Origin of the sequence: Duganella guangzhouensis (assembly GCF_009674535.1) — a bacterium.
GTDB classification, from domain to species: Bacteria; Pseudomonadota; Gammaproteobacteria; order Burkholderiales; family Burkholderiaceae_D; genus Rugamonas; species Rugamonas guangzhouensis.
Window position 1 is genome coordinate 56967 of the sequence record NZ_WKJK01000011.1, and the last position, 56233, is coordinate 113199.

The 56233-nt window shown below is 62.5% G+C and carries 56 protein-coding genes (2 of these 56 only partly in view); 28 read left to right on the forward strand and 28 right to left on the reverse strand.

Annotated elements, in window-relative coordinates; all coding sequences use genetic code 11:
* A protein-coding gene (locus tag GJ699_RS20550; protein ID WP_154379753.1) for a glutamine synthetase family protein crosses the window boundary here: on the forward strand, positions 1 to 592 show its 3' portion. 743 nt of this gene lie to the left of the window's left edge; only the last 592 of its 1335 coding nucleotides appear in the window; its start codon lies beyond the left edge, outside the window; its stop codon occupies positions 590 to 592.
* Complete coding sequence (locus GJ699_RS20555) at positions 589 to 1941, forward strand: aspartate aminotransferase family protein (protein ID WP_154379756.1); 1353 nt, start codon at positions 589 to 591, stop codon at positions 1939 to 1941. The genes GJ699_RS20550 and GJ699_RS20555 overlap by 4 nt, the downstream gene beginning before the upstream one ends.
* Here the strand turns inward: GJ699_RS20555 and panB are convergent.
* From panB to GJ699_RS20585, 6 genes are read right to left on the reverse strand one after another with little or no spacing between them, the layout of a single operon-like run.
* Complete coding sequence (gene panB, locus GJ699_RS20560) at positions 1938 to 2816, reverse strand: 3-methyl-2-oxobutanoate hydroxymethyltransferase (RefSeq protein ID WP_195763606.1); 879 nt, start codon at positions 2814 to 2816, stop codon at positions 1938 to 1940. The genes GJ699_RS20555 and panB overlap by 4 nt on opposite strands.
* 55 nt (positions 2817 to 2871) lie before the next feature.
* Positions 2872 to 3414 carry a 2-amino-4-hydroxy-6-hydroxymethyldihydropteridine diphosphokinase gene (gene folK, locus GJ699_RS20565; RefSeq protein WP_154380087.1) on the reverse strand — a complete coding sequence of 181 codons (543 nt, stop codon included), beginning with the start codon at positions 3412 to 3414 and terminating at the stop codon, positions 2872 to 2874.
* A gap of 16 nt (positions 3415 to 3430) precedes the next feature.
* Entirely contained in the window at positions 3431 to 4921 is a 1491-nt protein-coding gene (pcnB, locus tag GJ699_RS20570; protein ID WP_154379758.1) for a polynucleotide adenylyltransferase PcnB, read from the reverse strand.
* Entirely contained in the window at positions 4914 to 5585 is a 672-nt protein-coding gene (locus tag GJ699_RS20575) for a histidinol-phosphatase (protein ID WP_154379760.1), read from the reverse strand. The genes pcnB and GJ699_RS20575 overlap by 8 nt, the downstream gene beginning before the upstream one ends.
* Positions 5585 to 6271 carry a DnaA regulatory inactivator Hda gene (hda, locus tag GJ699_RS20580; RefSeq protein ID WP_154379762.1) on the reverse strand — a complete coding sequence of 229 codons (687 nt, stop codon included), beginning with the start codon at positions 6269 to 6271 and terminating at the stop codon, positions 5585 to 5587. Before hda ends, GJ699_RS20575 begins: the two co-directional genes overlap by 1 nt.
* A gap of 45 nt (positions 6272 to 6316) precedes the next feature.
* The gene (locus tag GJ699_RS20585) at positions 6317 to 7402 is read right to left on the reverse strand and encodes an AI-2E family transporter (RefSeq protein WP_154379764.1); all 1086 of its coding nucleotides are present in this window, start codon (positions 7400 to 7402) and stop codon (positions 6317 to 6319) included.
* Between the two features lie 171 nt (positions 7403 to 7573).
* Here GJ699_RS20585 and purM point away from each other — a divergent pair, with 171 nt between their 5' ends.
* Together purM and GJ699_RS20595 are read left to right on the forward strand one after the other, a co-directional pair.
* On the forward strand, positions 7574 to 8617 hold the full coding sequence (gene purM / locus GJ699_RS20590) for a phosphoribosylformylglycinamidine cyclo-ligase (RefSeq protein ID WP_154379766.1): 1044 nt from the start codon (positions 7574 to 7576) through the stop codon (positions 8615 to 8617).
* 91 nt (positions 8618 to 8708) lie between these two features.
* Positions 8709 to 9911 carry an alkaline phosphatase family protein gene (locus GJ699_RS20595; RefSeq protein ID WP_154379768.1) on the forward strand — a complete coding sequence of 401 codons (1203 nt, stop codon included), beginning with the start codon at positions 8709 to 8711 and terminating at the stop codon, positions 9909 to 9911.
* Between the two features lie 15 nt (positions 9912 to 9926).
* Here the strand turns inward: GJ699_RS20595 and GJ699_RS20600 are convergent, their stop codons facing one another.
* The 9 genes from GJ699_RS20600 to GJ699_RS20640 form a co-directional block, all read right to left on the reverse strand.
* Positions 9927 to 10196, reverse strand: coding sequence for a hypothetical protein (locus GJ699_RS20600; RefSeq protein WP_154379770.1), 270 nt, complete (start codon positions 10194 to 10196; stop codon positions 9927 to 9929).
* A gap of 83 nt (positions 10197 to 10279) precedes the next feature.
* The gene (locus tag GJ699_RS20605) at positions 10280 to 12577 is read right to left on the reverse strand and encodes a cadherin-like beta sandwich domain-containing protein (RefSeq protein ID WP_154379772.1); all 2298 of its coding nucleotides are present in this window, start codon (positions 12575 to 12577) and stop codon (positions 10280 to 10282) included.
* Positions 12578 to 12687: 110 nt separating this feature from the next.
* Positions 12688 to 13902 carry a 6-phosphofructokinase gene (locus tag GJ699_RS20610; protein ID WP_154379773.1) on the reverse strand — a complete coding sequence of 405 codons (1215 nt, stop codon included), beginning with the start codon at positions 13900 to 13902 and terminating at the stop codon, positions 12688 to 12690.
* A gap of 47 nt (positions 13903 to 13949) precedes the next feature.
* A complete protein-coding gene (locus tag GJ699_RS20615) occupies positions 13950 to 15926 on the reverse strand; it encodes a S9 family peptidase (RefSeq protein WP_229262201.1) in 1977 nt (658 codons plus the stop codon).
* Positions 15926 to 17938, reverse strand: coding sequence for an alpha/beta hydrolase family protein (locus tag GJ699_RS20620; RefSeq protein WP_154379775.1), 2013 nt, complete (start codon positions 17936 to 17938; stop codon positions 15926 to 15928). Before GJ699_RS20620 ends, GJ699_RS20615 begins: the two co-directional genes overlap by 1 nt.
* A gap of 108 nt (positions 17939 to 18046) precedes the next feature.
* Positions 18047 to 20101 carry a sodium:solute symporter family protein gene (locus GJ699_RS20625; RefSeq protein WP_154379777.1) on the reverse strand — a complete coding sequence of 685 codons (2055 nt, stop codon included), beginning with the start codon at positions 20099 to 20101 and terminating at the stop codon, positions 18047 to 18049.
* Positions 20098 to 20427 (reverse strand): DUF4212 domain-containing protein, encoded by a 330-nt coding sequence (locus GJ699_RS20630; protein WP_154379779.1) that lies wholly within the window; start codon positions 20425 to 20427, stop codon positions 20098 to 20100. Before GJ699_RS20630 ends, GJ699_RS20625 begins: the two co-directional genes overlap by 4 nt.
* A complete protein-coding gene (locus tag GJ699_RS20635; protein ID WP_371867608.1) occupies positions 20420 to 21943 on the reverse strand; it encodes a sensor histidine kinase in 1524 nt (507 codons plus the stop codon). Before GJ699_RS20635 ends, GJ699_RS20630 begins: the two co-directional genes overlap by 8 nt.
* On the reverse strand, positions 21940 to 22650 hold the full coding sequence (locus tag GJ699_RS20640; protein ID WP_154379781.1) for a response regulator: 711 nt from the start codon (positions 22648 to 22650) through the stop codon (positions 21940 to 21942). Before GJ699_RS20640 ends, GJ699_RS20635 begins: the two co-directional genes overlap by 4 nt.
* Positions 22651 to 22793: 143 nt before the next feature.
* Here GJ699_RS20640 and recA point away from each other — a divergent pair, with 143 nt between their 5' ends.
* The 7 genes from recA to GJ699_RS20675 all read left to right on the forward strand — a co-directional run bounded on the left by recA (position 22794) and on the right by GJ699_RS20675 (position 29869).
* The gene (gene recA, locus GJ699_RS20645) at positions 22794 to 23885 is read left to right on the forward strand and encodes a recombinase RecA (protein WP_154379783.1); all 1092 of its coding nucleotides are present in this window, start codon (positions 22794 to 22796) and stop codon (positions 23883 to 23885) included.
* A 103-nt stretch (positions 23886 to 23988) separates the two neighbouring features.
* Complete coding sequence (gene recX, locus GJ699_RS20650) at positions 23989 to 24441, forward strand: recombination regulator RecX (protein ID WP_154379785.1); 453 nt, start codon at positions 23989 to 23991, stop codon at positions 24439 to 24441.
* Positions 24431 to 26038 (forward strand): phosphoethanolamine transferase, encoded by a 1608-nt coding sequence (locus GJ699_RS20655; protein WP_154379787.1) that lies wholly within the window; start codon positions 24431 to 24433, stop codon positions 26036 to 26038. Before recX ends, GJ699_RS20655 begins: the two co-directional genes overlap by 11 nt.
* A gap of 471 nt (positions 26039 to 26509) precedes the next feature.
* Positions 26510 to 27676: an ADP-forming succinate--CoA ligase subunit beta gene (sucC, locus tag GJ699_RS20660; protein ID WP_154379789.1), complete on the forward strand. Its 1167-nt coding sequence runs from the start codon at positions 26510 to 26512 to the stop codon at positions 27674 to 27676.
* A gap of 13 nt (positions 27677 to 27689) precedes the next feature.
* On the forward strand, positions 27690 to 28571 hold the full coding sequence (sucD, locus tag GJ699_RS20665; RefSeq protein ID WP_154379791.1) for a succinate--CoA ligase subunit alpha: 882 nt from the start codon (positions 27690 to 27692) through the stop codon (positions 28569 to 28571).
* Positions 28572 to 28642: 71 nt separating this feature from the next.
* A complete protein-coding gene (locus tag GJ699_RS20670) occupies positions 28643 to 29221 on the forward strand; it encodes an FHA domain-containing protein (RefSeq protein WP_154379793.1) in 579 nt (192 codons plus the stop codon).
* Between the two features lie 177 nt (positions 29222 to 29398).
* The gene (locus tag GJ699_RS20675) at positions 29399 to 29869 is read left to right on the forward strand and encodes a pilin (protein WP_308495528.1); all 471 of its coding nucleotides are present in this window, start codon (positions 29399 to 29401) and stop codon (positions 29867 to 29869) included.
* 48 nt (positions 29870 to 29917) lie between these two features.
* Here GJ699_RS20675 and GJ699_RS20680 read toward each other — a convergent pair whose 3' ends face one another.
* From GJ699_RS20680 to moaC, 4 genes are all read right to left on the reverse strand, one after another.
* Entirely contained in the window at positions 29918 to 30628 is a 711-nt protein-coding gene (locus GJ699_RS20680) for a flagellar brake protein (protein WP_154379795.1), read from the reverse strand.
* A gap of 133 nt (positions 30629 to 30761) precedes the next feature.
* A complete protein-coding gene (locus GJ699_RS20685; RefSeq protein WP_154379796.1) occupies positions 30762 to 31205 on the reverse strand; it encodes a PIN domain-containing protein in 444 nt (147 codons plus the stop codon).
* Positions 31196 to 31429 (reverse strand): hypothetical protein, encoded by a 234-nt coding sequence (locus GJ699_RS34210; RefSeq protein WP_195763608.1) that lies wholly within the window; start codon positions 31427 to 31429, stop codon positions 31196 to 31198. The genes GJ699_RS20685 and GJ699_RS34210 overlap by 10 nt, the downstream gene beginning before the upstream one ends.
* 92 nt (positions 31430 to 31521) lie before the next feature.
* Positions 31522 to 32007 carry a cyclic pyranopterin monophosphate synthase MoaC gene (gene moaC, locus GJ699_RS20690; protein ID WP_154379798.1) on the reverse strand — a complete coding sequence of 162 codons (486 nt, stop codon included), beginning with the start codon at positions 32005 to 32007 and terminating at the stop codon, positions 31522 to 31524.
* Positions 32008 to 32155: 148 nt separating this feature from the next.
* Here moaC and GJ699_RS20695 point away from each other — a divergent pair, with 148 nt between their 5' ends.
* Entirely contained in the window at positions 32156 to 33793 is a 1638-nt protein-coding gene (locus GJ699_RS20695) for a beta-barrel assembly-enhancing protease (protein ID WP_154379800.1), read from the forward strand.
* Here GJ699_RS20695 and GJ699_RS20700 read toward each other — a convergent pair.
* Genes GJ699_RS20700 through GJ699_RS20715 form a run of 4 tightly spaced genes read right to left on the reverse strand, consistent with a single transcriptional unit; the run spans position 33756 to position 35944 of the window.
* Complete coding sequence (locus GJ699_RS20700) at positions 33756 to 34352, reverse strand: DUF2946 family protein (RefSeq protein WP_154379802.1); 597 nt, start codon at positions 34350 to 34352, stop codon at positions 33756 to 33758. The genes GJ699_RS20695 and GJ699_RS20700 overlap by 38 nt on opposite strands.
* Entirely contained in the window at positions 34345 to 35292 is a 948-nt protein-coding gene (locus tag GJ699_RS20705; protein WP_371867609.1) for a YheT family hydrolase, read from the reverse strand. Before GJ699_RS20705 ends, GJ699_RS20700 begins: the two co-directional genes overlap by 8 nt.
* Before the next feature lie 8 nt (positions 35293 to 35300).
* A complete protein-coding gene (locus GJ699_RS20710; RefSeq protein ID WP_154379804.1) occupies positions 35301 to 35723 on the reverse strand; it encodes a YybH family protein in 423 nt (140 codons plus the stop codon).
* Between the two features lie 20 nt (positions 35724 to 35743).
* Complete coding sequence (locus GJ699_RS20715; protein ID WP_154379806.1) at positions 35744 to 35944, reverse strand: zinc-finger domain-containing protein; 201 nt, start codon at positions 35942 to 35944, stop codon at positions 35744 to 35746.
* Positions 35945 to 36080: 136 nt separating this feature from the next.
* On the opposite strand from GJ699_RS20715, the gene GJ699_RS20720 reads away from it, so the two are divergent.
* The 15 genes from GJ699_RS20720 to GJ699_RS20790 all read left to right on the forward strand — a co-directional run bounded on the left by GJ699_RS20720 (position 36081) and on the right by GJ699_RS20790 (position 51124).
* A complete protein-coding gene (locus tag GJ699_RS20720) occupies positions 36081 to 36827 on the forward strand; it encodes an AzlC family ABC transporter permease (RefSeq protein WP_154379808.1) in 747 nt (248 codons plus the stop codon).
* A complete protein-coding gene (locus GJ699_RS20725; RefSeq protein ID WP_154379810.1) occupies positions 36820 to 37152 on the forward strand; it encodes an AzlD domain-containing protein in 333 nt (110 codons plus the stop codon). Before GJ699_RS20720 ends, GJ699_RS20725 begins: the two co-directional genes overlap by 8 nt.
* 67 nt (positions 37153 to 37219) lie before the next feature.
* Entirely contained in the window at positions 37220 to 38434 is a 1215-nt protein-coding gene (locus GJ699_RS20730; protein WP_154379812.1) for a phosphoglycerate kinase, read from the forward strand.
* A gap of 175 nt (positions 38435 to 38609) precedes the next feature.
* Positions 38610 to 40058, forward strand: coding sequence for a pyruvate kinase (pyk, locus tag GJ699_RS20735; protein ID WP_154379814.1), 1449 nt, complete (start codon positions 38610 to 38612; stop codon positions 40056 to 40058).
* 123 nt (positions 40059 to 40181) lie between these two features.
* Positions 40182 to 41246, forward strand: a complete 1065-nt coding sequence (fba, locus tag GJ699_RS20740) for a class II fructose-bisphosphate aldolase (protein ID WP_154379816.1) — start codon at positions 40182 to 40184, stop codon at positions 41244 to 41246.
* Positions 41247 to 41352: 106 nt separating this feature from the next.
* Positions 41353 to 42249, forward strand: coding sequence for a phosphoribosylaminoimidazolesuccinocarboxamide synthase (locus tag GJ699_RS20745; RefSeq protein ID WP_154379818.1), 897 nt, complete (start codon positions 41353 to 41355; stop codon positions 42247 to 42249).
* 3 nt (positions 42250 to 42252) lie between these two features.
* Positions 42253 to 42753, forward strand: coding sequence for a 5-(carboxyamino)imidazole ribonucleotide mutase (purE, locus tag GJ699_RS20750; RefSeq protein ID WP_154379820.1), 501 nt, complete (start codon positions 42253 to 42255; stop codon positions 42751 to 42753).
* Between the two features lies 1 nt (position 42754).
* Positions 42755 to 43963 (forward strand): 5-(carboxyamino)imidazole ribonucleotide synthase, encoded by a 1209-nt coding sequence (locus tag GJ699_RS20755; RefSeq protein ID WP_154379822.1) that lies wholly within the window; start codon positions 42755 to 42757, stop codon positions 43961 to 43963.
* Entirely contained in the window at positions 43960 to 45045 is a 1086-nt protein-coding gene (locus GJ699_RS20760) for an L-threonylcarbamoyladenylate synthase (protein WP_371867610.1), read from the forward strand. The genes GJ699_RS20755 and GJ699_RS20760 overlap by 4 nt, the downstream gene beginning before the upstream one ends.
* Positions 45046 to 45150: 105 nt before the next feature.
* Positions 45151 to 46701, forward strand: a complete 1551-nt coding sequence (locus GJ699_RS20765; protein ID WP_154379826.1) for an alpha/beta hydrolase family protein — start codon at positions 45151 to 45153, stop codon at positions 46699 to 46701.
* Positions 46702 to 46905: 204 nt separating this feature from the next.
* Positions 46906 to 48255: an SGNH/GDSL hydrolase family protein gene (locus GJ699_RS20770; protein ID WP_229262202.1), complete on the forward strand. Its 1350-nt coding sequence runs from the start codon at positions 46906 to 46908 to the stop codon at positions 48253 to 48255.
* Between the two features lie 22 nt (positions 48256 to 48277).
* Positions 48278 to 48958: an OmpW/AlkL family protein gene (locus GJ699_RS20775; protein WP_154379830.1), complete on the forward strand. Its 681-nt coding sequence runs from the start codon at positions 48278 to 48280 to the stop codon at positions 48956 to 48958.
* Between the two features lie 133 nt (positions 48959 to 49091).
* A complete protein-coding gene (locus GJ699_RS20780; RefSeq protein ID WP_154379832.1) occupies positions 49092 to 49751 on the forward strand; it encodes a hypothetical protein in 660 nt (219 codons plus the stop codon).
* A gap of 20 nt (positions 49752 to 49771) precedes the next feature.
* The gene (locus GJ699_RS20785; protein WP_154379834.1) at positions 49772 to 50233 is read left to right on the forward strand and encodes a cupin domain-containing protein; all 462 of its coding nucleotides are present in this window, start codon (positions 49772 to 49774) and stop codon (positions 50231 to 50233) included.
* A 9-nt stretch (positions 50234 to 50242) separates the two neighbouring features.
* On the forward strand, positions 50243 to 51124 hold the full coding sequence (locus GJ699_RS20790; RefSeq protein WP_229262216.1) for a S66 peptidase family protein: 882 nt from the start codon (positions 50243 to 50245) through the stop codon (positions 51122 to 51124).
* Between the two features lie 33 nt (positions 51125 to 51157).
* Here the strand turns inward: GJ699_RS20790 and GJ699_RS20795 are convergent, their stop codons facing one another.
* Both GJ699_RS20795 and GJ699_RS20800 read right to left on the reverse strand, forming a co-directional pair.
* Positions 51158 to 52342 carry an acyl-CoA dehydrogenase gene (locus GJ699_RS20795; protein WP_154379838.1) on the reverse strand — a complete coding sequence of 395 codons (1185 nt, stop codon included), beginning with the start codon at positions 52340 to 52342 and terminating at the stop codon, positions 51158 to 51160.
* Between the two features lie 92 nt (positions 52343 to 52434).
* Positions 52435 to 52938, reverse strand: coding sequence for a flavin reductase family protein (locus GJ699_RS20800; protein ID WP_154379840.1), 504 nt, complete (start codon positions 52936 to 52938; stop codon positions 52435 to 52437).
* A 98-nt stretch (positions 52939 to 53036) separates the two neighbouring features.
* Between GJ699_RS20800 and msrA the strand changes: the two genes are divergently transcribed.
* Positions 53037 to 53570, forward strand: coding sequence for a peptide-methionine (S)-S-oxide reductase MsrA (msrA, locus tag GJ699_RS20805; RefSeq protein WP_154379842.1), 534 nt, complete (start codon positions 53037 to 53039; stop codon positions 53568 to 53570).
* Here msrA and GJ699_RS20810 read toward each other — a convergent pair.
* From GJ699_RS20810 to GJ699_RS20820, 3 genes are all read right to left on the reverse strand, one after another.
* Positions 53539 to 54771 carry a class I SAM-dependent methyltransferase gene (locus tag GJ699_RS20810; RefSeq protein ID WP_154379844.1) on the reverse strand — a complete coding sequence of 411 codons (1233 nt, stop codon included), beginning with the start codon at positions 54769 to 54771 and terminating at the stop codon, positions 53539 to 53541. The two genes, msrA and GJ699_RS20810, sit on opposite strands and share 32 nt — an antisense overlap.
* Positions 54772 to 54850: 79 nt before the next feature.
* Positions 54851 to 56086 (reverse strand): pyridoxamine 5'-phosphate oxidase, encoded by a 1236-nt coding sequence (gene pdxH, locus GJ699_RS20815; RefSeq protein WP_154379846.1) that lies wholly within the window; start codon positions 56084 to 56086, stop codon positions 54851 to 54853.
* 61 nt (positions 56087 to 56147) lie between these two features.
* On the reverse strand, positions 56148 to 56233 hold the end of the coding sequence (locus GJ699_RS20820) for a TetR/AcrR family transcriptional regulator (protein WP_195763609.1). It continues 553 nt past the right edge of the window; 86 of the gene's 639 nt are visible here — the last part of the coding sequence; the start codon falls outside the window, past its right edge; it ends in the stop codon at positions 56148 to 56150.

Genomic DNA, 56233 nt, shown 5'->3' on the forward strand with positions numbered 1-56233 from the left:
GGAGCCGGGCAGCGCGATGCACATCCATCAGAGCGTGCTGGATACGGACACCGGGTTCAATATCTTCAGCCGCAAGGATGGCGATGCCAGCGACTTGTTCTTCAACTATATCGCCGGGCTGGAAAAGTACATCGTGCCGGCCACGCTGCTGTTTGCGCCGCATGTGAATTCGTACCGACGGCTGTCACGTTTCATGTCGGCGCCGACCAATGTGCATTGGGGGTATGACAATCGCACTTGCGGCATCCGCATACCGAATTCCACACCGCTTAACCGCCGCGTTGAGAACCGTGTGCCGGGCGTGGACGTGAATCCCTATCTGGCGATGGCGGCGACGCTGGCTTGCGGGTATCTGGGCATGACCGAAGGGCTCAAGCCATCCGCGCCGATGTCGGGCAGCGCCGAGCATGTGGACCAGTTGCCGCGCAATCTGGAAGACGCCATCCAGCGCTTGCGCGAATGCCGGCCGTTGAGCGACATCCTGGGCGAGCTGTTTGTACAAGCGTTCTGCGAGGTGAAGGAACTGGAATTCGCCACCTACAGCCGCGTCATCAGCTCGTGGGAACGCGAGCATCTGATGTTGCTGGTATGAGAACGGGGCTTGACTGGCAACGCGTGCAGGCGCTGGTGGCGGCCGAGCGGGCCAGCTACATCACGCGCAATCCCGAGTCGGCGCGGTTGGCGGGGCAGGCGGCGCAACATCTGCTGTTCGGCGTACCGATGCACTGGATGAACGACTGGTCGACGCCCTTTCCGCTGACGGTGCGCGATGCCAGCGGCGCGCGCTTCCGCGATGCCGACGACCATGAGTACATTGACTTCTGCCTGGGCGACACCGGCGCCATGTTCGGCCACGCGCCGCTGGCGGTGGCAACCGCCATCGCCCGCCAGTCCGCGCGTGGTTACACCGCCATGCTGCCATCGGAGGACGCCGGTCCGGTCGCAGCCGAACTGGCGCGCCGTTTTGGACTGCCGTATTGGCAGTTCGCGCTATCCGCGTCGGACGCCAACCGCTTCGTGCTGCGCTGGCTGCGCGCGGCGACGGGCCGCAGCAAGGTACTGGTCTTCAACGGTTGCTATCACGGTACGGTGGACGATGTGTTCGTCGACCTGGTCGGCGGTGTACCGATGCAGCGCGACAGCCTGCTCGGCCAAGTGCACACCCTGACCGATCACACCGTGGTGGTGGAGTTCAACGACTTGCCGGCGCTGGAGGCGGCGCTCAAGCAGGGCGACATCGCCTGCGTGCTGGCGGAACCGGTAATGACCAACATCGGCATGGTACTGCCGCAACCGGGCTACTGGGAAGCCGCACAGCAGCTCATCAAGCGCCACGGCGCATTGCTGGTGATCGATGAAACCCACACCATCAGCAGCGGCATGGGCGGCTATGCGCGCGCGCACGGCATGACACCGGATGCGCTGGTGGTTGGCAAGCCGATAGGCGGCGGCATCCCCTGCGCGGTGTACGGATTTACGGAAGAAGTAGCGCACCGCGTGGAGCACGCCAAGCGCAGCGCCCCGCCGGGCCATTCCGGCATCGGCACCACGCTGAGCGCCAATATGTTCGCCATGGCGGCGATGCGCGCGAATCTGAAACAAGTGATGACGGAAGCGGCCTACCAGCACATGTTCGCGCTGGCGTCACAACTGGCGGATGGTCTGCGCGCCAGCATCGCACGTCACCAACTGCCGTGGTGCGTCACCCAAGTCGGCGCCCGCACCGAATTCCAATTCAGCGCCGCCGCGCCGCGCAACGGCAGCGAAGCCGGCGCCATCATGGACAGCGAACTGGAACAGGCGATCCACCTCTACCTGCTCAACCGAGGCCTGCTGATCACACCCTTCCACAACATGCTGCTGGTCTGTCCCGCGACCACCGATGCCGATGTGTCGGCGTTGGTGATCGCATTTGACGCGGTCTTGCGGGAACTGGTTTAGAAGCAGTGTTCTTGTGCGGGGAAGCTGCCGTTTTTGACTTCGGTGACGTAGGCGGTGAAGGCGGCTTCGATGCTGGTCTGGCCGTCCATGAAGTTTTTGACGAAGCGCGCTTTGCGGCCGGGGAAGACGCCCAGCAGGTCGTGCATCACCAGTACTTGGCCGGAGCAATCCGGGCCGGCGCCGATGCCGATGGTGGGAATCGCCAGCAGGTCGGTCACTTCTTTGCCCAGCGCTGAAGGGATGGCTTCCAGTACCACCATCGAGGCACCGGCGGCTTGTATGGCGAGGGCGTCGGCTTTCAGCAGGTCGGCGCTTTCGGTGGTTTTGCCCTGGACTTTGTAGCCGCCCAGCTGGTGCACCGATTGCGGCGTCAGGCCGATGTGGGCGCAGACCGGTACCGCGCGCTCGGTCAGGAATTTGATGGTGTCGGCCAGCCATACGCCGCCTTCGATCTTGATCATGTGGGCGCCGGCCTGCATCACTTGCACGGCGTTGGCGTAGGCGGTTTCCGGGGTGCCGTAGGCGCCGAATGGCAGGTCGGCGACGATCATGGCGTTCTTGGCGCCGCGCGCCACAGAGGCGGTGTGGTAGGCGATGTCGTTGACGGTGACCGGCAGCGTGGACTGGTGGCCGGCGCACACCATGCCCAGCGAGTCGCCGATCAGCAGCACTTCGACGCCGCTGCGCTCCATCAGGGCGGCAAAGCTGGCGTCGTAGCTGGTCAGCATGGTGATTTTTTCGCCAGACGCTTTCAGGGTATGCAGCGTGTTGACGGTGACGGCCTTGTTAAGCAGTGCTTTGGCCGGTGCAGGTGCGGTGGTGGCGGCAGGCTTTTGGCTCGCGGCCAGTTCGTTTCCTTGCAAGTAACCAGACATGGTAAATCCTTTGGGTTGAAGTCAGACGCCGATAGTGTATATCGTCGGCGGAAATTTAGCTGAGTGGGGCGATGCCCTGGTCGGCCACGCCGGCCGCGTATTGCGCGGCTGGGCCCAGGCCGGGAATGTGGATCGCCGGTGCGATTTCCAGCAGCGGCACCAGCACGAAGGCGCGCTCGGTCATGCGTGGATGCGGTACGGTCAGCGTGGCGGAATGGATTACCGCGTCGCCGTACAGCAGCAGGTCGAGGTCGAGCGTGCGCGGGGCGTTGCGGTAGGGGCGTTCGCGGCCGTGTGCCTGTTCGATGGCGTGCAGTGTTTGCAGCAGTGTCTCGGCATCCAGCGTGGTGGCGATGCGGGCCACGGCGTTGATGTAGTCGTCGCCGCTGGAGTCGATCGGCGCGGTGCGGTACAGGCCGGAGGCGGCCATCAGTGTGCAGCCGGGCTGGCGCTGCAGGCGCGCCAGCGCGTCCTGCACGTTGCCGCGCGCGTCGCCCAGGTTGGCGCCGATGCCGATGTAGGCGATGGTGAAGGCGAACGGCGCCTGCTGGTCTGGCGCGGATGCCGGCGCCAGGCCGGCCTTGATCGCGGTGTGCATGATGGTGCCGCGCAGCTTACTCGGCGTCGCCGTCGGCTGGCGCGGTGGCGCGTGGGCGTCGGCCGCCGTTGTCGCTGCCATGATCAGCGCTGTCGGCGCCATGGTCGCCGGCGTCGCTACCGCCTTCGCCACCTTCGCCGCCGTCACCACGGCTGCGGTTACGGCCGCCGCGGCGTGGGCCGCGCTTGCGTTTGGCGCCGCCACCGCTGCTGCCACCACCGCCACTCTCGCGTGGCGCGTTGGCCGATGCCAGCAGCTCTTCGCGGGTGATCTCGTCGCCCTCGTAGAACGCGGTCCACCAGTCGCCGATTTCGGCGTCGATCTCGCCGGAGGCGCAACGCAGCAGCAGGAAGTCGTAGCCGGCGCGGAAGCGCAGGTGTTCCAGCAGCTTGTACGGCGCCTTGCCCTGACGACGGTCAAAGCGCGGCTGCATGGCCCAGATGTCGCGCATGTCGGTGCCGATCTTGCGTTGCAGGGCCAGTTTTTCGGTCTGCGAATCCAGCACGTCGTCGGCGGCCAGGTGCAGCGCCGGGATGGCCTGCTCGCCGGCGGCGCGGTAGGCTTCCCATTTCTCCAGCACCTGATGCCACAGCAGCGAGGCAAACAGGAAGCCTGGCGACACGGTCTTGCCGGCGTGGATGCGGGCGTCGGTCGAGTCCAGCGCCAGCGTCACGAATTTGACGCCCAGCGGCTGTTCCAGCACCACGTCCAGCAGCGGCAGCAGGCCGTGGTGCAGACCTTCCTTGCGCAGCTGCTGCAGGCAGGCCAGCGCGTGGCCACTCATCAGCAACTTGAGCATTTCGTCGAACACGCGCGCGGCCGGCACGTTGTTGATCAGCGGTGCCATCACCTTGATCGGCGCACCGGTGTGCGGCTCGATGCCGAATTTGAGCTTGGCGGCGAAGCGCACCACGCGCAGCATGCGCACCGGGTCTTCGCGGTAGCGCTCTTCCGGCACGCCGATGATGCGCAGCGTTTTGGCGCGGATGTCTTCGATGCCGCCATGGTAGTCCAGCACCTGTTGGGTGGCCGGGTTGTAGTACATGGCGTTGATGGTGAAGTCGCGGCGTTCGGCGTCTTCAGCTTGCGAGCCGAAGGTGTTGTCGCGCAGGACGCGGCCATGTTCATCCTTCGGCGCGTTGGCCGAGGTGGTGCCGCGGAAGGTGGTCACCTCCAGCAGGTCCTGGCCGAACATCACGTGCACGATCTGGAAGCGCTTGCCGATGATGAAGGCGCGGCGGAACAGACGCTTGACCTGCTCCGGCGTGGCGTTGGTGGCGATGTCGAAGTCTTTCGGCTTCACGCCCAGCAGCAGGTCGCGCACGGCGCCGCCCACCACGAAGGCTTCGTAGCCGGCTTCCTGCAGCGTGCTGGTGACGCGAATGGCGTTGTTGGACAGCAGGCGCGGGTCGATGCCGTGGGCCTCGGGACCCAGCACCACCGGCGTGTGGGCGTCGCGCGGCTTGCTCTTGGCGCCGAGGATTTTGCGGATCAGTTTCTTAATCATTGAACAGCTCAATTAATGGCCAGCCTTGCGCGGCGGCGTGCGTTTTCAGTTGGTCGTTTGGGTTGGTCGCCACCGGATGGCTGACGATGGACATCAGTGGCAGGTCGTTGTGCGAGTCGCTGTAGAAGTGGACGGTGTCGAAGTCCTGCAGCGTCTTGCCCATTTTTTCCAGCCACGCCTTGGTGTGCACGATCTTGCCCGGGCCCTGGGTCGGGGTGCCGAGCAGCTTGCCGGTCGGGTGGCCTTCGGCGTCGACTTCCGGCATCGCCGCGATCAGGTGCTCCACGCCCAGCGCCTTGGCGATCGGCGCGGTGACGAAGTGGTTGGTGGCGGTGACGATCGCCACCAGGTCGCCCTGGTCGAGGTGCTTTTGCAGCAGCGCGCGCGCCGCCGGACGCAGCGCCGGCGCGATCACTTCGTCCATGTACTGGGCCTGCATCGCCAGCAGCCGCTCGCGCGGGAAGCTGGCCAGGGTGCCGAGCGTGAACTCCAGGTATTCTACCGGATCGAGCGTGCCGGCCTGGTATTGGGCGAAGAAGTCCTTGTTGCGGCGGTCGAATTCCACCGCGTCGACGGCGCCGATGCGGACCAGGAATTGGCCCCACTCGTAGTCGGAGTCGATCGGCAGCAGGGTGTGGTCGAGGTCAAAAAGGGCGAGATTCATTATTCTTTAGCTTCTGCCTGCAGCCACTCGCGCAGCAGCGGCAGAGTGATGGGGCGTTGGGTTTCAAGGGAATACTGGTCCAGCGCGTCGAGCAGGGTCGATAACGACCGCATGTCGCGCTGGAAGTGAGACAGCAAGTAGGGTATCACGCCGGTCGACAGCGTCAAGCCGCGCGCCGCCGCCGCCGCCGCCAGCGCCGCGCCTTTTTCCTCGTCGGTCAGGCCGTGGATCTGGTACACCAGCCCCCAGCCCATGCGGGTACGCAGATCTTCGCGCACCGGCAGCACGGCCGGCGCCACGTTGCCGCTGCAGACCATGAAGGCGTTGTTGGCGCGGATTTCGTTAAACAGGGCGAAGGCGTCGATCTGCGCCAGCGGCGACAGCTTTTCGCAGTCGTCCAGCAGGTACAGGTCCACCTCCGGCGAATACACGAATTCGGACTCGATCGAGAATGGCGAAATGTAGCGCGCGCGCGCCTGCGCCGCTTCGTCGCCGCTGGTGGCCAGGGCTTTCAGCAGGTGCGATTTGCCGACGCCGACCGCGCCCCACAGGTAGGCGAAGTGCTCGCGCGACGTGCGATCGACGAACTGCGCCATCAGCGCTGCCGCTTCGGCATTCTGTCCCACCTCGAACGATGCGAGGCTGTGCGCTGGTTCCGCGCCTAAATCGAGCACCAGTTGTTTCATGGCGTTCGCCTTGTGGTCTTTTGCATAACGTTTTTCTGTTTCACATCATGCATTATAAAAGCTGCTGCTCAGATAGTGGCGGCGCAAGTGTTTAAAGGCCACCATCAGCACCGCCGACGCGGGCAATGCCAGCAGCACGCCGACAAAGCCGAACAGCTGGCCGAAGGCCAACAGCGCGAAAATCACCGCCAGTGGATTGAGGCCGATACGCTCACCGACCAGGCGTGGCGTCAGGAAGAAGCCTTCCAACACCTGGCCGCAGCCGTAGATGATGGCCACCGCGATCACGCCGCTCCAGTCGGAGAACTGCAGCACGGCCGAAATCAGCGCCAGCACCAGCCCCAGGCCGAAGCCCAGGTAGGGAATGAACACCAGCAGGCCGGTGATGATGCCGACCGGCAGCGCGACGTCGAAGCCGGCGATGGCCAGCGCCGCCGAGTAGTACACCGCCAGCACCACCATCACCAGCAACTGGCCGCGCAGGTATTGGGCCAGCAGCGTGTCGACTTCGTTGGCCATGTCCATGGTGGCGCTGATATAGCGGCGCGGCACGCAGTTGGCGATGCGCGCCAGCATGGCGTGCCAGTCCAGCAGCAGGTAGAACAGCACCACCGGGATCAAGGTCAGCGTCGCCAGCCAGCCGAGGATGGCGGTGCCGCCGATGCGGGCCGAACTCAGCACGGCGGCCCAGATGGCGTCGCCGGAGGCGGCCAACTGCTCCGATGCCAGTTGTTTGATGCCGGCGCTGTCCAGCCGCACCTTGACGCCCAGTTCCTGCAGCTTGGGCGCCAGCAGGTCGTTGGCCTTGGCCAGGAAGGCCGGGATCTGCGCCTGCAGCAGCGGGATTTCCTTTTGCAGCACCGGCACCACAATCAGCACCAGTGCGGTGATGGCGGCAAAGAACAGCACCACCACGATGGTCACCGACAGCGGCCGCGGCAAATTGAAACGGCGGCCGAGGCGGATGCGGTCAAGCCGGTCGACGCCGGGATTGAGCGCGTAGGCGAAAATGGCGGCCGCAAGAAAGGGCGTCAGCACCGGGCCCAGGGTCACCAACAGGAACAGGAACGCCGCCCACACCGCCAACCAGAATGCCGTTTGCTTTTGCTCTACCGTGAGGGGAAATGGCATGGAGGATGAATTCGATGGTTAAAAAGGCGGTTGGCCGGGCGTTTTTGATAAAATAGCGGATTGACCGGGTTTGTGCGCTGATTTTGGCGCATTTCGTGCGACTGGGTTGTTGAAAATGCACGAAAACGGGTCTCCGCCTTCTATTTTACCGCCTCCGCTGCGAAATACACCATGAGCCAAACTTCAAATGTTTCCCTGTCCTACCGTGACGCCGGCGTCGACATCGACGCGGGCGACGCCTTAGTCGAAGCGATCAAGCCTTTTGCCAAGCGCACCCTGCGCGAAGGCGTGTTGGGCGGCTTGGGCGGTTTCGGCGCGCTGTTCGAGATCAGCAAAAAGTACAAAGAGCCTGTACTGGTCTCCGGCACCGACGGCGTGGGCACCAAGCTGAAACTGGCGTTTGAACTGAACCGTCACGACACCGTCGGCATCGACCTGGTGGCGATGAGCGTCAACGACATCCTGGTGCAGGGCGCCGAGCCGCTGTTCTTCCTCGACTACTTCGCCTGCGGCAAGCTGAACGTGGCCACCGCGACCGACGTCATCAAGGGCATCGCCCAGGGCTGCGAACAAGCCGGCTGCGCGCTGATCGGCGGCGAAACCGCTGAAATGCCATCGATGTATCCGGACGGCGAGTACGACCTGGCTGGTTTCGCGGTGGGCGCGGTGGAAAAATCGAAAATCATCGACGGTACCAAGATCAAGGAAGGCGACGTGGTGCTGGGTCTGGCCTCGTCGGGCATCCACTCCAACGGTTACTCGCTGGTGCGCAAGATCATCGAAGTGTCGAAGCCGGACCTGGAAGCCGACTTCCACGGCCGCAAGCTGGCCGACGTGCTGATGCAGCCGACCCGCATCTACGTCAAGCCGCTGCTGGCGCTGATGGAAACGCTGGAAGTAAAGGGCATGGTGCACATCACCGGCGGCGGCCTGGTCGAAAACATCCCGCGCGTGCTGCAGCCTGGCCTGGTGGCCGAGCTGGACGGCAAAGCGTGGACGCTGCCGCCGCTGTTCCAGTGGCTGCAACAACACGGCGGCGTGGCCGACGCCGAAATGCACCGCGTATTCAACTGCGGCATTGGCATGACCGTGATCGTGTCGGCTGAAAACGCCGCCGCCGCCAAGGCGCAGCTGGAAGCCGCCGGCGAGACCGTCTACACCATCGGCAAAATCCGCGCCCGCGTCGGCGACGAGCACCAGACCATCGTCGTCTAAGCTCTGGTTTTACGCCGAAAAGCGGACCACGCCCAGCGCGTCGTCCGCTTTTTTCATGCGCCAGTCACAAGCTGGTGGCATACTGCGCGGCATGCGTACTTTACTGACTCTTTTATTGGCGCTGGTTGGCGCCAACGTGGCCGCGCAGCCGGCTCATCCTGTGATTCTGGTGTCGATCGATGGCTTCCGGCCGGATTATCTGACCGAGGGTGTCACCCCCAATCTGAACCGGCTGGCGGCGCAGGGCGTGCGTGCGGAGGGCATGCGGCCATCGTTCCCGTCGATTACTTTCCCTAACCATTACACGCTGGTCACCGGCAAGCGACCGGATCATCACGGCCTGGTCGATAATGTGATGAGCGATCCCGCCATCTCGGACGAGCGCTTCACGCTGAGTAACGCGGCGGCGGTCACCGATCACCGCTGGTGGGATCAGGCCGAGCCGGTCTGGGTGACGGCTGAGCTGCACGGCGTCCACAGCGCCACCATGTTCTGGCCCGGCTCCGAGGCCGCCATCCACGGCGTGCGTCCGACCATCGCGCCCAAGTTCGACGGCAAGCTGCCGGCCGCGCAGCGCGTCGACACCTTGCTGTCCTGGCTGGATCAGCCGGGTCAGCAGTTCGGTTTCCTGACCCTGTATTTCGATGATGTCGACCACGCCGGCCACAGCTACGGCCCGGCCGCCGCCGAGACCACCGAAGCGGTGGCGCAGGTGGACCAGGCCATCGGCCGCCTGCTGGATGGTTTGGCGGCGCGTCATGTGGAAGCGAATATCGTGGTGGTGTCCGACCATGGCATGGCGCCGGTCAGCACCGAGCGGGTGATCCGCATGCAGGACATCGCGCCTGCGGGCAGTTACGAGGAAGTGGTGAGCGGTTCCTACGCCGGCATGAATGCGGTGGCGGGCAAGGAGCAGCAACTGGCGGCCGCGCTGCTGAAGCCGCAGCAGCATATGCAGTGCTGGCGCAAGGAAGAAATTCCGGCGCGGCTGGCTTACGGTCACAACGCTCGGGTACCGGCGTTCTTGTGTCTGGCCGATGACGGCTGGAGCATTGTATTCAGTGACAAGAGCGCGGCCAAGGTCAAGGGGGGCAAGCACGGCTACGATAACGCGCTGCCGGACATGCGTGCCACTTTCATCGCCGCCGGTCCGGCCTTCGCGCCGGGCGTGGTGTTGCCGGTGTTTGATAATGTTGATGTCTATCCGCTGCTGATGCGATTGATCGGCGTGGCGGCGCTGCCGTCGGACGGCGACATCACGCCGCTGCTGCCGGCCTTGGCGGCGGGCCAGTAACAGCGGCGCGCGCGATCAGCGCTGTGGCGGCGGGCCCATGCCTTCGGGCATGGCGGCCAGTGTGTCGCCCATCTTCTTGCAGGTGGCGCTGAGCTTTTCACCGTTGCGGCCGGTGAAGGTCACCTTGGCGCCCTCGGTCTTGCCCTTGCAGGCCGCGACCGCTTCCGGCGGCGGGCCGGGCGGCGGACCGTCCGGACGCTGCTGCTGGTTATCGCTCTGCGCCGCTGCGCCCCATGCCGCGCCGGCCAGTGCCGCACACAGCATCCAGTGTTTCAACAACTTCATGGAACCCCCTGTGAATGATGAGGTTCCATTGTCCACCGGATAAGTGTTAGCCGCCATCAAGACGGCGTAAAGCCCGGTAAATCCTACACGGCAATGGAGATGGTCACGTTGGCAACGTAACCGTTCGCCACGCTGCCGCTCAGCGAGGTCATCTCCAACGAATAACCATCGCTGAACACATTGTCAGTGGCGAAGGTGATGCTGTTGAAGTTGCTCAGGCTGGACGTATACCCACTGGCCGTGCTGTAGACGGTGGTGCAGATATCGGTCGGGAAGGCCAGCTGCGTGGTCTTGACCTTGTTGGCGGCGGTGGTGGCCTTGGCCAGGCTCGGATAGACCTCGATATGAATGTGCGGCATGCGGCCCAGGTAGCAGCCGGGGAAGATGGTGGTGAAGCTGACCACGCCATTGCTGTCGGTGGCCTGCACGCCGCGCAGGTAGTTGGTCGACACGCTGTTTTCGTTGTAGACCGAATACAGCCCATCGCGCGTGCAGTGCCAGATGTAGATCGCGTAATCGGTCAGCGGCGCGCAGCTGTTGTTGACGTTCTGCAGCGTGATGTTGAGCGTCATCGGCACCCCGCCCACCTGGGTCGAGCTGCCGATGGTGCTGCGGATGTCGGCGCGCACGATGCCGGACAGGGCCAGCACATTGTAGGTGTGGTTGCTGGCGGTGGAGCCGTCGGCCGGATACGGGCCGGCGGTTTCCTCCGGCACCACCGAGCACGAACTGGCCGCCGCGCGGGTGGCGGTGACGGTGTAGGTCTTGGTGGTGGCGCCATCGGCTGCCGTCACCACTACGCTCAGCGTGTTGCTGCCGACATTCAGTGCCAACGAGGCCGAGGCGCTGCCGCTGCTGACGGTGGCGCTGTTGACCTTGATGGTGGCGCCGCTGCTGGTGATGGTCGGGGTCAGCGTCACGCTGGCGACGCTGTTGGCCACGCTGACGGTGTAGCTGGTGGTGGCGCTGGCAAAGGTCGGCGACAGCGTGCCGGACGAAATCGTCAGTGCGCTCAGCGTGGCGTCCGACGATACGCTGGCCGCCGCCCGCGTCACGATCACGGTATAGGTGCGGGTGGTCGAACCATCCTGCGCCGTCACCACCACCGACAGCGTATTGCTGCCCACCGCCAGCGACAGCGCCGACGAAGCCGCGCCGCTGCTGGTGCTGCTGCCATTGACCTTGATGGTGGCGCTGCTGGCGCTGGCGGACGGTGTCAAGGTCAGCGACGACACACTGTTGGCCACCGAAGCGGTATAGCTCAGCGTGGCGGCGGCAAACACCGGCGACAGCGTGCCGGCCGACAGCGCCAGCGCGCTCAGGCTGGCGTCGGTGCTGACGGCGGCGGCGCGCGTCACGGCCACGGTGTAGGTAATGATGTGGGTGCCATCCTGCGCGCTGACCACCACCGACAGCGTGTTGCTGCCAACGCTGAGCGATAGCGCGCCGGAAGCGCTGCCGCTGGCCACGGTGCTGCTGTTGACGGTGATGGTGGCGCCGCTGTCGGTGGCGGTCGGCGTTAGCGTCACCGAACTGACGCTGTTGGCCACGGTGGCGGTGTAGGCCACGGTGCCGGAAGCGAAGGCTGGCGACAGGCTGCCGGACGAAATCGCCAGCGCGCTCAGCGTGGCGTCGCCGGAGACGGTGGCGCTGGCCACACTGCGCACCACGGTGACGGTGTAGCTGCGGCTGGTCACGGTATCGGCCGCCACCACGGTGACGGTCAGCGTGTTGTTGCCGACGTTGAGCGCTTGCGCGCCCGAGGCCACGCCGCTGGTCACGGCAGTGCTGTTGACGCTGATGGTGGCGCCGCTGTTGGTGGCGGTGGGCGTCAAAGTCACCGAGCTGATGCTGTTGGCGACCGTGACCGCATAGCTGGTGGTGGCGGCAGCGAAGGCCGGCGCCAGGCTGCCGGTCGAAATGCTCAGCGCGCTCAAGCTGGCGTCGGCCGAGACTGTCGCCGCTACGCGCTTGACGGTCAGCGTGTAGCTGGTGCTGCTGCCGCTCTTGGTGGTGACGATGGTGAACGTATTGTCGCCGACGCTGAGCGCATACGACGACGAGGTGGCGCCGCTGCTGACAGTGGTGCCATTAACGGTGACGGTGGCGCTGCTGTCGGCCAGCGTCGGCGTCAGCGTGATGCTGGTGGTAGCGTAGGCGACGGTGGTGGTGTAGCTGGTGGTGGCCGATGCAAACGCGGGCGACAGTGTGCCAACCGACAGACTCAGGCCGCTCAGCACGGCGCTGGTGCTGCTGCTGGTGCTACTGTCCGAACCGCCACCGCCGCAACCGACCAGCGAAAAGGCGCTGACCGCGCTCAAGGCGCCCAGTGCGGCGCGACGGCGCGAGGGAATGATGGGAGAAGCTGGCTTTGACGACATGGCGACCTTTCTGACAGCGGCGCCCGCAAAAATCGCGCCGTTAGCGGTAAGCCATTTTGTTGCTCCAATGTGTCAGGCGGGGTTAACAAGCGTAAAGCCAGGTAAATTAATCAGCGCTTCAGGATTTTCTCCACTGGCGCCGGCCGCAGGCGGAACGCGTCCGGCATGCCGGAACCGAGCAGCGGCCGCAGATACATGCGGAAGGCATCGGTGACGTCGGTGCCGCTGGCGCTGATGAATTCGTCCTCCATGACGCGCGTTTTGCCGGCCACGGCTTGTAACGGCAGCAGTTCGTAGTCGACCGAGTAAAAGCCGGTGCGCTTGATCGCCACCGAGCCGTCGCGATCGCCCCACATGGCGAACTGCACCGCTTTCTCGCCGACTTCGCGCGCCTCGCGCTGGTCCACATCCGAGACACAGCCGATGAAGGAGCGCTGCAGATAACCGAAGGTATCGCCGCGCACCCGCTTGATGCCGAGCTTGGCCTTGATTTCATCGCACAACAGATCGGCCAGCGCGCCGGTGCCGGACAGCTGCACATTGCCGTGCGCATCGCGTTCGACTTCCTTGGCTAGCAGCGTGGCGATGGGTTCGCCGGAAGCGTCGTGGATGCCTTCGGACACCGCGATCACGCAGCGGCCGTAGCGTTCATAGGTGGCTTTGACGTCTTGTAAGAACTGCTCCAGCGAGAACACGCGCTCGGGCAGGTAGATCAGGTGGGGGCCATCGTCCGGGAACTTCTTGCCGAGCGCGGCGGCGGCGGTCAGGAAGCCGGCGTGGCGGCCCATCACCACGCCGACGTAGACGCCGGGCAGCGAGGCATTGTCCAGATTGGCGCCGGCAAACGCCTGGGCGACAAAGCGCGCCGCCGATGGGAAGCCCGGCGTGTGATCGTTGCCGACCAGATCGTTATCGATAGTCTTGGGAATATGAATACAGCGCAGCGCGTAATTGGCCGCTTGCGCCTGCTCGCTGACGATGCGCACGGTGTCGGACGAATCGTTGCCGCCGATATAGTAAAACTGCTCGATCTCATGGGCCCGCAGCACCTTGAAGATTTCAGCGCAATAAGCTTGATCGGGCTTATCACGAGTCGAGCCCAGCGCGGAGGAGGGCGTGGCGGCCACCAGCTCCAGATTCTGGCTGGTTTCGCGCGTCAGATCGACCAAATCCTCATTAACGATGCCGCGCACCCCGTGCAGCGCGCCGTAGACCCGCGTCACATCGCGAAAGCGGCGCGCCTCCAACACCACACCCGCCAGCGACTGATTGATGACAGCGGTCGGCCCGCCTCCCTGTGCGACCAGAATTTTTCCCGACGACATAAGCGCTCCTCTCAAGCCGATATGGAGCGCTTACTATAGCGCGAACTTCAGTGTGTGCCGAGATTCTTGTCGAGGAACTTTTCGACCCGGCCCCAGAAGTCGATGCGGTTCTTCGGCAGGTACCAGCCGTGGCCTTCTTCGCTGTACTCCACCCATTCAACCTGGGTGTTGCCGGCGGCTTGTACGGCGTCGCGGAATTTGGTGCCGTGGTTGATTGGCACGCGGCGGTCGGCACCGCCGTAGGCCAGCAGCAGAGGTTGCTTGATGCGGGCCGCCTGCGCCAGCGGTGATGTGGCTTGTAGTTGTGCGGCGTCCTGTACCTGGTCGCCGATCAGCACCGGCATGCCGAACTGCTTCCATTCGGCGGGCAGGTCGGAGCTGTGGAACCAGCCGCTGTCGTACATCAGGTTGATGTCGGTGACGCCGACCCAGTCGATGCCGCATTTGTACAGGTCGGGATCGTTGATCAATCCCATCAGCGTGGCGTAGCCGCCGTAGCTGGCGCCGGCGATGCAGATGCGCTTGGCGTCGGCATGGCCCTGGGCGATGGCCCAGCGTGTGCTGTCGGCGATGTCGTCCTGCATTTTCAAGCCCCATTGCTTCCAGCCAGCCTGGAACAGTTGCCGGCCGTAGCCGGTGCTGCCACGGAATTCCGGCTCCAGTACGGCGTAGCCGCGCGAGGCCAGGAATTGCGCTTCGGCGTCCCAGTTCCAGCTGCCGCCGCGCACCCATGGGCCGCCGTGCACCAGCACGACCATCGGCAGGTTTTTCTGCTGCGCTCCTGGTGGCAAGGTCAGCCATACCGGCAGTTGCAGGCCGTCGCGTGCCTTGATGTGGTACAGCTCGCGCGCGCCCATCTCGGCCGGCTTGATCTGCGGCGCCATGCGGCCGACTTCGCTGGTGCGGCCGCTGTCGGTGTTGTACACCAGGTAGCGGCGCGGCTGTTTGTCGGAATAGGATTCCACCAGCAGCCACGGGCTTTGTGGCCGTGTGGGCGGGGTCAGCAGGTTGACGGTGCCGGGCAGGATCTTGTCCACCTTGGCTTGCAGCGCTTGCATGGCGGGATCGAACCAGACGGTGCCTTCGGCGTCGCTGTGGATGCGGATGCCCAGCAGTTTGTTGTTGCTGATGATGAGGTGGCCTCGGAAGTCGAAGCCGTCCAGTTCGACCAGATGGCGCGGTGGCAGTTTGCCGTGTTCGAGATCGTAGCGGTACAGCGCGCTGTTATCGCGGCCGGTGTTGCTGACCACGTACAGCGCGCCGTCCGGCCCGAACGCCAGCGGCTGGAAGCCACCGCCGCCGGTGTAGGCGTCAAACGAGGCCAGCGTGCGCCAGGCTTTGCTGGCCGGGTCCAGGTAGCGGATGGTGGCGATGTTTTGTTCCAGCGTCTGCACCAGGCGCGGCTCGCCGTTCTGGTCCAGCAGCCAGCTGCGCGCACTGGATGGATGGTCGACCGATTCCGCCTTGCCGTTGCGGGTGTTCAGTCGCAGCAGGTCTTCCGACAGCAGGTTGCCGACGCTGCTGAAGCTGATGTCCTTGACGTACACGTATTCCGAATCCTGGGCGCCGGCCTGGTCCAGCATATAGGTGTGCCAGGGCAGCAGGTCGTTGTTGTCTTCGCCGTTACGCACGAACTGGTTGCGGCGCAGCGCCAGTTGCTTGTAGTGCTTGCCGTCGCGGTCGACCACGAACAGGCCAGGGGCGTAGCGCACGTCGCGCTGGCCGGTGCTCTTGTCGGCCGTGCTGTACAGCAGCCGATCATTGTTGACCCACTGCGCCTTGCCGATGTCGGTGTCGTTGAACTGCGCCACCATATTGGCTTGCATGGTGTCCAGGTCGACCACGGCCAGGCCGTCGCGGCGGTCGTTGGCGCCGATGAAGGCGGCCAGGTAGCGGCCGTTAGGCGACAGCATGGCGCCGTTGAACGGGGTGTTGTCGAAGAAGGCGGAGATCGGCGGCGGCGCGGCGTGACTGCGCGCGGCCGCCGCCAGCAGCAAGGCTGCCAGCAGACGGCGGTGGAACATTACGGGGTGGCTCCAATATTTTTGTCGAGGAATTTCTCGACCCGGCTCCACCAGTCGATGCGGTTTTTCGGCAGCTTCCAGCCGTGGCCTTCCTCTTCATACTCGACCCATTCCACGTTCGGATTGGTGTCCTTGACGGCTTTGTAGAAGCGGGTGCCGTGCGGCAGCGGCACGCGGCGGTCGGCGGTGCCGTAGCCCATCAGCAGCGGTTGCGTGATCTTGCTCGCTTGCAGCAGCGGCGAGGTGGCTTTCAGCTGTTCGGCATCCTTGACCTGGTCGCCGATCAGCACCGGCATGCCGTAGCGCTTGTAGTCTTCGGGCGTGTCGGATTCGTAGAACCAACTGCCGTCGTACATCAGGTTGATGTCGGTGACGCCGGCCCACTCGAAGCCGCATTTGTACAGATCCGGATAGCGGATCAGGCCCATCAGCGTGGCATAGCCGCCGTAGCTGGCGCCGGCGATGCAGATGCGCTTGGGATCGGCGATGCCCTTGTCGATGGCCCAACGGGTGGCGTCGGCCACGTCGTCCTGCATTTTCAGGCCCCATTGCTTCCAGCCGGCGTGGAACAGCTTGCTGCCGTAGCCGGTGCTGCCGCGATATTCCGGCTCCAGCACGGCATAGCCGCGCGAGGCCAGGAACTGTGCCTGTGCGTTCCAGCCCCACTGGCTGCCGCGCACCCACGGGCCGCCGTGCACCAGCACCACCAGCGGCAGGTTTTTGTTCGCGCCCTGCGGCAGCGTCAGGCCGGCGGCGATGGTCAGGCCGTCACGGGTTTTGTAGTCGACCATGTCCATGCGCGCCATCTGGTTCGGATCGATGGCCGGATGGGCGGCGCCAACCAAGGTCAGCTTGCCGGTCTCGCTGTTGTACAGCATGGTGCGCTTGGGCCAGAAGTCGGCGTAGGAGGTCACCAGCACCCACGGCGTTTCCGAGCGCGGCGGCACGTTGATCAGGTTGACGGTGTTGGGCAGCATCTGGTCGATTTTGGCCTGCATCGCCTTCATGCCCTCGTCCAGCCAGGTGGTGCCCATGGCGTCGGTCAGGTGGCGGATGCCGAGCAGCTTGTCTTTGCTCATGATCAGCTCGCCACGGAAGTCATAGCCGTCCAGCTTGACCAGCGGATGGTCGGCCAGCTTGCCGGTGTTGAGGTTGTAGGTGTAGACCTCGGTGGTGTCGCTGTGATTGCGCGCCAGCACATACAGCGTGCCGTCGGGGCCGAACGCCAGCGGGCGGAAGGTGCCGCCACGGCCGGTGTAGGCTTCAAAGTCGGTCAGCTTGCGCCATGCTTTGGTGGCGGGATCGCGGTACCAGACCATGCTGGTGGCTTTGTCGCGGGTCAGGGTCAGGCGCGGCTCGCCGTTATGGTCCAGCAGCCAGTAGTAGCTGTCGCCGGGGCGGTCGACCGAGCTGGCGACACGGCCGTTGACGGTGTTCAGGCGCAGCAGGTTGGTGTAGTTGAATTCGCCCGCGCTGCTGTAGTTGCGGTCCTGAACGTAGATGTAGTCGGAATCCTGGGCGCCGTCCTGGCCGGTCAGATAGGTATGCCACGGCAGCAGTTCGCGCGAGGTGAGCGTGGAGCCGTTGGTGACGAAGGGTTTGCCACTGCGCATCGCCAACTGGCGGAAGCCGGTGCCGTCGCGGTTGATCGCGTACAGGCCGGGCGCGTAACGCATGTCGCCCGGCGCCAGATCCTTGTCGGTGGCGGTGAACACCAGGCGGTTGTCGTTGACCCAGGCGTACTGGCCGATGTCGGCATCGCTGAAATTGCCGACCGCCTTGACCGCGTTGGTGGTGAGGTCGACCACACCCAGCATGTCGCGCCGGTCTTTGCTGCCCAGCCGCACCGCCAGATAGCGCCCGGACGGTGACAGTTCGGCGTCGCTAAACTCGGGGTTCTCAAAGAAGCTGGCGATGGCGGGCTTGGTTTTTGCGGCCTCGGCAGCGAGGGCTTGGGTGCCGAGAAACGCGCCGGCCAGAGCCAGGGCGCGCAGCAGTGAAGTTAAGCGCATATGCCTTGTTGTAAAATTGGTAACCTGAATACAATAGCACCAGGTTAGTAAATCCGCAATTACCGGTATGTAATTTATTGTCGCCTATTGTGAATGCTGTTACCGCAGTTACTGTTCGGGCGCGCGGATGTAATCGACCAGCGCGTGAGTCTGGCGACCCGGCGCCGGCGTCGCCAGGCTGACCGCGACGATGGTCAGCACGCCGGCCGGCACGCCAAAGATGCCGGCTGAAATCGGCGCGATGTGGAACCACTGGCTGGCCGTGCCGCCACCCAGCACCGGGTGGGTGTGCAGCATGTAATAGACGCACACCGTGAAGCCGGCCATCATGCCGGCGATTGCGCCTTGGTGGTTGGCGCGCTTCCAGAACACGCCCAGCACCAGCGCCGGGAACAGCGTGGAGCCGGCCAGCGAGAAAGCGGCGCCGACCAGCGACAGGATGTCGCCCGGCTTGGTGGAGGCGGCGTAGGCGGCAATGAAGGCCACCGCCAGCAGCAGCAGCTTGGATATCGTCACCCGTTTCTGGGTCGAGGCGGCGCGGTCGACCAGCTTGTAGTACACGTCGTGCGACAGCGCGTTGGAGATGGCCAGCAGCAGGCCGTCGGCGGTGGACAGCGCGGCGGCCAGGCCGCCGGCCGCCACCAGGCCGGAGATCACATATGGCAGGCCGGCGATTTCCGGCGTGGCCAGCACCAGCACGTCGGCGTCGATGCTGATTTCGGCCAGCTGCACGATGCCGTCGTGGTTGACGTCGGTGATGCTGAACAGCGGATTCAGCTTGTCCACATTGGCCCAGTATGAGACCCAGTTGGGCAGGTGCGCATAATCGCTGCCGACCAGCGCGCTGTAGATGTCGTACTTGACCAGCACCGCCAGCGCCGGAATGGTCAGGTAAATCAGCAGGATGAAGAACAGGGTCCAGAACACCGAGACGCGGGTCTCGTGCACCGATGGCGTGGTGTAGGAGCGCATCAGGATGTGCGGCAGCGCGGCCGTGCCCAGCATCAGGCAAAACACCAGCGCCAGGAAGTTGTTGCGCTTGATGTCGGATGTGACCGGATCGCCGGGGTAGGGCGTGGCGTGCGGTGTGATCGGCTCGGCGTGCTGCAGGTTTTGTTCGCGCGCCTCGGTCCACAGCCGTTCGGCCTCGTCGGCGTTTTTCGGATAGGCCACCAGTTCGCGTTCGGCGCTGCGGATTTCCAGCAGTGAGGCGTTGCGCGCCTTGACCTGGTCCAGCTTGTGTTGCGCGTCGAGCCGGCCGGCTTCCCACGAGGCTGGCAAGTCTTTCAGCCGCGCGGTGTAGTCGGCGGCGCGCTGGCGGTAGATGGCGCGCACTTCGGCTTCCTTCGGATCTTCCTGCAGCACGTGCTCGCGCGCGCTCAGCTTGGGCAGCAGTTTGCCGTAGGCCACTTGCGGAATCGGGTTGTCGGCGTGCTTGACCGACAGCCACATGGCCGGGATCAAAAACGCCACCAGGATGATGATGTACTGCGCCACCTGGGTCCAGGTGATGGCGCGCATGCCGCCCAGGAAGGAACAGACCAGGATGCTGGCCAGGCCGAGGAAGATGCCGACCGAGAAGTCGACGCCGGTGAAGCGCGATGCGATCAGGCCCACCGCGTAGATCTGCGCCACCACGTAGGTGAAGGAAACGATGATGGTGGCGATCACGGCCAGGATGCGCACCGCGCGGCCGCCGCCTTCCGGCTTGTCGAGCGCGCCGTAGCGTTCGGCCAGGAAGTCGGGGATGGTGTATTGGCTGAACTTGCGCAGATAGGGTGCGATCAGCAATTGCACCAGGCAGTAGCCGCCGGTCCAGCCCATGATGTAGGCCAGGCCGTCGAAGCCGTGCAGGTAGAGGCCGCCGGCCAGGCTGATGAAGCTGGCGGCCGAGATCCAGTCGGCGGCGGTGGCCATGCCGTTGAACATGGCCGGCACGCGTCGCCCGGCGACGTAGTATTCCAGCACGTTGGAGGTGCGGCTGACCACGCCGATCAACGCGTACAGCACGATGGTGGCAAACATGAACAGGTAGCCGATCCAGACGCGCGGCATGCCTTCCTGTTCCAGCGCGGCCAGCGCGATCAGGAAGCAGCCGAAGCCGGCGGTGAACAGGCTGTAGTAATAGCGCAGGCGCTGGAAGAAGGTGCGTGGGGCTTTCAAGCGTGCGGCTCCGTGGCGGCGCTAGCGCGGTCCAGCTTGCGCATGCGCCAGGCGTAGATGGCCAGAATCGACAGATAGACCAGCGACGCGCCTTGCGCCGCCAGGTAAAACGACAGCGGCCAGCCGAATACGCTGAGCCCGGCCAGCTCGCGCGCGAAGAAGGCGGCGCAGAAACCGGTTGTCAGCCACAGCAGCAACAGGATGGCGGTCAGGCGACGGGTACGCTGCCAGTGCTGGGCGCGGGAGAGTTGCCGCGCCGCGCCGCGCGACGGAGGCGGCGTGGCGGCGTCTGGCGTGGGGGCGGCGGGCGGTTGTGGCTTATCCATAATGTGGCGGCTCTTCGTCTTGCTCCGGCGAGGCGGGCGGCAGCGGGAAGGTCAGGCGGAACAGCGCGCCGGGCAGCTTGGGCTGGGTGGCGCGCGGGTTGTTGAAGATATCGACCTCGGCGCCATGCTGCTGCGCGATCTCGCGCACGATGGCCAGCCCAAGTCCGCTGCCCTCGGCGGTATTGCCGAGGATGCGGTAGAAGCGCTCGAACACCCGCTCGCGCTCGCCCTGGGCGATGCCCGGCCCGGTATCCTCGACTTCCAAATAGGCATGCAACGCCTGCTCGTCGCCGCGCACCCGCACCGTGACGCTGCCGCCGGCCGGCGTGTAGCGCATGGCGTTGTCGATCAGGTTGGACAGCAGCTCGCGCAACATGGTGCCATGGCCCAGGATCTGTACCGGCAGCGCCGGCTCCTCATAGCCGAGGTCGATGCGGTGGGCAAACGAGGCTTGCACCCAGTCTTGCACCACATTGCGCGCCAGCTCGCCCAGATCCAGCGGCAGCAGCGCGCTGCCGGCCGGCTGCTGGTTCTCGGCCCGCGCCAACGCCAGCAACTGATTCACCAGCCGGGTGGCCGCCTCCGAACTCTTGGCCAACTGTTCCAGTGAACGATGGATCTCGCCCTCGTCGGTCTGGCGCAGCGCCAGTTCTGATTGCATGCGCATGCCGGCCAGCGGCGTGCGCATCTGGTGGGCGGCGTCGGCGATGAAGCGCTTTTGCATATCGATGTTTTGCGACAGCCGCGCCAGCATCTCGTTCAGCGAGCCGACCAGCGGCGAGATTTCTTCCGGCACCTGGTTGGAGGCGATCGGACTCAAGTCCTCGGAGGCGCGCGCGCGTATCCGCTCCTGCAACTGCGCCAGCGGTGATAGTCCGCGCGCCAGCGCAAACCAGACCAAAGCCAGCACAATCGGCAGCACGATGAATTGCGGCAGGATCACGCCCTTGATGATGGCGTTGGCCAGCTGAGCGCGCTTTTCCAGCGTTTCCGCCACCTGCACCAGCGCCAGTTGCGGTGTGCTGCCGTCGCTGCGCTCCAGCTGCACATAGGCGAAGGCGACCCGCACCGGCGTGCCATGCATATTGTCGTTGCGGAAGCGCACGCCACCGGAGCTGGTCTTGTCCTCATCGTCCAGCACCGGTTGCGGCATGTCGCGGTCGCCGTCGATGTGTTCGCCGCTTGGGCCCTGGATCTGGAAGTAGACGTTGTCGATGTCGTCGGCGCGCAGGATGTCGCGCGCCGAGCCGGACAGGTGTTTGATCAGTTGGCCGTCGACCGAGCGCACCTGCTGCGCCAGCACTGTCACGCTGTCTTCCAGGGCGTGGTCGAATGGTTGATTGGCGATCGACTTGGCGACCAGATAGGTGATGGCGATGCTCATCGGCCACAGCAGCAGCAGCGGGGCCAGCATCCAGTCCAGGATTTCACCGAACAGCGAGTGCTGTATGTCTTCATCCGCATCGAGCGCGGGCGGCTGATATTTCAGCTCGGTGGTTTCCTGGGAGGGCGTCACTTGGACGCGCTTCCGCTGTCGGCGGCCGCGCGCGCCGCCTCGCTGTATTTCTCCAGGCAGTAGCCGAGGCCGCGCACGGTGACGATGCGCACGCCGCCGACTTCAATCTTCTTGCGCAGCCGGTGCACATACACCTCAATGGCGTTGTTGCTGACTTCCTCGCCCCATTCGCACAGGTGGTCGACCAGTTGTTCTTTCGATACCAAGCGGCCGGTGCGTGCCAGCAGGATTTCCAGCAGGCCCAGTTCGCGCGCCGACAGGTCCAGCATCTGCTCGTTGATGTAGGCGCTGCGACCAACCTGGTCATAGCTGAGCGGGCCGTGCTTGATGGTGGTGGCGCCGCCGCCGGCACCGCGCCGGGTCAGCGCCCGTACCCGCGCCTCCAGTTCGGACAGCGCGAAGGGCTTGGCCATGTAATCGTCGGCGCCGAGGTCGAGGCCGTTGACGCGCTGTTCGATCGAGTCGGCTGCGGTCAGGATCAGTACCGGCAGCAGCGAGCCGCGCGCGCGCAGGCGGCGCAGCACTTCCAGCCCGGACAGCTTGGGCAGGCCCAGATCCAGGATCAGCAGGTCGAATTCCTGGGTCGACAGGGCGGTATCGGCTTCCTGTCCGTTTCTGACGCAATCAATGGCGTAGCCGGACTGGCGCAGGGATCGGGTCAGACCATCGGCCAGCACGCTGTCGTCTTCGGCAAGTAAAATACGCATCTAAAACACTCCGGCTGCACAAGCCCCTATTTTGGCGAGTTTTTGTGCTTTCGCAAAGAAATACGAAAATCCCGCTTGCATTGAGCACTGTTTTTTTATACAGTGCTACCTGTATTGAACAACCTACTGGCTGAAAGCACATTATGGACGATAAAAAAGGCGTAGTACCTGCATCTGAAAAAGCCAAGGCGCTGGCAGCGGCGCTGGCCCAGATCGAGAAGCAATTCGGTAAAGGCTCCGTCATGCGCATGGATGCCAGTGCACCGATTGAAGAAGTACAGGTCGTGTCGACCGGTTCGCTGGGCCTGGACGTGGCGCTGGGCGTCGGCGGCCTGCCGCGCGGCCGCGTGGTGGAAATCTACGGCCCGGAATCGTCGGGTAAAACCACGCTGACCCTGCAAACCATCGCGGAAATGCAAAAACTGGGCGGCACCTGCGCCTTCATCGACGCCGAACACGCGCTGGACGTGGGCTATGCTCAAAAATTGGGCGTCAACCTGCACGAGCTGCTGATTTCGCAGCCGGACACCGGTGAACAGGCGCTGGAAATCTGCGACGCGCTGGTGCGCTCCGGTTCGGTGGACATGGTGGTGGTCGACTCGGTCGCCGCGCTGACGCCACGTGCCGAGATCGAAGGCGACATGGGCGATTCGCTGCCAGGCCTGCAAGCGCGTCTGATGTCGCAAGCGCTGCGCAAGCTGACCGGTTCGATCAACCGCACCAACACCCTGGTGATCTTCATCAACCAGATCCGTATGAAGATTGGTGTGATGTTCGGTTCGCCGGAAACCACCACCGGCGGTAACGCGCTGAAGTTCTACGCCTCGGTGCGTCTGGACATTCGCCGTACCGGCTCGATCAAGTCGGGCGACGAGGTGATCGGTAACGAAACCAAGGTCAAAGTGGTCAAGAACAAGATCGCGCCACCGTTCAAGGAAGCGCACTTCGACATCCTGTACGGCGCCGGCACCTCGCGCGAAGGCGAGATTCTGGATCTGGGTGTGGAAGCCAAGATCGTCGAGAAGTCGGGCTCGTGGTACAGCTATAACGGCGAGCGCGTCGGCCAGGGCAAGGACAATGCCCGCGCCTTCCTGCAAGAGCGTCCGGAGCTGGCATGGGAAATCGAAAACAAGGTGCGCGAATCGCTGGGCGTGCGCGCGCTGCCACCGCTGGCCCCGGCCGACAACACCGTGGTCAAACTGAAGCCGGCCAAGCCTGACGCCGACGCCGCTTAAGCATCTGTCGTTTCGCCCACTGGGCGAAACGACTTCCGGCGCAAGCCGGAACCCATGCTGAGCTAGTGTTCCATGAACTCCCGCTTGCGCGGGAGCGACGACCATGCCAATGCCCCAACTAAGCCTGAAAGCCCGCGCATTGCGCTTTCTGTCGCTGCGCGAGCACAGCCGGCAGGAACTGGGCCGCAAGCTGGCCAAGTACGCGGAGGAGGGCGACGACGTCGACGCCCTGCTCGACCTGCTGGAGAAGAACAACTGGCTGTCGCAGGAACGCTTCTCCGAATCGCTGATCCACCGCCGTGCCGCGCGCTACGGCAACAGCCGCATCGTCGCCGAGCTGCAAAGCCACGGCGTCGGCGGCGAAGCGCTGCTAGACCTCAAATCCCAACTGGCGGACACCGAACTGGAACGCGCGCGCGACGTCTGGCAGCGCAAGTTCAGTCAACCCGCCACCGATCCGCAAGAACGCAACAAACAAATCCGCTTCCTGCTGCAACGCGGCTTTTCCCAGCGCGTAGTGCAAAAGGTCATCAAGGGCGCCGACCTTGACGAATGAGCGCCGGCGCGGGCTGGGCACGGCACTGGCGCTGGCCGTCTGGCTGTGGCTGCCCAGCCTGACGGTGTTGGGCACCGACCAGCTGCACGGCATCGGCGAAGTGCTGGCGATGCTGGTATTTTCCCTGCTGCTACTGGCCGCGCCGCTGGTCATCATGCCGCGCCTGCGCTGGTACTTTCTGTTGTGGTCGCCACTAGCCTTGCTGGTGCTGCCCTATGCCTATCTGACCTTCTTCTACGGTAGCGTGCCGGGCGATGCCTTGCTGGTGTCCGCGCTGCACACCGACCTGGGCATGAGCTGGCAAGTGCTGCAGGCATTTGGCTGGCGTCTCTGGCTGGTGCCGCTGAGTTGGCTACTGTATATATGGCTGGCGGCTACGCTGCCGCGCGACTGGCGCCTGTCCGCCGTGACGCGCAAACGCCTGCTGGCCGGACTGCTGATGTATGTGATGCTGGCCATGGTCGGCCGCCAGACGCTGGCGCAGCAGGTGCGCATGCCACCGTGGCTGGAGCAATCGACCCTTAATCTGGCTTTCCCCAGCGGCCTGGCGATGTCGCTGGCGCGGCTGGCGCATCAGCAGCGGGCGCCGGGCGAGTTCGTCAGCGTGTACGGTCAGCCGGCCGTCACGCCCGCGCCGCCGCTGCTGGTGGTGCTGGTGATCGGAGAGAGTCTGCGCAGCGACCATCTCGGCATCAACGGCTATGCGCGCAACACCACGCCGCGACTGGCGGCGCTGGGCGATCAGTTGCTGTCCTTCCCGGACGTGGCGTCCACTGCCAACTGGACCAATCACGCCGTGCCCGGCATTGTGTCGCTGCCGCTGGACGAGGGCCGTGTCGCCAGTCTGCCGCAGACCTTTGCCGAAGCCGGCTTCCGCACGGCCTGGCTGTCCAATCAGGAGCCGATCGATTTCAGTCGCGGGCTGGACGTGGTCGAGCATGCCATCAGCAGCCAGGATTACCATCTGCGCACCGACGCCAACCTGCTGCCGATGTTCACTTCCTTCGTGCGTCAGGCCGGCCCGCGCCAGTTCGCCGTGCTGCACATGATCGGCAGCCATATTCCCTACGAGGAGCGTTACACCGGCGCCGCGCGCGTCTACACGCCGACGCTCAGTGACCTCGGCGTCGAGCAGCCGCTGTTGCAGCACAAGCAGGCCGCCATCAATTCCTACGACAACACGGTGCTGGAGACCGACCAGTTCCTGACCCGCGTGATCGAGGTGCTGCGCGCCGAGCGGCGGCCGGCCATCATGGTCTATACCTCCGATCATGGCGAAAATCTGTTCGACGATGAACGCCATCTGTTCATGCACGCGCAATCCGGCCCCACCCGCTACGACACCCATGTGCCGCTGCTGGTGTGGATGAATCCGGCCTATCGACAGGATTACCCTGCGCTGGCGGCGGCGTTGCGCGCCAACCACCAGAAAAAAATCAGCCATGTCAGCATGTTCCCGTCGCTGCTGGAGCTGGGCGGTGTGAGCTGGAACGGTCGCGATGCGCGCCGCAGTTTCGCTTCATCCTCCTATGAAGAGCAGCCGCGCCAGGTAATGCGCGATCTGCAGTCCACCACCAGTTATGAAAGCCTTAAATAGCCACGATCTCCGTAAGGGTTCTTGCTAGTTGAAAATACGCAGATGCTAATTCGGTTCCTTGTGTGCTAAACTTTGTGGGTTTTTGCAGCACCGCGGGTGCGGTGGTTGTCCGTAGAAGCTGCGGCAACGTGTATTTTCAATAAGAGAAATACGCCAGGCTGCTAACTAATATAAATGCCGCGAGAGCGGTATCGATCTTATGTCTCTGTTAACTCCAGTTATCCGTCGTGCGCAGCGGAGTCTTCGCGCGCAGCAGCTGTCCCCAGCGAGGACGGCGTGCGGGATATTGGCAGCCCCTCTGCAAATACCGTTTCAATCCGAAGAATTCCAAGTCCTGCCCCGTTACCGCGGCGCAGTGGCGAAGTTTTACCCGCGCTCTGTGGACAAAGCAGCACCGGGTAGCGCGTAGCAACATCATCTGCTTAATCATTCAACCGATTTATACACATCAGCATCAGAAGGGAAGCCAGCATGAAAATCCATGAGTATCAGGGCAAAGAAATCCTCCGAAAATTCGGAGTGACGGTACCGCGCGGTATTCCGTGCCTGACCGTAGAAGAAGCAGTGAAAGCTGCTGAAACCTTGGGCGGCCCAGTCTGGGTTGTGAAAGCACAAATCCACGCCGGTGGCCGTGGTAAAGGTGGCGGCGTTAAAGTTGCCAAATCGCTGGAACAAGTAAAAGAATACGCTGACCAAATCCTGGGCATGCAGCTGGTCACCCACCAGACCGGCCCAGAAGGTCAAAAAGTACGTCGCCTGCTGATCGAAGAAGGCGCGGACATCAAGCAAGAACTGTACGTATCGCTGGTTACCGACCGCGTGACCCAGCGCGTTGTGCTGATGGCCTCGTCGGAAGGCGGCATGGACATCGAAGAAGTTGCTGAATCCCACCCAGAAAAAATCCACTCGATCGCTATCGATCCAGCCGTGGGCCTGACCGACGCTGAAGCCGCTGGCATCGCCGCGAAAATCGGCGTACCGGAAGGTTCGATCGCTGACGCCGTCACCAACCTGCAAGGCCTGTACAAAGCCTACTGGGAAACCGACTCGTCGCTGGCCGAAATCAACCCACTGATCGTGACCGGTTCGGGCAAAATCATCGCCCTGGACGCGAAATTCAACTTCGACGCCAACGCACTGTTCCGTCAACCAGAAATCGTCGCTTACCGCGATCTGGACGAAGAAGATCCAGCTGAAGTTGAAGCTTCGAAATTCGACCTGGCCTACATCTCGCTGGACGGCAATATCGGCTGCCTGGTGAACGGCGCCGGCCTGGCCATGGCGACCATGGACACCATCAAACTGTTCGGCGGCGAGCCAGCCAACTTCCTGGACGTCGGCGGTGGCGCCACGGCTGAGAAAGTAACCGAAGCCTTCAAGATCATGTTGAAAAACCCAGGCCTGAAAGCCATCCTGGTCAACATCTTCGGCGGCATCATGCGTTGCGACGTGATCGCCGAAGGCGTGATCACCGCATCGAAAGCAGTGTCGCTGCAAGTACCGCTGGTAGTCCGTATGAAGGGCACCAACGAAGATCTGGGCAAGAAAATGCTGGCCGACTCCGGCCTGCCGATCATCGCCGCTGACACCATGGAAGATGCAGCGAAGAGCGTTGTTGCAGCCGCTGCTGGTAAATAATTAAGGAACCGATATGTCTATTCTGATCAACAAAGACACCAAAGTCATCACCCAGGGTATCACCGGCAAAACCGGTCAGTTCCACACCCGCATGTGCCGCGAATACGCGAACGGCAAAAACGCCTTCGTAGCAGGCGTGAACCCGAAGAAAGCCGGCGAAGATTTCGAAGGCATTCCAATTTTCGGTTCGGTGAAAGAAGCCGCATCGAACACCGGCGCTACCGTGTCGGTGATCTACGTGCCGCCAGCAGGCGCCGCTGCCGCAATCTGGGAAGCTGTTGAAGCTGAACTGGAACTGGCGATTTGCATCACCGAAGGCATCCCTGTCCGTGACATGATGGCCCTGAAAGATCGCATGGCCAAAGCCGGTTCGAAAACCCTGCTGCTGGGCCCTAACTGCCCAGGCCTGATCACCCCTGACGAAATCAAGATCGGCATCATGCCAGGTCACATCCACCGTAAGGGCCGTATCGGCGTGGTTTCGCGTTCGGGCACCCTGACCTATGAAGCAGTGGGTCAGCTGACCGCACTGGGCCTGGGCCAATCGTCGGCAGTTGGTATCGGCGGCGACCCAATCAACGGTCTGAAGCACATCGACGTGATGCGCATGTTCAACGAAGATCCTGAGACCGACGCGGTCATCATGATCGGCGAAATCGGCGGTCCAGACGAAGCCAATGCTGCACGTTGGGTCAAAGACAACATGAAGAAACCAGTCGTTGGCTTCATCGCCGGCGTTACCGCTCCTCCAGGCAAGCGCATGGGCCACGCCGGCGCGCTGATCTCGGGCGGCGCTGACACCGCGCAAGCCAAGCTGGACATCATGGAAGAGTGCGGCATCAAAGCCACCAAAAATCCATCGGAAATGGCACGTCTGCTGAAAGCCATGCTGTAATCTACAGCCGCTTGATTGTGGAATAATGAAGGGGAGCTCAGGCTCCCCTTTATTTTTTGGAGAACCGTCGATTGGCCAAGCTCATCATCTCGCGCAACGGACAAGTAGAGCAGCAGATACAACTGACTAAAGAGCGCATGACGCTGGGTCGCCATCCGCGCAATGACATTGTGTTATCGCATCCGGCCGTTAGCGGCGAGCATGCGGCGATCGTCACCATCCTCGATGATTCCTTTCTGGAAGACCTGCACAGCACCAACGGTACGTTTGTGAACGGTAACCGCATCGGCAAGCATTTTCTGCAGCATCAGGATCAGGTCAAGATGGCCAAGTTTCAGCTGGAGTTTGTGGCTGATGGAATCCGGCCGCTGGCGGCGGCGCAGCCGGTGCTGGCTGAGTTGTCGGTCATGAATGGCGCCAACGCGGGCAAGCACGTGGCACTGACCAAGCCGCAGACCACGCTGGGCAGGGCGGGCGTGCAGGTGGTGGTGATACATCGGCATCCGCAGTTTTATACGCTGACGCATACCGAGGGCGAGTTGGCGCCGCTGCTGAATGGCACGGCGGTGGACAAGCTGAGCGCCGAGCGCTTGTGCGATGGCGACGTGATCGATCTCAGCGGGACGCAACTGACATTTCGTGTCGCCTGAGGCTGACAAAAATTGTCAGGCCAGGCCGGGCTGACAAAATGCGGCGGTCGTGGCTGACAAAAATTGGCAGTTTTGGGGTGGTTTTGCTGAAAAAATAGGCAAAAGCAGGCTGGCACGGGGTTTGCGATATAGGGAATGTGTCACCCAACAACGCATTAACCCCTAAGGAGTCGCAAAATGAAATCCATGAAATCGCTGAAAATGATGAAGAAACAAGCCCAAGCCGGCTTCACCCTGATTGAACTGATGATCGTCGTCGCGATCATCGGCATCCTGGCCGCCGTAGCGATTCCTGCTTACAGCGACTACACCGTGAAAGCGAAAGTGGCGAACATCCAGGCTGCTGCCGATTCGCTGAAAAGTGCGGTAGCACTGTGCGCCCAGGAAGCGGCCGGCGCGCTGACCGATTGCGATACCGGCGCCACCAACATTCCAGTCTTTACCCCAACCAAGGAAGTTAAAACCGGTACCGTGGCGGACGGCGTGATCACCCTGACCATTGCTGATGGTGTGGGCGATGGTGTCACCGGCAAAACCGTTACCTACACTCCTACCGTGGGCACCACGAGCGTGACTTGGCTGATCACCACCACTGTTACCAACACCGCCGCCAGCGCGGCCCTGCTGAAAAATAGCGTAACGCCATAAGCATCGATATTGGTAGCGCGAACCCGGCTTCGGCCGGGTTTTTTTCGTTTACACGATCTTCTGGCGATCGGCGATCAGGGCTTCGTAGGTGAGGTTTTGCAGCATGGTGTAGTGGACCGGATCGAGGTCGACGAATTGGACGCCGTAGGTGAACACTTCCGGCTTGTCGCCAGCCGCCGGCTTGACGACGTTGATGTTGCGGATAGTCGCATTCGGATTCACGCGCACCTGGCGATTGCCCGGCTGCGCAATCAGATAGAACGACAGCGCCACCTGCTGCTCGCCTTCCGACAACTGCTTGGGCGACTCAATCAGCGCCCCCGACACACTCAGATTCACCAGGAACACCGAGGTGCTGCCAGACGGCGTCGTCACCTGCGCCGGAATATCCACCTTGACCCGCATCGCCGCCCGCAAACTGGTGCCCTGGATCGACACCGGGAACGACAGATGCGCATAAAACAGCGGACGCGGAAACACCCGCTGCACCACGCACGAGAACGAGCACACGTTCACGCCTGAAAATACCCGGATCGTCAGCTTATCGCCATCGTTGAGCGAAATCGGCCCGCCGTTCTCAAACGGCACCTTGACGATCATGTACTCATCTTTGACCCAGCCGATCAACGTCGAAAAGTGCTGAATCGGCTTCATGGTCCGGTGGGTAATGAACTGAATCCTGCCGCCTACTTGCAGGTTCATCTGCTCAAACTCATACTCCTGAGTCTTGGCTTCGCTGGGCGGAGGGTTGCTGCTCATGCAATCTCTTTCTTATGTGCGCAAAACGACAACGGTGACAACACCGTCAAAAAATTGTTCCTGCGACATGAATTATATGCGCGCCAACGAAGGGTTACAATCAGACAATACGACAGCTTGTCAAATGACCATGTCAGCCCACTGGTGGTGGCGCGACGTTGAAAACCAGGCCGTCTTGCAAGTCATACGGAAAGCGGACGTTCGCGCCACGAAAATCTCTTCTATTCCGCGTCACTAACAAACGGCCGGTTACGTTGGCGGTCGCTAATATAAAAACATCCGGGAGTCGGATTTTGGGAGGGGCAAGCAGACTGTTTGCACGAATCCTTGCTGCCTCAATCATGATTGCGTAATTTGAGTGGATGATCGTGAAGTCAGCGAGAAAATTTAACGCTGTCTGAACGATGTCGCAATCGAGTTTTCCACGCGCTGATTCCGCAAGCGGTTTTGACATGACTTCAACCCATGCCACAGAGCTGATGGCAATGTCGTCAAAATAGCTGATTTCCGCGACTGCTTGAGGGTAACCGTTCAAGGCATCCATCACGATATTGCTATCGAATAGCGCTAGTCCCATTCCGCGCGTACCTCAAGCTGATATTCAAGACTATCATCAGGAAATACGCCCGTGCCTTTCAGGATACCGAAGCCTGCCAGTATCCCTTTCCGACGCTCACCCAGCCTTGCTATGACTGCGAGAGGCAGGATTCCCGTGGCGGATGGCGTCAGCGATGGTAATGCAGAGTTAGTGCGTGGCGCGTCTGGCTGCAATAATTTCCAATTCGACTTGTCCGGTTTCATAGCGCATCTCCAAGTCTGAGGGACTTTTCAGTGTACGCCACAACTGGCATATGTAATGTGCGCTGGCTCAATGCGAACCGGTCGGTAATGGACTAGCTCGTCGCGCTCCAATCCCCCGACTTGCCGCCGTGCTTTTCGGTGACGCGAATGTTGGACATCACCATGCCCCGGTCGACGGCCTTGCACATGTCATACACCGTCAGCAAGCCGACTTGTACCGAAGTGAGCGCTTCCATTTCCACCCCGGTCTTGCCGTAAGTTTCCACCTGCGCCTTGCAGTGGACGCTGGCATTGGCGACGTCGGTTTCGAAGTCCACCGCCACCTTGGTCAACGCCAGCGGGTGGCACAGCGGGATCAGATCGCTGGTGCGCTTGGATGCCATGATGGCGGCGATGCGCGCTATCCCCAGCACGTCGCCTTTCTTGGCGGTGCCGTTCATGATGATGGCCAGCGTTTCCGGTTTCATGCGGATCGAGCCGGTGGCGATGGCGATGCGGTGGGTTTCCGCCTTGGCGCCGACGTCCACCATGTGGGCTTGTCCGGTGGCGTCAAAGTGGGTCAGGTGATCGGTGGTCATGATGGCTGCTTAAAATGATTCATAATGGGGCACTAAGTTTTCGCGCCCGTGTTGCGGGTATCATATCACCGTGAATCCAAATCGCTCCTCTTACTCCGGGCGCCTGCGCGCCGTCGCCGCCGCTCTGTTGGTCGCTATGCCGATGGCCATGGCCCAGACCGCCCTCGCGCCGGCCAAAATCCCGAATCTGCCCGCGCTCGGCGGTACCGAGAGCCAGGATCTGTCGCCGCTGATGGAGCGCAAGCTGGGCGAAGAGATCATGCGCGACATCCGCCGTGACCGCGATTACCTCGACGATGCCCCCATCCTCGAATACATGAACCACTTCGGCAACGTGCTGGTGGATTCCCGCCCCGACGCGCGCGGCGAGGCCAAGTACGATTACTTCTTCTTCGTGGTGCGCGATCCGCAGCTGAATGCATTCGCGCTGCCCGGCGGATTTATTGCCGTGCACTCGGCGCTGCTGCTGGCGGCGGAAAACGAATCGCAGCTGGCCTCGGTGTTGGGGCACGAGATTGGCCACGTGGTCCAGCGCCACATCGCCCGCTCGATCGGTCAGCAAAAGCAGGATATGTTAATCCCGCTGGCGGCCATGATACTGGCGGCCTTGGCTTCGCGTCAGGGCGGCGACGCGGCCATCGGTGTGTTCCTCGGCGGCCAGGGGCTGGCGATTCAGCGTCAGCTGAACTTCGGCCGCGATGCCGAGCGCGAGGCTGACCGCATCGGTTTCCAGATCATGGGCGAGGCCGGTTTCGACACCACCGGCATGGTGGCCTTCTTCCAGCAAATGCAGCAATCGACGCGCAATTACAGCGACCTGGTGCCGGCCTGGCTGCTGACCCACCCGCTGACCACCGAGCGGATTGCCGATATTCAGGCCCGCATCCGCGAGCAACCGTACAAGCAGCGCCAGGACAGTCTGGACTTTTTCCTGGTGCGTTCGCGCGCCCGCGTGCTGCAGGACCAAAGCAGCAATGGCTATAACGAAGCCAAGCTGTTCTTCCAAGCCCAGATCAAGCAGGATAGCTGGCAGCAGAAGGCTGCCGGCCAGTACGGCATGGCCTTCCTCAGCATGAAGCAGGGCGACACCACGGCCGCGCAGACCTGGCTGGACCAGGCGCTGGAGACGGTGAACCGGCCGCCACCGGCTGGCGTGTTTGGCGCCTCGCCGCGCAGCAAGGCGGAAACGATTTTTGCCGCGACCTCGATCGAGATCAAGCTGGCGCAGCCGGATAACAAGGAGGTGCTGGCCAAGGCGGTGACCGAGGCTGACGCGGCCCGCCAGAAGTTCCCGCTGTCGCGCGGCATCGCGCATCAATATGGCGAGGCGTTGCTGGCGGCCGGCAAGCTGGAGGAGGCGGGTGTTTATCTGCGCGACCAGGTTCAGCTGTACCGCGAGGATATCGAGGCTTACGATCTGCTGGCGCAGGTGTATTCCAAGCAGGGCAAGCTGGCGCTGCAGCACATCGCGCTGGCGGAATCCTACAACCTGCAGGGCGGGGTGATGGCGGCGCTGGACCAACTCGGCTATGCGCGCAAGTCACCGGACGCATCGTTTTACGACCAGTCGCTGATCGATGCGCGCGAGCGCGAGTGGCAGGCGCGCCGCCGCGAAGAGCTGGGTGACAAGGGCAAGAAGGATATGGGCAATTCCAGCCCGGCCTTCAAGCTGGAAATGAAGTCGGATCAGGACAACAAGGACAGCGGCTTCAGCCCATACACCAACCCGTTCGACCGCATCCGCCAGATTACCGATCCGCTGCAACAGGGCTCGTCGGTACGCTGACGTAGCCGAAGCGCGCCGCCAGCTGATCGGCGGCGATGCGCTGCACCGGCACGTCATCCAGGCTAAGCGCGCCTTGGGCCTTGCCTTCGATCCATTCCAGCAAGACATCGTCGGCCACTGTGGCGCCATTCAGCTGCAAACGTGGCAGAACGTCTGCGAAATCGCGGTCATCCAATTGAGCCACCACTTCGCCGCCGCGCAGTACCAGCGCGCCGGTTTCGGTCAGCAGCACTTCCTCCGGCGCGCCCAGCGGGGCACCGGTATGCAGCCGCCAGCCGGCGGCCGGATCGGTGCGGACGATGTAGGGTGTGGCTTCCAGCTGCACATACACGCGCTGTGGACCGTTCTGAAAATACCAGCAACCGCGCTCATCGGCGGCGTAATTGCGGGTGATGAAGGCCACCAGCGCGGCATTGTTCAGCTTGTCGCCGGGCAGGTTGAAGTGCTGGGCGCGCTCGTCACGCATGCGCCAGTTGCCGCGCGCATCGAGCGCCAGCCAGCCGTAGCAATGCGGCACGTTGGGCCATTTGGCCAGCGCCTGTTTGACGATGTCATCCATGTTGTTCGAGGAAGTGGATCAGCTTGGTCGGCAGCCAGTTGATGCGGCCCGGCGGTCCGCCGACCGCAAAGCCGACGTGACCGCCATGTTCAGGATAGTCCAATACCACTCGCGACGACGCACGCTGCGGCAGATGGCGGCCAGGCAGGAAGGGATCGTTTTTGGCGTTCAGCACCAGCGTCGGCACCGTGATGTCGCCGAGGATGTGCTTGGCGCTGGCGCGGTGCCAATAATCGTCGGTATCGCGGTAGCCGTGGAGCGGGGCGGTCACCACGTTGTCAAAAGCGTACAGGTCGCGCGCGGCGTGCAACGCGTCCAGGTCAAACAGGCCAGGGAATTGTTGTAGTTTGGCTACGCATTTGGGTTTCAGCGTCTGCAAAAACATGCGCGTGTAGACCATGTTGAAACCGCTCGACAGCGAGACGCCGCCCTGCGCCAGGTCCAGCGGCGCCGACACCGCGCAAGCGGCATCGACGAAGTCCGCCTGGTGCTGCGATTCGCCCAGCCAGCGCAGCAGCGCGTTGCCGCCGAGCGAAACGCCGGCCGCGTAGAACTTGCCACCGCTGGCGTGGCGCGCATGCAGGCGGCGGATGATCCAGTCGATCTCGGCGGCGTCACCGGAGTGGTAAAAGCGCGGTGCGCGGTTGGGTTCGCCGGAGCAGCCGCGGAAGTGCGGCACCGCGCCGGACCAGCCGCGCGCGCGCAGTTCGGCCATCAGCGAGCGCGCGTAATGGCTGTCGGATGAACCTTCCAGACCGTGGAATAACACTACAAACGGCTGTCCTGGCTGGCCGTCGACAAAATCGATATCGATGAAGTCGCCGTCCGGCGCATCCCAGCGCTCACGGCGAAACGGCACCGCCGGTTTGCGGATCGCAACGGCCGGATAAATGGTCTGCAAATGGCCGCTGGGCAGCCAGAACGGTGCGGTGTACTTCACGGCAGGAATTAATGCAGGATTTGGCTGTGGGTGTCGATCGGCGCCGCACCCGGCGCAATCGAAACATGATGCAGCACGATGCGCCAGCCTTTCGGCGTTTTTGCGTACACATTGGTCGCGATCAAATGCGCCGGCTCGCCGCTGGCGGCGGTGGTGCCTTCGACCACGGTGTGGACCGAGCTCATCAGGGTATGGGTTTCGTGCAGCGATGACGGCATGATGTTCAGGCCGCCATGCTCCAGAATCGATTGCCAGGAGGCGCGGATGGCGGCATGGCCGATCAGGCGCGGGCCGCCCGGATGCACGCAGACGATCTCGTCGTCATCGGCCCACAATGCCATCAGCGCTTCCAGGTCGGCGCGGTTGAGCGCGTCATAGAACGCGGCTTCGGTTTCGGCGGCGCTGCCGTTGTGCGTTTTCCTGGATGGCATGGCGGGCCTGTGGGTGGTGATTAGTGGTGACCGACAACCGTGCCCGGCTTCAGGCGGTAGGCGGTGCCGCAGTACGGGCACTTGGCGACGCCGTGGGCGTCGAATTCCAGGAACACGCGCGGATGCGAGGACCACAGCGGCATGGCTGGGTTAGGGCAGTGGGCCGGCAGGTCTTTGCCATCGAGTTCAACTGCGTTGGCTGCGGTGCTAGGGGTGGTCATTTCTGGTGGCTCCGGATGGCTGAGAGAAAAGCACGATTTTAACGGATTCGCGCATTGAGCAAAAATCATCGGTAAAATAGCGCCTCTACAACCCCGGTCCAGCCCTCCCTGTGGCAGGAATGCTACAGCCCGTCCCATGAGTGAAACGACTTGCCCCGCCACGCTGGATTGCGTTGCCGCCCACCACGAACCGTCGTGGCGCGCCGGCGTCAAGACCGGCATGCCATCGCTGTTTGGCATCGGCGCCTGGGGCATAGTGGTCGGCATCGCCATGGTCAAGTCCGGGCTGACGATCCCGCAGGCGCTGGGTATGACGCTGATGGTGTTTGCCGGCTCGGCCCAGCTGGCCGCGCTGCCCTTGATTGCGGCCAACGCGCCGATCTGGGTCATCTTCGCCACCGCCATCGTGGTCAACCTGCGGTTTGTGATCTTTTCCGCGCTGTTGGCGCCGCATTTCGCGCATTTGCCGTGGCGTCAGCGCCTGACGCTGGGCTATGTGGCGGGCGACATGACGGTGGCGCTATTCCTGCAGAAATACCCGTCCGAGGCGCCTGCGGTGGGCAAGCTGTCTTATCTGAAAGGCTTGCTGTATCCAAACTGGGCCTCGTGGCAGATCGGTTCCATCGCCGGCATCTTCCTCGGCAGCGCCGTGCCGCCGGAATGGGGACTGAGTTTTGCCGGTACGTTGGCGATTATTTGCGTGATGATCCCGCTGATTGCGGGCCGTCCGGCGCTGGCCGGCGTGCTGGTGGCGGGCGCGGTGTCGGTGCTGGCGGCCGGATTACCGTACAAGCTGGGGCTGCTGGCAGCGGTGCTGGTCGGCATGCTGAGCGCCATGCTCATCGAAGAAAGCGCCGAAAAATGGAGACGCAAGCATGGCTGATTGGGAAATCTGGCTGGTGATCGTGGTGCTGGCGCTGGCCACCGCCGCCACCCGCAGTTCGTTCTGGCTGGTGGGCCACCACATCACCATTCCCAAGCGGGTGCAGGAAATGCTGCGCTACGCGCCTGCCTGCGCGCTGGCGGCGATCGTGGCGCCGGACCTGATGCTGGCCGCTGACGGCGAACCGCTGCTGGACGCCAGCAACCTCAAACTGGTGTCCGGGATTGTTGCGACGATCTATTATTTGCTGCGACGCAATATGTTGGAAACCATCATATTCGGCATGGGTTTCTTCACGGCATTACGACTGATTTCTGTAACTTAATAACAGAAAAATCACCTTAAGCTTGCGGTAAAATAGCGCTCTTCCAATAACTCGACCTTGGGTAGCCATGTCCGCTGTTCTGAACTTCATTCGTCTGCAAGACCTTATCGATCAAAACGCACTGCAAGGCAAGCGCGTTTTCATCCGCGCCGACCTGAACGTCCCGCAGGATGATGCCGGCAATATCACCGAAGATACACGCATTCGTGCGTCCGTTCCAGCGATTAAGGCAGCAGTTGCCGCTGGCGCCAAGGTCATGGTCACGTCCCACCTGGGTCGTCCGACCGAAGGCGAGTTCAAGCCGGAAGACAGCCTGGCGCCAGTCGCCCAGCGCCTGTCCGAGCTGCTGGGCCAGCCGGTTGAATTGAAGCAGAACTGGGTTGATGGCGCGGGGCTGGAAAACCTGCAAGCCGGGCAGGTGGTGTTGCTGGAAAACGTACGTGTGAACAAGGGCGAAAAGAAGAATAGCGACGAACTGGCGCAGAAAATGGCCAAACTGTGCGACATCTACGTCAATGACGCTTTCGGCACCGCACACCGCGCCGAAGCCTCGACCCACGGCATCGCCAAGTTTGCGCCAGTGGCCGCCGCCGGTCCGCTGCTGGCCGCCGAGCTGGACGCGTTGGGCAAGGCGCTGGGCGCCCCGGCCCGTCCGCTGCTGGCCATCGTGGCCGGTTCCAAAGTGTCGACCAAGCTGTCGATCCTGGAATCGCTGGCTGACAAGGTCGATAACCTGATCGTCGGTGGCGGCATCGCCAACACCTTCATGCTGGCCGCCGGCCTGAAGATCGGCAAATCGCTGGCCGAGCCGGATCTGGTGGGCGCCGCCAAGACCATCATCGAGAAGCTGGCCGCGCGCGGTGCGCAAGTGCCGATTCCAGTCGACGTGGTGACCGCGAAAGAATTCGCGCCAACCGCCGCCGCCACCGTAAAAGACGTCAAAGACGTCGCGGATGACGACATGATCCTGGATATCGGTCCTAAAACCGCCGCCATTCTGGCCGAGCAGATCGGCGCCGCCGGCACCATCGTATGGAATGGCCCGGTCGGCGTGTTCGAATTCGACCAGTTCGCCGAAGGCACCAAAACGCTGGCGCTGGCGATCGCCCAGTCGAAAGCGTTCTCCATCGCCGGCGGTGGCGACACTCTGGCGGCGATTGCCAAGTACAACATCGGCGAGCAGGTGGGTTACATCTCCACCGGCGGCGGCGCTTTCCTGGAGTTCCTGGAAGGCAAAGTCCTGCCAGCGGTCGAAATTCTGACCCAGCGCGCAGCGAAGTAAATCCTGGTAAATAGTACGGTCGTGCTTTGTAGCAAATTAACAGTAGAATCCAGGTAATGCCTGGGAAGGGCATCAAATTTGTAGTGGATTTACAGATTTGATGTCTTAACCGCAATAAACCCGGGTTTCCGCGCTGTGCGGGAACTGTTCGCATGACCTACCGCTAAGGAATACTATGTCTCGTAGCACCAAAATTGTCGCCACGATCGGCCCAGCTTCTACCGACTTCAATGTACTGGTCAAGATGATACGCGCCGGTGTGGACGTCGTGCGTCTGAACTTCTCGCACGGCAAGGCGCAGGATCACATCGACCGCGCCCGTCTGGTGCGCGAGGCGGCGGCCGAGTGCGGCCGCGAAGTGGCGATCATGGCGGACATGCAGGGGCCGAAAATCCGTGTTGGCAAGTTCGAGAATGGTAAGATTGAACTGGCCAAGGGCGACAAGTTCATCCTGGATGCCAAGTGGGGCGAGAACGGCGAGTTGGGCAACCAGGAGCGCGTTGGCCTGGACTACAAGGCCTTGCCGCAGGACGTGCGTCCGGACGATCAGCTGCTGCTGAACGATGGCCTGATCGTGCTGGTGGTTGAGAAGGTAGTGGGCTCCGAGATCTACACCACCACCAAAATCGGTGGTGAGCTGTCCAATAACAAGGGCATCAACCGTCTGGGCGGCGGCTTGACCGCGCCGGCGTTGACCGCCAAGGACATGGAAGACATCAAGACGGCAATGAGTTTCCAGGCCGATTACCTGGCGATCTCGTTCCCGAAAAGCGCAACCGATATGGAAATGGCGCGCCAGCTGGCCAACATCGCCGGCGAGCCATTTGGTCACAAGCCGATGATGATCGCCAAGATCGAGCGTGCCGAAGCGATCCCTGTGCTGCAGGAGATCCTCGACGCGTCGGACGGCATCATGGTGGCGCGTGGCGACCTGGCGGTGGAAGTAGGTAACGCCGCCGTGCCGGCATTGCAGAAGCGCATGATCCGCATGGCGCGCGAGTCGAACAAGCTGGCGATCACCGCGACCCAGATGATGGAGTCGATGATCTTCAACGCCGTGCCAACCCGCGCCGAAGTGTCGGACGTGGCCAACGCCGTGCTGGACGGCACAGATGCCGTGATGACGTCGGCCGAAACCGCATCGGGCCGTTACCCGATCGAAACCGTGGAGATGATGGCGGCGATTTGCGTCGAAGCCGAGCAGTCGGAGTACAACAAGCTGGACGCCGACTTCCTGAACGCGACCTTCACCCGCATCGACCAGTCGATCGCCTACGGCGCGCTGTTTACCGCGCACCACCTGGCGGTGAAGGCGATTGTGGCGCTGACCGAATCGGGTTCGACCGCACTGTGGATGAGCCGTCATAACATTGATACGCCGATTTTTGCACTGACGCCGAGCACGACCAGCCTGCGCAAGATGGCGCTGTACCGCAACGTCAAGGCATACAATTTGCAACAGGAAGGCACCAGCACCGCCGTGCTGAAACAGGCCGAAGAGCTGCTGGTGGCGAATGGTACCGTCAAGAAGGGTGACATGATTGTGGTCACCTGGGGCTCGCCGATGGGTCAGGTGGGCGGCACCAACGCGCTGAAGATTGTGCGCGTCGGCGAATTTAGTTAACACCGTCGTCATTCCCGCGCAGGCGGGAATCCATGCTGCGCCGGAATGGCAGCCGATGTATGGGCCCCCGCGTGCGCGGGGGCGACGGTGACAGGTTTTTTTTATCGTTATTGGAGTATTACCATGTCCCTCGTATCCATGCGTCAACTGCTGGACCATGCTGCTGAAAACGGTTATGGCATCCCAGCTTTCAACGTCAACAATCTGGAACAAGTGCAAGCCATCATGGCTGCCGCCGATGCGCTGAACGCACCGGTCATCATGCAAGCTTCGGCCGGTGCGCGTAAATACGCTGGCGAAGCGTTCCTGCGTCACCTGATCGACGCCGCCATCGAAGCCTACCCGCACATTCCAGTCGTCATGCACCAGGACCACGGCCAGTCGCCGGCAGTCTGCATGGCCGCGATCCGCTCGGGCTTCAGCTCGGTGATGATGGACGGTTCGCTGGAAGCCGATGGCAAATCGGTCGCTTCCTACGAGTACAACGTCGAAGTGTCGCGCGAAGTGGTGAAGTTCTCGCACGCCATCGGCGTTACCGTGGAAGCCGAACTGGGCGTGCTCGGTTCGCTGGAAACCATGAAGGGCGACAAGGAAGACGGCCACGGCGCCGACGGCACCATGACCCGCGAACAGCTGCTGACCGACGTCGCGCAAGCCGCCGACTTCGTGCAGAAAACCCAGTGCGACGCGCTGGCGATCGCCATCGGCACCTCGCACGGCGCCTACAAGTTCACCCGCAAGCCAACCGGCGACATCCTGGCCATCGACCGCATCAAGGAAATCCACGCCCGCATCCCTAACACCCACCTGGTGATGCACGGTTCGTCGTCGGTGCCGCAGGAACTGCTGGCCATCATCCGCGAATTCGGCGGTGATATGAAAGAAACCTACGGCGTGCCAGTCGAAGAAATCCAGGAAGGCATCCGTCACGGCGTGCGCAAGATCAACATCGACACCGACATCCGTCTGGCCATGACCGCCGCTGTGCGTCAATACATGTTCCAGAACCCGTCGAAATTCGACCCGCGCGACTTCCTGAAGCCAGCCCGTCTGGCCGCCGAGCAAGTGGTGCGCGCGCGCTTCCAGGCCTTCGGCTGCGAAGGCCAGGCGTCGAAAATCAAGCAAGTTTCGCTGGAAAAAATGGCCGATCGCTACAAGGCCGGCGAGCTGGCCCAGATTGTGAAGTAAAATCCTGCTTTGGAACGGATTGGTCCATTTGGATCAATCCGACTCTTTCGACCGGCGATCGAGGCATCCTCACCGCCGGTTTTTGCTTTTTCATTACATTCTTGCTATGAACAGCCTCTACCAGTCCTCCATCAAGTCCCTGCCACTCCTCGGCCACGGCAAAGTTCGCGACAACTACGCAGTTGGCGACGACAAAATCCTGATCGTCACTTCCGACCGTCTGTCGGCTTTCGATGTTGTCATGAATGAACCGATTCCCGGCAAGGGCCTGGTGCTGAACCAGATGACCGACTTCTGGTTCGAGAAACTGGGCCACATCGTGCCTAACCACCTGACCGGCGTCGCGCCAGAGTCCGTGGTGGCGGCAGACGAAGTGGATCAGGTCAAAGGCCGCGCCGTGGTCGCCAAGCGTCTGAAGCCGATCATGGTGGAAGCCGTGGTGCGCGGTTACATCATCGGCTCGGGCTGGAAAGACTACCAGGCCACCGGCGCCATCTGCGGCATCAAACTGCCGGAAGGCCTGCAGCAAGCTGAAAAGCTGGCGCAGCCGATCTTCACCCCGGCCGCCAAAGCCGACCTGGGCGAGCACGACGAAAACATCAGCTTCGAAGAGATGGAACAGCGCATCGGCGCCGAACTCGCCGCTAAAATGCGCGATGTCGCCATCAAGCTGTACACCGAAGCGTCGGAATACGCTGCCTCGCGCGGCATCATCATCGCCGACACCAAGTTTGAATTCGGCCTGGACGACAACGGCGTCATGCACCTGATGGATGAAGTGCTGACCGCCGACTCGTCGCGCTTCTGGCCAGCCGATTCGTACGCGGTCGGCATCTCGCCGCCGTCGTTCGACAAGCAATTCGTGCGCGACTACCTGGAAACCCTGACCGACTGGGGCAAGACCGCACCGGCGCCAGCGCTGCCAGCCGACGTCATTAACAAAACCCAGGCCAAGTACTTCGAAGCCATCGAGCGCCTGACCGGCGAAAAACTGAAGGCCTGAGCGATGAGCGATCAGAATAAGCCATTGGTTGGCGTCATCATGGGCTCGTCCTCGGACTGGGACGTGATGCAGAACGCGGTCAACATCCTCAAGCAGTTCGGCGTGCCGTTCGAAGCGCAAGTGATCTCGGCGCACCGCATGCCGGACGAGATGTACGCCTACGCCAAGAGCGCCCGTTCGCGTGGCCTGCGCGCCATCATCGCCGGCGCCGGCGGTGCGGCCCACCTGCCGGGCATGGTTGCGGCCATGACCATCGTGCCGGTGCTGGGCGTGCCGGTGCCGTCCAAGTACCTGCGTGGCGAAGATTCCATGCTGTCGATCCTGCAGATGCCGAAAGGCGTGCCGGTCTCCACCTTCGCCATCGGTGAAGCGGGCGCCGCCAATGCAGCGCTGACCGCCGTGGCGATGATCGCATCGACCGACGACGCGCTGGCCGACAAGCTGGAAGCTTTCCGCGTGTCGCAAACCGAGGCCGCCAAGGCCATGAAACTGCCGCTGGAATAAGATGACTGATCCGAAGTACAAGGCCATCCTGCCGCAAGCCAATCCGCCGGCCTGGCTGGGCGTGATGGGCGGCGGCCAACTGGGCCGCATGTTTGCCCAAGCCGCGCAGGCCATGGGTTATCAGGTTGCCGTGCTGGAGCCGTCCGAAGCCTGCCCGGCCGGCCAGGTCGCGCAGCGTCTGGTCAACGCCGGCTACAGCGATGCCGCCGGCCTCGACGCGCTGGCCGCGCAATGCGCCGCCGTCACCACCGAATTTGAAAACGTCCCTGCGGACAGCCTGTCGCGCCTGGAACAATCGGTGTTCGTGGCGCCGAATGCGCATGGCGTGTCGGTGGCGCAGGACCGCGTGGCCGAGAAGAGCTTCTTCGTCGGTTGCGCCGACAAGTCGGGCGTGATGCCGGCGCCGCACAAGGTCATCGCCTCGCAACAAGACATCGACGCCATCGATGACAACCTGCTGCCGGGCATCCTGAAAACTGTGCGCATGGGTTACGACGGCAAGGGCCAGGTGCGCGTCAAATCGCGCGCCGACGTGCAGGCCGCGTTTGAATCCATGGGCAAGGTCACCTGCCTGCTGGAGAAGATGCTGCCGCTGGCCTATGAAGTGTCGGTGCTGACCGCGCGCGGCCATGACGGCGAATCGGTGGTCTACCCGATCGCTGAAAACGTCCACCGCGACGGCATCCTGTTCACCACCACCGTGCCCGGCCCGAACGTGTCGGACGAGTCGGCGCTGAAGGCGCAGAAGGCGGCGCAAGCCATCGTGGCCGAGCTCGGCTACGTGGGCGTGCTGTGCATCGAATTCTTCGTGCTGACCGACGGTTCGCTGGTGGTCAACGAGATGGCGCCGCGTCCGCACAACAGCGGTCACTACACCATCGACGCCTGCGTCACCAGCCAGTTCGCGCAGCAGGTGCGTGCCATGGCGCGTCTGCCGCTGGGCGACGTGCGCCAGCATTCGCCGGCCGTGATGTTGAACATCCTGGGCGACGTCTGGTTCGAGGGCGACAGCAATGAAGCGCGCGAGCCGGCCTGGGATGAAATCCTGGCCCTGCCAGGCGCCAATCTGCACCTGTATGGCAAGGACGATCCGCGCCGTGCCCGCAAGATGGGCCACCTGACCTTCATCGCGCCAACGCTGGAGCAAGCGCAGCGGCAGTTGAATGCCGCCTGTGTCATTCTGGGCATCGAAGGCGAGGCGGCAGCGTGAAGCAGCACCACGCAGCCGTGGCAGACGCGGCGGTGATCGCCGAAGCGGCCGCCATCCTGGAAGAGGGCGGCCTGGTCGCTTTTCCGACCGAGACTGTCTACGGCCTCGGCGCGGATGCGGAAAACCCGGCGGCTGTGGCACGCATTTACGAAGCCAAGGGCCGGCCGCACGATCACCCGGTGATCGTGCACCTCGCCCCCGGCGCCGATCTCGACTACTGGACCACCGACGTGCCCGAGGAGGCGCGCCAGCTGGCGCAAGCCTTCTGGCCCGGCCCGCTGACGCTGATTCTGAAGCGTAACCCACAGATTCCTGATGCGGTCTCGGCCGGCCAGGATTCGGTCGGCATGCGCTGCCCGTCGCACCCGGTCGCCATCGCCTTGCTGCAAGCCTTCAAGGGCGGCAAGGGCGGTTTGGCGGCGCCATCGGCCAACAAATTCGGCAACGTCAGCCCGACCACCGCCCAGCACGTGCGCGACGAGTTCGGTCTGGACGAGCATGACGACGGCGCCATCAACGGCGACGACGCTTGCTCGGCCGCCGAGCTGGGCATGGTGCTGGAAGGCGGTTCGAGCGAGGTTGGCATCGAATCGACCATCGTCGACATGTCGCGCCTGGCCACGCATGGCCCGGTGCTGCTGCGTCCTGGGCATATCAGCGCGCAGCAGATTGCCGATGTGATCGGCATGCTGCCAGCCGCGCCGGATCAGGCCGCGCCGCGCGCCTCCGGCACACTGGAGTCGCATTACGCGCCGCGCACCCCAGTCACCATGCTGAGCGCCGATGCGCTGGCCGACACGCTGCCGAAGCTGCAAGCCAAGGCGATCAAAGTGGCACTGATCGGCCACGCCTTGCCAGCGGACTGGACGGCTTCGGCCCACGCCCAACGCGTGCTGCCCGCCGACCCGGCCGGCTATGCCTATGGCCTGTATGCCGCGCTGCGCGACATGGACCAGGGCGGTGCCGACCTGATCCTGGTCGAAACCCCGCCGCAAGACCACGCCTGGGCCGGCGTCAACGACCGTCTGCGCCGCTCCGTGTTCGGCTCGGCCGGCGTGATTGATGCTTTGCTGCAAAAATAGACGCTGATTGTTGCCCCGCGCAGGCTCGTGCGCGGATTGTCCACCTGCTAAGATGGAATCGTTGCCGGCCGAAAATCTCGCTCGGCCATCTTGCAAGGATGCGATATGCGCGACGTTCGACTGCCCCTGGTTCCCTTGTTGCTGCTGCTGGCCTCATGCGGTGGCGGCGGGAGTGGCGGCAGCAGCATAGGCAACACCGCTGGCGGCGAAGTCGTCACGCCGACCCCGCCGGTGTCGTTGCGCGGCCAGGCCATCGGCAGCGCGGCGGTGGTGCCGGTCACGGTCAGCAGCAGTGTCAGCGTCAACACGCTGGACCCGGCCGTGCTGAAAACCCTGGTCGAAGCCAATACCGACTTCGGCAGCGCCATCACCGGCACGCCCACCTGTGCCATCACCACCTACACCCTTAAATACCACACCATCGACAGCACGGGCGCCGACACCAGTGCCAGCACCGCCATCATGGTCCCGTCCGGCACGAATGCCGGCTGCCAGGGCGCGCGCCCGGTGTTGCTGTATGCGCACGGCACCTCGGTGCTGACCAGCACCGACATGGCCAACCTGTCCGCCACCGAACCGCGCCTGATCGCCGCGCTGTTTGCCGCCCAGGGTTACATCGTGGTGGCGCCGAATTACGTCGGCTACGCCGGCTCCACCGCCGGCTACCATCCCTACCTGGACGCCACCGAGCAGGCGGCCGACATGATCGATGCGCTGCGCGCCGCCCGCACCGTGCTGCAGAGCATCAGCGGCGGCGCCACCAATCGCTTGCTGATCAGCGGTTACTCGCAAGGCGGTTTCGTCGCCATGGCCACGCAGCGCGCCATGCAGACCCAGTATCCGTCCGAGTTCACGGTGACGGCGGTGGCGCCGCTGTCCGGGCCATACGCGTTGACGCAGTTTGGCGACGCCATCTTCAACGGCGCGCCGACCACCGGTTCGGCTGCCTTCATTCCCATGCTGATCAACGCCGGCCAGCGTGCCGGCGCCAAGCTGTACACCAGCACCAGCGACATCTACGAAGCCAAGTACGCCAGCGGCATCGATACGCTGCTGCCCGGCACGCAAAGCCTGGGCGAGCTGGTGGCGGCCGGCAAGCTGCCGGATGATGTGCTGTTCGCCGCCGATTCGCTGCCGCAGGCGTCGGGCTATGCCAGCTTCTTCGGCGCCGATCACCTGATCAAGACCAGCTACCGCGACGCCTATCTGACCGATCTCAAAGCCAACCCCTGCAACACCAGCACGGCGGCGCCGCTAAGCTGCGCGCCGGCACAGTCGCTGCGCAAATGGTTGCTAAAAAACGACTTGCGCACCTATGCGCCGAACGTGCCGATGTTGCTGTGCGGCGGCGATGCCGATCCGCTGGTGCCGTATGCGAATACCACTGCTACCGCCGCCTACATGCGGGCGCAGGGCGGCGCCGCGCTGCAGTTGTCGGTGCTGGATGTGGATGATGTCTCGCTGACTGGCGCCTATCTGACCACGCGCGCCGAGTTTGCCGCCGCCAAGGCGTTGCTGCGGCAATCGGTGCTGAGCAACGGCGGCACTGCGGCGGCCGCCGACCAGGCGGTCAAGGATGCTTACCACGCTGGACTGGTGGCGCCGTTCTGTCTGCGCGAGGCGCGCGCCTTTCTCGATTCTGCACCAACTCGGTGATCCGGGACTTGACATGGGTTAATAAATGCCGAGCAAGCGTTCTTTTTTGCTCACAACTTCCGCATTTTAGGGGTGTTCCTCTATACAAGAGTTGTCAGGACTGGCATATTAGTTGGGTTGCGAATAGCACGGCCGTTCGTATCACATCACTAAGAAATATTTTGAGGAGACAACATGCGTCAAACAAAACTTGCACTTGCTGCAATGGCTCTGGCCGTCCTGGCTGGCTGCGGCGGCACCGATCCGGCCGCAGGCGATCAATCCGTCAAGATCAAATACAGCTCGCAGGTATCGTTCGGCGACAGCCTGTCTGACGTCGGCTCTTACAACGTAGGCACCGTGGCTGCGCTGAAGGGCGGCAAATTCACCATCAATGGCGACAACACCTCGATCAACGCCACGCTGACCGGCAAAAACTGGACCGAACTGATTGCCGCTCAGCTGAGCCTGAGCGCACCATGCGCCGCCGTCACCGGCCTGGATGGCACCGCCAGCCTCGGCTTCTCCGTCACCAAGACCGCGCACAGCGGCTGCTACGGTTACGCCATGGGCGGCTCGCGCGTCACCAATCCTGTCGGCCCAGGCAACAAGGCCACCGGTAGCGCCCTCGGCGCACTGACCGTTCCGCTGGTGACTCAGGTCGCCACCCACCTGACCGCCGTTGGCGGCAAGTTCAAAGGCGATGAGCTGGTACTGGTGTGGGGCGGCGCCAACGACGCGCTGTATCAGCTGACGGTACTGTCCACCAACGCCACCGCAGCGGGCACCACCGCCGGCAACGCCGCTTACCTGCAGAGCCTGATCTCGCAACTGGCCGCCGGTGCCACCAGTCCGGCCACCGCCGCCGCCGCTATCACCGCCGCCGTGCAGACCGCAGCGGCACAGACCGGCGCCACCCAGACCACCATCACCCAGGCCGCCATCGGCGCGGCAGCGGTACAGCCGGGTAACTCGGCAGTGGCCTCGGCCACCGTCTACGGCCCGATGGTCGCCACCGCCACCACCACCGGCACCACCGCCGGCAATGCTGCCGGTGTCGCTTACGTCACCGCCCACAGCGCTGAACTGGTGACCAATATGGGCACCGCCGCTACCGAACTGGTGGCGCTGGTGAAAACCCAGCTGATCGCCAACAACGCCAACTACGTGGTGGTGCTGAACGCGCCGGACATCGCCAACACCCCGGCCGGCATCGCCGAGGGCAGCTCGATCCAGGCACTGATCAACACCATGGTCAGCACCTTCAACACCACGCTGAACACCGGCCTGGCCAGCGAGTCGAAAGTGCTGATCGTGGACGTGTATGCCGTTAGCCACGACCAGGCGACCAATCCAGGTCCGTACGGCCTGACCAACGTCACCGAGCCTGCTTGCAACATCACCGACACCACCAAGAACGCCTTGGGTAGCTCGCTGGTGTGCAACAGCACCAACCTGATCTCGGGCGATGTCAGCCACTACTCGTACGCCGACGATCTGCATCCAACCCCGTACAACAACCTGCTGCTGGCGCGTTACGTGTCCAAAGCAATGGTGACCAAGGGCTGGCTGTAATACATCAATATCTGGAGACGATATGAAGAACACGGTAAAACTGCTGGCGCTGGCCGCCACAATGACGGTAGCCTCGGCCGCCTCGGCCCAACAAGAAGCGGGCACCTGGCTCGGCACCCTGGGCGTCAACAAAATCACGCCCAAGGTCGAATCGGGTGACGTCTCGGCGCCGGCACTGCCCGGCACCAAGACCGACGTCGGCGCGGACACCAAGCCCCGCTTCACGGTCGGCTACATGTTGACCAACAACATCTCGGCCGAGCTGGATCTGGGCCTGCCGTACAAGCATGACCTGTACGGCGCCGGCGCGATCAACGGCACCGGCAAACTGGCCACCGCCGAAGTGCTGCCGCCGACCGCCTTCATCCAGTACCGCTTCCTGAAGCCGGACTCGCTGGTGCGTCCATACGTCGGCCTGGGCATCACCTACGCGATGTTCCAGAAAGAACGTGGTTCGGGTCAGCTGACCGCCGTGCTGAACACCGGCGGCCCAGCCGCCACCTTCAAGCTGGATGACAAATGGGCAGCCAGCTTCCAGATCGGCGGCACGGTCAAGATCAACGAGAAATGGTATTTGGACGCATCGGTCATCAAGACCAAGCTGAAAACCCAGGCCCACTACTCGACTGGCCAGGTACAGGACGTGCGGCTGGATCCGCTGGCGGTCAACGTCAGCGTCGGCTACGCCTTCAAAGGTTGGTAATCCCAGGACAGCCGCTGGCTTGCGCTTGAGACCAAAAGACCGCTCTTCGGAGCGGTCTTTTTACATCTTCTCTCTGAATTTGAAGTGATCCGCCAATCGTGACAATATGTTATTTAATTGAGAGGAGATATCAATGAATAGTTTGGAAGAACGCATTCAGCGCTGTGAGCTGGAAAATGCAAGTTTGCGTAAGAAAATTAGCCAGCAAAACAAGATCTGGATATTTGGACTTCTGCTCATGTTGGCAGGTGGTTCGATCGCAAACGTAGGCTTGAAACAAGAAGTCTTTGAAAGCATCAAAGCGAAGGAAATTGTCGTTGTCGATTCAACCGGGACTGTTCGAGCCCGTGTTAGTGGTGACTTGCCGGATGCTGTCATGGCAAATGGGCGCGTTTCAAAACGCGGCTCAAAAGCTGCCGGGGTAATGCTTTACGATGAGCAAGGCATCGAGCGCGGGGGCTACGTTACCCAGGATGAGGGAAGTAATGTGATGCTCACCTTGGACTCCAAATATCGTCAATCGGCGTTGTTTGTCGCTGGACCCGAAGAGCAAAGCCAGGCCAGCGCCTTGCGGCTGTGGAACAAGGGCGGAGCCATCGAACTGAGGTCCGATCAGAGCGGTCCTCGGCTTACAGTTACTGACTCACAAAAGGTGAAGATGCAGCAGCCTGAAGTTAGCCCGTCATCGGACCTTTGTGCAGAATACAAAAAAGTTGAGCAACCCAATTTAGGACGGCAATATTGCCAAGGTCGTTTTACTGAGAAGGCGTGCAATGCCTGCTTGGCAAACTAATTCCTGACGGAGCGTAAGCCATGCCTATTTTTACCCCTGATCAACTAGTAACCGAGCTCACCCCCGTAGACGGTTCCAGCGAACCGAATCAGACACTCTGGATCAGTGAGACTGGAGAACTGACGCAGTTTGGCGCATTCATTGAAATCCTGCAGCCTGGCTGCAGGTCTTCCATCAAGCATTGGCACAGCGCGGAAGATGAGATGGTCTATGTGTTGGCTGGCGAGATCACCGTCGTCGAGGGCGCGTCCGAGACACTGCTGCGCGCCGGCGACGTCGCAACCTTTCGCGCTGGAGTCCAGATCGGGCATTATTTAGAAAATCGGAGCTCCTCTCCAACCCGCTGTTTGGTGGTGGGAACCCGAGCGCCCGTTGATCACATTACCTACCCGGAGCATGATCGGATTTGTATTCGAGATCGTTCTCTACCCGATGATATATGGACCACCTTGGATGGTAAGCCCGCATCAAGCCCATACTAAATGAATTCAATGCCAAGTTTATCCAGGAAATTCACCGTAGCAGTCATCGCACCTGCTAGCCCACCTAGCCTCAGTGGCCTTGACACAGGCATCGCCACGCTCAAGGCGTGGGGGATGGACGTGCTAGAGGGGCGTCACTTGCGTAAGCAATTTTCTCATCACGCGATGTCGGTGGCGGAGCGTACTGAGGATTTGATTTGGGCCTTGACCGCGCCCGAAGTCGATGTGGTCTGGCTGGCCCGGGGCGGTTACGGATGCATGCAGTGTCTGCCATTTTTACCAGCGGAGCTTCCTACCGATCGCATCGTGATTGGCTTTTCAGACGCGACCTCGTTGTTTGGCGCCTTGAGTCAACGCGGATACCGCAATCTGATTCACGGCCCGATGGTGGCGTTCCTGGCGGATGAAACCGATGAGCTATCCAAGTCGGCGCTGCTCGCTTTGCTTAACGGGCAGGCTCGGCCGCATCTGGTGGGCGAGCATTTATGTGGACCGCAGTCGGAGATTACCGCACCGCTGGTCGGTGGCAACTTGGCGGTGCTGGCCAGCTTAGCGGGAACGCCATGGATCCATAGCACCAAGGGCGCCATCGTTCTGCTGGAGGATATTGCCGAACATGCCTATCGGATGGATCGCACCATCACGCAGCTGGCAAACAGTGGCTTCTTTGATGGCGTCAAAGGCATCGCCCTTGGCGAATTCATCCGATGCATTCTGCCTCGCGATGCGACTTTCACTTTGGATGAAATGTTCCGCAACCTGTTCGCCCCACTGAATGTGCCGGTGATTAAGGACGTCGGCGTCGGACATGGAACGCGAAATATTGCGTGGAAGATGGGCGAGCAGGTGACGCTGCGTGACGGCTCGCTCCATTTCGCTAGGGAAGAATAGAAGCCTGTCGCCAGGCTTCTTCACAGGCCGTGCTTACTGGAACGCTTGAATGCCGGTCTGGGCGCGGCCCAGGATCAGCGCGTGGATGTCGTGCGTGCCCTCGTAGGTGTTGACTACCTCCAGATTGACCATGTGGCGGATGATGCCGAACTCATCCGAGATGCCATTGCCGCCCAGCATATCGCGCGCCATGCGGGCGATGTCCAGCGATTTGCCGCAGGAGTTGCGCTTCATCATCGAGGTGATTTCCACCGCCGCCGTGCCTTCGTCCTTCATGCGGCCCAGGCGCAGGCAGCCTTGCAGGCCCATGGTGATTTCGGTTTGCATGTCGGCCAGCTTTTTCTGGATCAGCTGGTTGGCGGCCAGCGGACGGCCAAACTGCACCCGGTCCATCACATACTGGCGCGCGGTATGCCAGCACGATTCCGCCGCGCCTAGCGCGCCCCAGGCGATGCCGTAGCGGGCCGAGTTCAGGCAGGTGAACGGGCCTTTCAGGCCGCGCACGTCCGGGAAGGCATTCTCTTCCGGCACGAACACGTTATCCATGACGATTTCGCCGGTGATCGAGGCGCGCAGGCCGAATTTGCCGTGAATGGCAGGCGCGCTCAGTCCGGCCATGCCTTTTTCCAGCACGAAGCCGCGAATCGCGCCTTCGTCGTCCTTGGCCCACACCACGAACACATCCGCCACCGGCGAGTTGGTGATCCACATCTTGGCGCCGGACACCGAGTAGCCGCCCGGGACTTTCTTGGCGCGGGTAATCATCGAGCCGGGATCGGAGCCGTGGTTCGGCTCGGTCAGGCCGAAGCAGCCGATCCATTCGCCGCTGGCCAGCTTGGGCAGGTATTTCTGTTTTTGCGCTTCTGTGCCGAACTCGTAGATCGGCACCATCACCAGCGACGATTGCACGCTCATCATCGAGCGGTAGCCGGAATCGACGCGCTCGACTTCGCGCGCGATCAGGCCGTAGGCCACGTAGTTCAGGCCGGGACCGCCGTATTGCTCGGGAATGGTTGGACCCAACAGGCCTACTTCGCCCATTTCGCGGAAGATGGAGATGTCCATCGTTTCATGGCGGAAGGCGTCGAGGATGCGCGGCTGCAGCTTGTCCTGGCAGTAGGCGGCGGCGGCATCGCGCACCATGCGTTCATCGTCGGTCAGTTGCTGGTCCAGCAGCAGAGGGTCATCCCAGTGGAAGTGGGCGCGGGCTTGGCTCATAGATAGTCTCTCATTATGGTGACGAATGCTGCCAGCATTCTATGCCCACGCCCCGGTGCCGGCTTTTCAAAGAGCGACACCGATTTGCGTTTTTACCCCAGGCCGGCGAACTGGCCGCTGTGGAAGATCAGCGGCGGGCAGGGCGAAAACTCGCAGAATTCGACTTCGCCGACGAAAATCACGTGGTCACCCTCCGGATAGCGGCTGCGGTTGTGGCATTCAAACCAGGCCGACGCCCCTTTCAGGATAGGCTGGCCGGTGCGCGACAGTTCGTATTCCACGCCTTCCCATGGGTCGATGCCACGGGTGGCGAAGCGTTTGGCCAGATGAGCCTGCTCGGCGTTCAGCACGTTGATGACGTAGTGCGAGTTGCCGGTGAAGATGGGCATGCTGTTGGCGCCGTTGGACAGGCTCCACAGTACCAGCGGCGGTTCCAGCGACACCGAATTGAAGGAACTGGCGGTCAGGCCGCGGAAGGTGCCGTCGGCCAGGCGGGTGGTAATTATGGTAACACCGGTCGCAAACTGGCCCAGTGCCTGACGGAAATGGGCGGTGTCGAAGCTGCGCTCTGGCGCGCGAGGGGAGTTCGTGTTCATGTGGCTCATTATGCCAAAGATTTGTAACGTCATAGCAGATCATCCTGCTTTGCGTTACAGTGGACGGCATGGGTGAGTCTTCCACGCGAGGGGGCGTCATGGCTGGCAATACGGAAACGGCGATACTGGGTGGCGGTTGTTTTTGGTGTATTGAAGCTGTGTATCTGGAGGTGAAGGGCGTGACTGCGGTCGAGTCCGGCTACACCGGCGGTCAGGTGGCGCAGCCCACTTACGAGCAGGTGTGCGCCGGCGACACCGGCCATGCCGAGGTGGTCAAGCTGACGTATGACCCGGCCGTTATCAGCTACCGCGACCTGCTGGAAATCTTTTTCACCATCCACGATCCCACCACGCTGAACCGCCAGGGCAACGACGTCGGCACCCAATACCGCTCGGCTATCTATTACCAGTCACCGCAGCAGGAGGCGATGGCGCGCCAGGTCATCGCTGAAATGGCGCATGTGTGGGACGCGCCCATCGTCACCGAACTGACCCCGGCCCATACTTTCTACAAGGCCGAGGACTATCACCAGGATTACTTCCGCCAGCATCCGCTGCAGGGCTATTGCGCCTTCGTGGTGGCGCCCAAGGTCGACAAGTTCAGGAAGACGTACTCAAGCCGCCTGAAGTAGCCGGATACATGTGCTGGCGTGACCATGGCAACGCCGCCGAGCGCTGGCCAGCCTTGCGGCCGACAATCTGATACAGACTGATCCAGTCCTGCTCAAACGCATAGCTGCAGCCGGCCAGGTAGACGTGCCAGATGCGGTAGCGCTTGTCCCCGGCCAGCTCGCGCACCTTGTCGCCATGCGCTTCGAAATTGTCGGTCCAGATGGCGCAGGTGCGGGCGTAGTGGCGGCGCAGGTTTTCGACGTCGAACACTTCCAGCGAACCCTGCTGCATGGCCTTCAGCACATTGCCGATGTGCGCCAGCTCGCCGTGCGGGAACACGTATTTTTCGATGAACTCGCCGCCGCCATACGGCGTCTCGCCATTGTCCGGATCGGTGGTGGTGATGCCGTGGTTCATCACCACGCCGTCCGGCGCCAGCAGGTTGTTGATGGCGCTGAAGTATTCCTGCAAGTGCCGCACGCCGACGTGCTCGAACATGCCGACGCTGGTGATGCGGTCGAACTGGCCGCGCACGTCGCGGTAATCCTGCAGGCGGATTTCGATCAGATGCTCCAGCCCGGCCGCGCGCACCCGCTCCTTGGCCAGCGCGAACTGATTTTCCGATAACGTGACGCCGACGCAGCGCGCCTTGTACTGCTGCGCCGCACGGATCACCAGCGCGCCCCAGCCGCAGCCGATGTCGAGCAGCGTCTGGTTGGGCTGCAACTCGATCTTGCGCAGGATGTGGTCGATCTTCTTGATCTGTGCCGCCGCCAGATCCTCGTCACCATCTTCGAAGTAGGCGCAGGAATACACCATATTGGGGTCGAGGAACTCCTGGTAAAACGCGTTGGAAACGTCGTAGTGATAGCGGATCGCCTCGGCATCCTTTTGCTTGCTGTGGCTGATCGTGCGCACCATGCGCGCGAACTTGCCCTCGGCCTTGAGCGAGGTGCGCGCCAGCGCGTTGACCACGGCGATCATGTCGCGCGCCTTGCCGCGCACCTCGATCGCGCCCTCGACATAGGCCGCGCCCAGATTCGACAGCGACGGCGTCAGCAGATAGCGCGCCGCTGCGATGTTGGGCAGCTTGATGGTGACGCGCGGCGCCTCGCTGGAAAAATCGACCTGCTGGCCATTCCACAATTCCAGCCGCAGCGGCAGCGTCAGCTGCTCGCGGATGGCGGATACCCAGTTGCTCAATTGATTCTGTACGAACAAGATAACCTCCCGAAGTTCAGACCCGAAAAAAGACCACCGCAAGCGATGGTCTGGTGGTTCCGAACGGGAGGCGCCTTGCTTACGGTTGCAGGCGCTCCTTCACCCAGCTGCCATCGGCTTGTTTGACGTACACGATCCGGTCATGGAAACGCGAGCGGCGTCCCTGCCAGAACTCGATGCGCTCCGGGTCGAGGCGGTAACCGCCCCAGTGCGCCGGCCGCACCGGATGCTCGCCGCTGACTGCGGCGGCGGCATCGTAATTGGCTTCCATCTGCTCCCGGTCGGCGATGGGCGCGCTCTGCTGCGAAGCGATCGCAGCGATCTGGCTCTTCACCGGCCGGCTGTAAAAATACTTGTCGCTTTCCTCGGCGGCGGTTTGCACCACCTTACCTTCGATCCGCACTTGTCGTTCCAGTTCACTCCAGAAGAACAGCAACGCGGCATGCGGGTTGGCGCGCAGTTGCCGGCCTTTCTGGCTCTCGTAATTGGTGTACCAGGTGAAACCCCGGTGATCGTATTGCTTGATGAGGACGATGCGCGAGCTGGGCTTGCCGTCCGCGTCCACCGTCGCCACGCTCATCGCGTTCGGTTCGTTGACCTTGGCGTGCAGCGCTTCCTCAAACCATTTGCCGAACTGGGCGATCGGGTCGTCCAGCACGTCGTTTTCCGTCAGGCTGGCGCGGCCGTAGTCGAGCCGCAGATCCGCCAGCACCACGCCGTCCGCCACAGTATTGTTGACCGGCTGCGCTTGTTGTTCGGGCACCTGGCTCACCGGCAGGGCGGGGGTAATCCCGCGCCGCACCTGCATCGCGCTGCCCAGTTGCGCCATTTGCTCGGCGCTGAACAGACGCTTGGCCATCGGGGCGATATTGCCTTCCTCCACCACCATATGCGCCGCGTAGGTGTCGCAGAAACGCGCGACATCGCTGGCCGACAAAGTGGAATGGGTTCCGTTGGCGATTTGCTCAAGTTGTGATTTGATTATAGACCAGTCTCTATCCATTTGCTGGTGACCCTCCAGGATGCCGGGCGTCAGCTCTGCCAGAAGGGTGGCATCGGCATCGCGCGCGGTGGCCTGCAGCATCGGGATCAGGTTTTGTTCCTCATCCTCATGGTGCAAATGGGCTGCGTTGTTGAAATATTTCAGCACCGCTTGCGCGGCTTTTTGGGCGTCGATGTCGGCGCCGTGCTTGGGCAGGTGGGCAAGCAGGTTCTGCAGCGTTTGCAGCTGCTTGCGGATGCGGTCGTGGCAGTGTTTCAGGACGGCGATCGGCTGACTGAAATCAGGGGCGGTGTCGATCAGGGCGTTGCTCATGGGATGCACTCTCTGCTTGGGGCTAAGTGTGCATTCTAGAATAATTCCGCGCTTGAAGGATTTAGGCCGTCGGGAAGTGGGCCGAAACAAACAGCTGCACCGCCGACTTCACCAGCACCTGCTGCTGTTCTGCCGTGACCTCTTGTT

Excerpts from the sequence above, each read along its gene's own strand:
- GJ699_RS20555 (WP_154379756.1), top strand. The coding sequence starts at position 589 with ATGAGAACGGGGCTTGACTGGCAACGCGTGCAGGCGCTGGTGGCGGCC.
- panB (WP_195763606.1), bottom strand. The coding sequence starts at position 2,816 with ATGTCTGGTTACTTGCAAGGAAACGAACTGGCCGCGAGCCAAAAGCCT.
- folK (WP_154380087.1), bottom strand. The coding sequence starts at position 3,414 with ATGCACACCGCGATCAAGGCCGGCCTGGCGCCGGCATCCGCGCCAGAC.
- pcnB (WP_154379758.1), bottom strand. The coding sequence starts at position 4,921 with ATGATTAAGAAACTGATCCGCAAAATCCTCGGCGCCAAGAGCAAGCCG.
- GJ699_RS20575 (WP_154379760.1), bottom strand. The coding sequence starts at position 5,585 with ATGAATCTCGCCCTTTTTGACCTCGACCACACCCTGCTGCCGATCGAC.
- hda (WP_154379762.1), bottom strand. The coding sequence starts at position 6,271 with ATGAAACAACTGGTGCTCGATTTAGGCGCGGAACCAGCGCACAGCCTC.
- GJ699_RS20585 (WP_154379764.1), bottom strand. The coding sequence starts at position 7,402 with ATGCCATTTCCCCTCACGGTAGAGCAAAAGCAAACGGCATTCTGGTTG.
- purM (WP_154379766.1), top strand. The coding sequence starts at position 7,574 with ATGAGCCAAACTTCAAATGTTTCCCTGTCCTACCGTGACGCCGGCGTC.
- GJ699_RS20595 (WP_154379768.1), top strand. The coding sequence starts at position 8,709 with ATGCGTACTTTACTGACTCTTTTATTGGCGCTGGTTGGCGCCAACGTG.
- GJ699_RS20600 (WP_154379770.1), bottom strand. The coding sequence starts at position 10,196 with ATGAAGTTGTTGAAACACTGGATGCTGTGTGCGGCACTGGCCGGCGCG.
- GJ699_RS20605 (WP_154379772.1), bottom strand. The coding sequence starts at position 12,577 with ATGTCGTCAAAGCCAGCTTCTCCCATCATTCCCTCGCGCCGTCGCGCC.
- GJ699_RS20610 (WP_154379773.1), bottom strand. The coding sequence starts at position 13,902 with ATGTCGTCGGGAAAAATTCTGGTCGCACAGGGAGGCGGGCCGACCGCT.
- GJ699_RS20615 (WP_229262201.1), bottom strand. The coding sequence starts at position 15,926 with ATGTTCCACCGCCGTCTGCTGGCAGCCTTGCTGCTGGCGGCGGCCGCG.
- GJ699_RS20620 (WP_154379775.1), bottom strand. The coding sequence starts at position 17,938 with ATGCGCTTAACTTCACTGCTGCGCGCCCTGGCTCTGGCCGGCGCGTTT.
- GJ699_RS20630 (WP_154379779.1), bottom strand. The coding sequence starts at position 20,427 with ATGGATAAGCCACAACCGCCCGCCGCCCCCACGCCAGACGCCGCCACG.
- GJ699_RS20640 (WP_154379781.1), bottom strand. The coding sequence starts at position 22,650 with ATGCGTATTTTACTTGCCGAAGACGACAGCGTGCTGGCCGATGGTCTG.
- recA (WP_154379783.1), top strand. The coding sequence starts at position 22,794 with ATGGACGATAAAAAAGGCGTAGTACCTGCATCTGAAAAAGCCAAGGCG.
- recX (WP_154379785.1), top strand. The coding sequence starts at position 23,989 with ATGCCAATGCCCCAACTAAGCCTGAAAGCCCGCGCATTGCGCTTTCTG.
- sucC (WP_154379789.1), top strand. The coding sequence starts at position 26,510 with ATGAAAATCCATGAGTATCAGGGCAAAGAAATCCTCCGAAAATTCGGA.
- sucD (WP_154379791.1), top strand. The coding sequence starts at position 27,690 with ATGTCTATTCTGATCAACAAAGACACCAAAGTCATCACCCAGGGTATC.
- GJ699_RS20675 (WP_308495528.1), top strand. The coding sequence starts at position 29,399 with ATGAAATCCATGAAATCGCTGAAAATGATGAAGAAACAAGCCCAAGCC.
- GJ699_RS20680 (WP_154379795.1), bottom strand. The coding sequence starts at position 30,628 with ATGAGCAGCAACCCTCCGCCCAGCGAAGCCAAGACTCAGGAGTATGAG.
- GJ699_RS20685 (WP_154379796.1), bottom strand. The coding sequence starts at position 31,205 with ATGGGACTAGCGCTATTCGATAGCAATATCGTGATGGATGCCTTGAAC.
- GJ699_RS34210 (WP_195763608.1), bottom strand. The coding sequence starts at position 31,429 with ATGAAACCGGACAAGTCGAATTGGAAATTATTGCAGCCAGACGCGCCA.
- moaC (WP_154379798.1), bottom strand. The coding sequence starts at position 32,007 with ATGACCACCGATCACCTGACCCACTTTGACGCCACCGGACAAGCCCAC.
- GJ699_RS20695 (WP_154379800.1), top strand. The coding sequence starts at position 32,156 with ATGGCCCAGACCGCCCTCGCGCCGGCCAAAATCCCGAATCTGCCCGCG.
- GJ699_RS20700 (WP_154379802.1), bottom strand. The coding sequence starts at position 34,352 with ATGGATGACATCGTCAAACAGGCGCTGGCCAAATGGCCCAACGTGCCG.
- GJ699_RS20710 (WP_154379804.1), bottom strand. The coding sequence starts at position 35,723 with ATGCCATCCAGGAAAACGCACAACGGCAGCGCCGCCGAAACCGAAGCC.
- GJ699_RS20715 (WP_154379806.1), bottom strand. The coding sequence starts at position 35,944 with ATGACCACCCCTAGCACCGCAGCCAACGCAGTTGAACTCGATGGCAAA.
- GJ699_RS20720 (WP_154379808.1), top strand. The coding sequence starts at position 36,081 with ATGAGTGAAACGACTTGCCCCGCCACGCTGGATTGCGTTGCCGCCCAC.
- GJ699_RS20725 (WP_154379810.1), top strand. The coding sequence starts at position 36,820 with ATGGCTGATTGGGAAATCTGGCTGGTGATCGTGGTGCTGGCGCTGGCC.
- GJ699_RS20730 (WP_154379812.1), top strand. The coding sequence starts at position 37,220 with ATGTCCGCTGTTCTGAACTTCATTCGTCTGCAAGACCTTATCGATCAA.
- pyk (WP_154379814.1), top strand. The coding sequence starts at position 38,610 with ATGTCTCGTAGCACCAAAATTGTCGCCACGATCGGCCCAGCTTCTACC.
- fba (WP_154379816.1), top strand. The coding sequence starts at position 40,182 with ATGTCCCTCGTATCCATGCGTCAACTGCTGGACCATGCTGCTGAAAAC.
- GJ699_RS20745 (WP_154379818.1), top strand. The coding sequence starts at position 41,353 with ATGAACAGCCTCTACCAGTCCTCCATCAAGTCCCTGCCACTCCTCGGC.
- purE (WP_154379820.1), top strand. The coding sequence starts at position 42,253 with ATGAGCGATCAGAATAAGCCATTGGTTGGCGTCATCATGGGCTCGTCC.
- GJ699_RS20755 (WP_154379822.1), top strand. The coding sequence starts at position 42,755 with ATGACTGATCCGAAGTACAAGGCCATCCTGCCGCAAGCCAATCCGCCG.
- GJ699_RS20765 (WP_154379826.1), top strand. The coding sequence starts at position 45,151 with ATGCGCGACGTTCGACTGCCCCTGGTTCCCTTGTTGCTGCTGCTGGCC.
- GJ699_RS20770 (WP_229262202.1), top strand. The coding sequence starts at position 46,906 with ATGGCTCTGGCCGTCCTGGCTGGCTGCGGCGGCACCGATCCGGCCGCA.
- GJ699_RS20775 (WP_154379830.1), top strand. The coding sequence starts at position 48,278 with ATGAAGAACACGGTAAAACTGCTGGCGCTGGCCGCCACAATGACGGTA.
- GJ699_RS20780 (WP_154379832.1), top strand. The coding sequence starts at position 49,092 with ATGAATAGTTTGGAAGAACGCATTCAGCGCTGTGAGCTGGAAAATGCA.
- GJ699_RS20785 (WP_154379834.1), top strand. The coding sequence starts at position 49,772 with ATGCCTATTTTTACCCCTGATCAACTAGTAACCGAGCTCACCCCCGTA.
- GJ699_RS20790 (WP_229262216.1), top strand. The coding sequence starts at position 50,243 with ATGCCAAGTTTATCCAGGAAATTCACCGTAGCAGTCATCGCACCTGCT.
- GJ699_RS20795 (WP_154379838.1), bottom strand. The coding sequence starts at position 52,342 with ATGAGCCAAGCCCGCGCCCACTTCCACTGGGATGACCCTCTGCTGCTG.
- GJ699_RS20800 (WP_154379840.1), bottom strand. The coding sequence starts at position 52,938 with ATGAACACGAACTCCCCTCGCGCGCCAGAGCGCAGCTTCGACACCGCC.
- msrA (WP_154379842.1), top strand. The coding sequence starts at position 53,037 with ATGGCTGGCAATACGGAAACGGCGATACTGGGTGGCGGTTGTTTTTGG.
- pdxH (WP_154379846.1), bottom strand. The coding sequence starts at position 56,086 with ATGAGCAACGCCCTGATCGACACCGCCCCTGATTTCAGTCAGCCGATC.